The organism is Acidovorax sp. GW101-3H11, assembly GCF_001633105.1.
Classification (GTDB): domain Bacteria; phylum Pseudomonadota; class Gammaproteobacteria; order Burkholderiales; family Burkholderiaceae_C; genus Acidovorax.
Genome location: NZ_LUKZ01000009.1, coordinates 834674 through 890847, shown reverse-complemented (window position 1 = coordinate 890847; position 56174 = coordinate 834674). Strand labels below are relative to the sequence as shown.

The 56174-nt window shown below is 65.4% G+C and carries 51 protein-coding genes, 3 tRNA genes and 1 other RNA gene (2 of these 55 running past the window's edge); 31 read left to right on the top strand and 24 right to left on the bottom strand.

Annotated features, from left to right (window positions below; all coding sequences use genetic code 11):
- The 4 genes from gltX to A1D30_RS10050 all read left to right on the top strand — a co-directional run.
- On the top strand, positions 1–183 hold the 3' portion of the coding sequence (gene gltX, locus A1D30_RS10065) for a glutamate--tRNA ligase (protein ID WP_063460586.1). Its footprint begins 1239 nt before the window's first position; only the last 183 of its 1422 coding nucleotides appear in the window; its start codon lies off the left edge, out of view; its stop codon occupies positions 181–183.
- 65 nt (positions 184–248) lie between these two features.
- A tRNA-Ala gene (locus A1D30_RS10060) sits at positions 249–324 on the top strand.
- Positions 325–354: 30 nt separating this feature from the next.
- Positions 355–430: transfer RNA gene (locus A1D30_RS10055), tRNA-Glu, on the top strand.
- A 53-nt stretch (positions 431–483) separates the two neighbouring features.
- A tRNA-Asp gene (locus A1D30_RS10050) sits at positions 484–560 on the top strand.
- A 319-nt stretch (positions 561–879) separates the two neighbouring features.
- Here the strand turns inward: A1D30_RS10050 and A1D30_RS10045 are convergent.
- The 3 genes from A1D30_RS10045 to A1D30_RS10035 form a co-directional block, all read right to left on the bottom strand.
- A complete protein-coding gene (locus tag A1D30_RS10045; protein ID WP_063460585.1) occupies positions 880–1638 on the bottom strand; it encodes a 3-hydroxyacyl-CoA dehydrogenase in 759 nt (252 codons plus the stop codon).
- A 115-nt stretch (positions 1639–1753) separates the two neighbouring features.
- Entirely contained in the window at positions 1754–2806 is a 1053-nt protein-coding gene (locus A1D30_RS10040; RefSeq protein WP_063460584.1) for an extracellular solute-binding protein, read from the bottom strand.
- A gap of 412 nt (positions 2807–3218) precedes the next feature.
- Complete coding sequence (locus A1D30_RS10035; protein WP_063460583.1) at positions 3219–3767, bottom strand: phasin family protein; 549 nt, start codon at positions 3765–3767, stop codon at positions 3219–3221.
- A 200-nt stretch (positions 3768–3967) separates the two neighbouring features.
- Here A1D30_RS10035 and A1D30_RS10030 point away from each other — a divergent pair, with 200 nt between their 5' ends.
- The 9 genes from A1D30_RS10030 to A1D30_RS09990 all read left to right on the top strand — a co-directional run bounded on the left by A1D30_RS10030 (position 3968) and on the right by A1D30_RS09990 (position 14854).
- Positions 3968–4906, top strand: coding sequence for a histone deacetylase (locus tag A1D30_RS10030; protein WP_063460582.1), 939 nt, complete (start codon positions 3968–3970; stop codon positions 4904–4906).
- The gene (locus A1D30_RS10025; protein WP_063460581.1) at positions 4903–5403 is read left to right on the top strand and encodes a thioesterase family protein; all 501 of its coding nucleotides are present in this window, start codon (positions 4903–4905) and stop codon (positions 5401–5403) included. The genes A1D30_RS10030 and A1D30_RS10025 overlap by 4 nt, the downstream gene beginning before the upstream one ends.
- 233 nt (positions 5404–5636) lie before the next feature.
- Entirely contained in the window at positions 5637–6857 is a 1221-nt protein-coding gene (pncB, locus tag A1D30_RS10020) for a nicotinate phosphoribosyltransferase (RefSeq protein WP_063460580.1), read from the top strand.
- Positions 6858–6941: 84 nt separating this feature from the next.
- On the top strand, positions 6942–8354 hold the full coding sequence (locus tag A1D30_RS10015) for a sodium:proton antiporter (protein WP_063460579.1): 1413 nt from the start codon (positions 6942–6944) through the stop codon (positions 8352–8354).
- A gap of 4 nt (positions 8355–8358) precedes the next feature.
- Positions 8359–9348, top strand: coding sequence for a D-glycerate dehydrogenase (locus A1D30_RS10010; protein WP_063460578.1), 990 nt, complete (start codon positions 8359–8361; stop codon positions 9346–9348).
- A gap of 72 nt (positions 9349–9420) precedes the next feature.
- The gene (gene rmuC / locus A1D30_RS10005) at positions 9421–11145 is read left to right on the top strand and encodes a DNA recombination protein RmuC (RefSeq protein WP_063460577.1); all 1725 of its coding nucleotides are present in this window, start codon (positions 9421–9423) and stop codon (positions 11143–11145) included.
- Entirely contained in the window at positions 11142–12341 is a 1200-nt protein-coding gene (locus A1D30_RS10000; RefSeq protein ID WP_063460576.1) for an MFS transporter, read from the top strand. The genes rmuC and A1D30_RS10000 overlap by 4 nt, the downstream gene beginning before the upstream one ends.
- 165 nt (positions 12342–12506) lie before the next feature.
- Positions 12507–13844 (top strand): surface lipoprotein assembly modifier, encoded by a 1338-nt coding sequence (locus tag A1D30_RS09995; RefSeq protein WP_063460575.1) that lies wholly within the window; start codon positions 12507–12509, stop codon positions 13842–13844.
- 50 nt (positions 13845–13894) lie between these two features.
- Positions 13895–14854 (top strand): FecR family protein, encoded by a 960-nt coding sequence (locus A1D30_RS09990; RefSeq protein WP_063460574.1) that lies wholly within the window; start codon positions 13895–13897, stop codon positions 14852–14854.
- A 36-nt stretch (positions 14855–14890) separates the two neighbouring features.
- Here A1D30_RS09990 and A1D30_RS09985 read toward each other — a convergent pair whose 3' ends face one another.
- The 5 genes from A1D30_RS09985 to A1D30_RS09965 form a co-directional block, all read right to left on the bottom strand.
- Positions 14891–15754, bottom strand: coding sequence for a TIGR00730 family Rossman fold protein (locus tag A1D30_RS09985; protein WP_063460573.1), 864 nt, complete (start codon positions 15752–15754; stop codon positions 14891–14893).
- Positions 15755–15873: 119 nt separating this feature from the next.
- The gene (gene crcB, locus A1D30_RS09980) at positions 15874–16257 is read right to left on the bottom strand and encodes a fluoride efflux transporter CrcB (protein ID WP_063460572.1); all 384 of its coding nucleotides are present in this window, start codon (positions 16255–16257) and stop codon (positions 15874–15876) included.
- Positions 16258–16377: 120 nt separating this feature from the next.
- Positions 16378–17682: a TRAP transporter large permease subunit gene (locus A1D30_RS09975; RefSeq protein ID WP_063460571.1), complete on the bottom strand. Its 1305-nt coding sequence runs from the start codon at positions 17680–17682 to the stop codon at positions 16378–16380.
- A gap of 20 nt (positions 17683–17702) precedes the next feature.
- On the bottom strand, positions 17703–18212 hold the full coding sequence (locus A1D30_RS09970; RefSeq protein WP_063460570.1) for a TRAP transporter small permease: 510 nt from the start codon (positions 18210–18212) through the stop codon (positions 17703–17705).
- Positions 18213–18230: 18 nt separating this feature from the next.
- Complete coding sequence (locus A1D30_RS09965) at positions 18231–19214, bottom strand: TRAP transporter substrate-binding protein (RefSeq protein ID WP_063460569.1); 984 nt, start codon at positions 19212–19214, stop codon at positions 18231–18233.
- A 187-nt stretch (positions 19215–19401) separates the two neighbouring features.
- Between A1D30_RS09965 and A1D30_RS09960 the strand changes: the two genes are divergently transcribed.
- Both A1D30_RS09960 and A1D30_RS09955 read left to right on the top strand, forming a co-directional pair.
- Complete coding sequence (locus A1D30_RS09960) at positions 19402–19938, top strand: winged helix DNA-binding protein (RefSeq protein WP_063460568.1); 537 nt, start codon at positions 19402–19404, stop codon at positions 19936–19938.
- A 103-nt stretch (positions 19939–20041) separates the two neighbouring features.
- The gene (locus A1D30_RS09955; RefSeq protein ID WP_063460567.1) at positions 20042–23695 is read left to right on the top strand and encodes a hydantoinase B/oxoprolinase family protein; all 3654 of its coding nucleotides are present in this window, start codon (positions 20042–20044) and stop codon (positions 23693–23695) included.
- A gap of 51 nt (positions 23696–23746) precedes the next feature.
- Here the strand turns inward: A1D30_RS09955 and mnhG are convergent, their stop codons facing one another.
- From mnhG to gyrA, 16 genes are all read right to left on the bottom strand, one after another.
- Positions 23747–24139 carry a monovalent cation/H(+) antiporter subunit G gene (gene mnhG / locus A1D30_RS09950; RefSeq protein ID WP_063460566.1) on the bottom strand — a complete coding sequence of 131 codons (393 nt, stop codon included), beginning with the start codon at positions 24137–24139 and terminating at the stop codon, positions 23747–23749.
- A complete protein-coding gene (locus A1D30_RS09945; RefSeq protein WP_055402533.1) occupies positions 24136–24414 on the bottom strand; it encodes a K+/H+ antiporter subunit F in 279 nt (92 codons plus the stop codon). Before A1D30_RS09945 ends, mnhG begins: the two co-directional genes overlap by 4 nt.
- Positions 24411–24941, bottom strand: coding sequence for a Na+/H+ antiporter subunit E (locus A1D30_RS09940; RefSeq protein ID WP_063460565.1), 531 nt, complete (start codon positions 24939–24941; stop codon positions 24411–24413). The genes A1D30_RS09945 and A1D30_RS09940 overlap by 4 nt, the downstream gene beginning before the upstream one ends.
- Positions 24938–26665 (bottom strand): monovalent cation/H+ antiporter subunit D, encoded by a 1728-nt coding sequence (locus tag A1D30_RS09935; protein ID WP_063460564.1) that lies wholly within the window; start codon positions 26663–26665, stop codon positions 24938–24940. Before A1D30_RS09935 ends, A1D30_RS09940 begins: the two co-directional genes overlap by 4 nt.
- Positions 26662–27027 (bottom strand): Na+/H+ antiporter subunit C, encoded by a 366-nt coding sequence (locus A1D30_RS09930; RefSeq protein WP_063460563.1) that lies wholly within the window; start codon positions 27025–27027, stop codon positions 26662–26664. Before A1D30_RS09930 ends, A1D30_RS09935 begins: the two co-directional genes overlap by 4 nt.
- Positions 27018–29984 (bottom strand): monovalent cation/H+ antiporter subunit A, encoded by a 2967-nt coding sequence (locus A1D30_RS09925; protein ID WP_063460562.1) that lies wholly within the window; start codon positions 29982–29984, stop codon positions 27018–27020. The genes A1D30_RS09930 and A1D30_RS09925 overlap by 10 nt, the downstream gene beginning before the upstream one ends.
- A 386-nt stretch (positions 29985–30370) precedes the next feature.
- Positions 30371–30835 (bottom strand): helix-hairpin-helix domain-containing protein, encoded by a 465-nt coding sequence (locus A1D30_RS09920; RefSeq protein WP_063460561.1) that lies wholly within the window; start codon positions 30833–30835, stop codon positions 30371–30373.
- Between the two features lie 40 nt (positions 30836–30875).
- Positions 30876–32033: a lipopolysaccharide assembly protein LapB gene (gene lapB / locus A1D30_RS09915; protein ID WP_063460560.1), complete on the bottom strand. Its 1158-nt coding sequence runs from the start codon at positions 32031–32033 to the stop codon at positions 30876–30878.
- Positions 32023–32361, bottom strand: coding sequence for a LapA family protein (locus A1D30_RS09910; protein WP_063460559.1), 339 nt, complete (start codon positions 32359–32361; stop codon positions 32023–32025). The genes lapB and A1D30_RS09910 overlap by 11 nt, the downstream gene beginning before the upstream one ends.
- Positions 32362–32481: 120 nt before the next feature.
- Entirely contained in the window at positions 32482–32817 is a 336-nt protein-coding gene (locus tag A1D30_RS09905) for an integration host factor subunit beta (protein ID WP_063460558.1), read from the bottom strand.
- 84 nt (positions 32818–32901) lie between these two features.
- Positions 32902–34602 carry a 30S ribosomal protein S1 gene (rpsA, locus tag A1D30_RS09900; RefSeq protein WP_347336233.1) on the bottom strand — a complete coding sequence of 567 codons (1701 nt, stop codon included), beginning with the start codon at positions 34600–34602 and terminating at the stop codon, positions 32902–32904.
- A 194-nt stretch (positions 34603–34796) separates the two neighbouring features.
- Positions 34797–36827: a bifunctional 3-phosphoshikimate 1-carboxyvinyltransferase/cytidylate kinase gene (locus A1D30_RS09895; protein WP_063460556.1), complete on the bottom strand. Its 2031-nt coding sequence runs from the start codon at positions 36825–36827 to the stop codon at positions 34797–34799.
- 156 nt (positions 36828–36983) lie between these two features.
- Positions 36984–37856 (bottom strand): prephenate dehydrogenase/arogenate dehydrogenase family protein, encoded by an 873-nt coding sequence (locus tag A1D30_RS09890; RefSeq protein ID WP_063460555.1) that lies wholly within the window; start codon positions 37854–37856, stop codon positions 36984–36986.
- A 12-nt stretch (positions 37857–37868) separates the two neighbouring features.
- A complete protein-coding gene (pheA, locus tag A1D30_RS09885) occupies positions 37869–38966 on the bottom strand; it encodes a prephenate dehydratase (RefSeq protein WP_063460554.1) in 1098 nt (365 codons plus the stop codon).
- A 54-nt stretch (positions 38967–39020) separates the two neighbouring features.
- On the bottom strand, positions 39021–40130 hold the full coding sequence (gene serC, locus A1D30_RS09880) for a 3-phosphoserine/phosphohydroxythreonine transaminase (RefSeq protein ID WP_063460553.1): 1110 nt from the start codon (positions 40128–40130) through the stop codon (positions 39021–39023).
- A 116-nt stretch (positions 40131–40246) separates the two neighbouring features.
- Positions 40247–42919 carry a DNA gyrase subunit A gene (gene gyrA / locus A1D30_RS09875; protein ID WP_063460552.1) on the bottom strand — a complete coding sequence of 891 codons (2673 nt, stop codon included), beginning with the start codon at positions 42917–42919 and terminating at the stop codon, positions 40247–40249.
- 224 nt (positions 42920–43143) lie between these two features.
- Here gyrA and ompA point away from each other — a divergent pair, with 224 nt between their 5' ends.
- The 16 genes from ompA to hutU form a co-directional block, all read left to right on the top strand.
- The gene (ompA, locus tag A1D30_RS09870) at positions 43144–43788 is read left to right on the top strand and encodes an outer membrane protein OmpA (RefSeq protein ID WP_063460551.1); all 645 of its coding nucleotides are present in this window, start codon (positions 43144–43146) and stop codon (positions 43786–43788) included.
- 90 nt (positions 43789–43878) lie between these two features.
- Complete coding sequence (ubiG, locus tag A1D30_RS09865; RefSeq protein ID WP_063460550.1) at positions 43879–44589, top strand: bifunctional 2-polyprenyl-6-hydroxyphenol methylase/3-demethylubiquinol 3-O-methyltransferase UbiG; 711 nt, start codon at positions 43879–43881, stop codon at positions 44587–44589.
- Positions 44590–44598: 9 nt separating this feature from the next.
- Positions 44599–45264 (top strand): HAD-IA family hydrolase, encoded by a 666-nt coding sequence (locus tag A1D30_RS09860; RefSeq protein ID WP_063460549.1) that lies wholly within the window; start codon positions 44599–44601, stop codon positions 45262–45264.
- A 12-nt stretch (positions 45265–45276) separates the two neighbouring features.
- Positions 45277–45663: a transfer-messenger RNA gene (ssrA, locus tag A1D30_RS09855) on the top strand.
- A 158-nt stretch (positions 45664–45821) separates the two neighbouring features.
- On the top strand, positions 45822–46082 hold the full coding sequence (locus A1D30_RS09850) for a hypothetical protein (RefSeq protein WP_199865945.1): 261 nt from the start codon (positions 45822–45824) through the stop codon (positions 46080–46082).
- A gap of 120 nt (positions 46083–46202) precedes the next feature.
- On the top strand, positions 46203–46481 hold the full coding sequence (locus tag A1D30_RS09845; protein WP_242421836.1) for a hypothetical protein: 279 nt from the start codon (positions 46203–46205) through the stop codon (positions 46479–46481).
- 146 nt (positions 46482–46627) lie between these two features.
- On the top strand, positions 46628–47095 hold the full coding sequence (locus A1D30_RS09840) for a Spy/CpxP family protein refolding chaperone (protein ID WP_063460546.1): 468 nt from the start codon (positions 46628–46630) through the stop codon (positions 47093–47095).
- A 17-nt stretch (positions 47096–47112) separates the two neighbouring features.
- On the top strand, positions 47113–47448 hold the full coding sequence (locus A1D30_RS09835; RefSeq protein WP_063460545.1) for a hypothetical protein: 336 nt from the start codon (positions 47113–47115) through the stop codon (positions 47446–47448).
- 17 nt (positions 47449–47465) lie between these two features.
- Positions 47466–48152 (top strand): response regulator transcription factor, encoded by a 687-nt coding sequence (locus A1D30_RS09830; protein WP_063460544.1) that lies wholly within the window; start codon positions 47466–47468, stop codon positions 48150–48152.
- A gap of 2 nt (positions 48153–48154) precedes the next feature.
- Positions 48155–49540, top strand: coding sequence for a HAMP domain-containing sensor histidine kinase (locus tag A1D30_RS09825; protein ID WP_063460901.1), 1386 nt, complete (start codon positions 48155–48157; stop codon positions 49538–49540).
- A gap of 370 nt (positions 49541–49910) precedes the next feature.
- On the top strand, positions 49911–50876 hold the full coding sequence (locus tag A1D30_RS09820) for an ABC transporter substrate-binding protein (protein WP_082836420.1): 966 nt from the start codon (positions 49911–49913) through the stop codon (positions 50874–50876).
- A gap of 31 nt (positions 50877–50907) precedes the next feature.
- Entirely contained in the window at positions 50908–51747 is an 840-nt protein-coding gene (locus A1D30_RS09815) for an ABC transporter permease (RefSeq protein WP_063460542.1), read from the top strand.
- Positions 51744–52523 carry an ABC transporter ATP-binding protein gene (locus A1D30_RS09810; protein ID WP_063460541.1) on the top strand — a complete coding sequence of 260 codons (780 nt, stop codon included), beginning with the start codon at positions 51744–51746 and terminating at the stop codon, positions 52521–52523. Before A1D30_RS09815 ends, A1D30_RS09810 begins: the two co-directional genes overlap by 4 nt.
- Before the next feature lie 22 nt (positions 52524–52545).
- Complete coding sequence (hutC, locus tag A1D30_RS09805; protein WP_063460540.1) at positions 52546–53358, top strand: histidine utilization repressor; 813 nt, start codon at positions 52546–52548, stop codon at positions 53356–53358.
- Positions 53359–53559: 201 nt separating this feature from the next.
- The gene (gene hutH / locus A1D30_RS09800) at positions 53560–55098 is read left to right on the top strand and encodes a histidine ammonia-lyase (RefSeq protein ID WP_063460539.1); all 1539 of its coding nucleotides are present in this window, start codon (positions 53560–53562) and stop codon (positions 55096–55098) included.
- Positions 55099–55137: 39 nt separating this feature from the next.
- Positions 55138–56174: the 5' portion of a urocanate hydratase gene (gene hutU / locus A1D30_RS09795; RefSeq protein ID WP_063460538.1), read on the top strand. It continues 688 nt past the right edge of the window; the window shows 1037 of its 1725 coding nt (coding positions 1–1037); it begins with the start codon at positions 55138–55140; its stop codon lies beyond the right edge, outside the window.

Below are 56174 nucleotides of genomic sequence, written 5' to 3'. Positions count from 1 at the left end.
TGGGACAAGGCCTCTATCGGCGCCGCCTTCAAGCAGGTGCTGGTCAACCAGGGCTTGAAGATGCCTCAACTGGCCATGCCAGCCCGTGTTCTCACCGTGGGCACGGCCCACACGCCATCGGTCGATGCAGTGCTGGAATTGGTCGGACGTGAAAAAGTTGTAGCGCGTTTGCGAAACCGCTAAAAATCTGTCTATAATTCAAGGCTCAGATGATGACAACAAATACAAAGTGTTTGGAGTCATTAAGTGGGGGTATAGCTCAGCTGGGAGAGCGCTTGCATGGCATGCAAGAGGTCATCGGTTCGATCCCGTTTACCTCCACCAAAATTTGTTAATGGTTAGTTCCAAGGTTTTGACCCTATCGTCTAGAGGCCTAGGACATCACCCTTTCACGGTGAGTACCGGGGTTCGAATCCCCGTAGGGTCGCCAAGTTTGTAGCACTTGGCTTGTGTTGAAGAATGCAAGCGAAAAGCTGCCTGCCAGGAGTGGTAGTTCAGTTGGTTAGAATACCGGCCTGTCACGCCGGGGGTCGCGGGTTCGAGTCCCGTCCACTCCGCCAGTCATCAACCGCTGCAGTCGCAAGGCTGCAGCGGTTTTTTTATGTCCCACTCTTTTTGGCTCTTGCAGTCCAATGGAGCGCAAAAAGTTTTGCGTGTGTTGCGAAAAGGGCTGCCGGTCTGGCCGGATGGGGCCCCGGGAGGCAAAAAGCCCATCGCCGAAAGGGCGGTGGGCGTGATGTGCCCAGCACCTGTGCGCCGAACAACAACGCCATTCAGGTGCGGCACCCCGGGCCGTGGGGCGACGGGTGCACATTGCATGCTGCCCGCGGGACACCTGCTATCAATAGGGTCATGCAGGGTGCAACGGGGCAGGGGCTGTCAGCGTGGTGCCAAACGGATGGCGCCGTCCAGGCGAATCACTTCGCCGTTGAGCATGTCGTTCTCGAAGATGTGCTTCACCAGCTTGGCGTAGTCCTGCGGTGTGCCCAGCCGGCTGGGGAAGGGCACGCCAGCCGCCAGCGCGTCCTGCACTTCCTGGGGCATGCCAAACAGCATGGGCGTGCCGAAGATGCCGGGGGCAATCGTCATGTTGCGGATGCCGTTGCGCGCCAGGTCGCGGGCAATCGGCAGGGTCATGCCGACCACGCCGCCCTTGGAGGCGGAATAGGCGGCCTGGCCGATCTGGCCGTCATACGCGGCCACGCTGGCGGTGGAGATCAGTGCGCCGCGCTCGCCGGTGGCCTCGGGCTCGTTCTTGCTCATGGCTTCGGCGGCCAGGCGGATCATGTTGAAACTGCCGATCAGGTTGACGGTGATGGTCTTGCTGAACAGGGCCAGCGCGTGCGCGCCGTTCTTGCCCACGGTTTTTTCGGCGGGCGCGATGCCTGCGCAATTGACCAGGCCCATGAGTTTGCCCAGCGACACGGCCTTGGCCACCACAGCCTGGCCATCGGCCTCGTTGCTCACATCACATTTCACGAAGGCGCCGCCGATTTCCTTGGCCACGGCTTCGCCTTTTTCGGCCTGCATGTCGGCAATGACCACGGTGCCGCCCTGGGCGGCCAGCATGCGTGCCGTGCCTTCGCCCAGGCCCGATGCGCCGCCGGTGACGATGAATACCTTGCCCTTGATGTCCATGGGGTGTCTCCAGTAAGTGACGTTAACGTAAACGTCAATTATGGCGCATCTCCTTGCGGCGCTGAAGGCGAAAAAAAGCCCGGGCTAGCCGGGCTTGTGGGAGGGCAGTGCGGGCTTACTGGAAGCCGACGCGGTCCAGCATCTGCTGCACCGTGGTCACATTGGCGCCCACGGCGCTGATCGGGATGGTTTCGCTCTTGAAGGGCTTGCCGTCCGTCATGGCCTTGAGAGCGGGGTTGTCCAGCGCCACGCCCTTGGCGGCGGGCCACTCGTTGTTGCCGTTGGCGAAGTAGTTCTGCGCTTCAGGGCTGGCCAGGTATTCGAGGAACTTGATCGCATTGGCCTGGTTCTTGGCATGCTTGGCCACCGCACCACCCGCGATGTTCAGGTGCGTGCCCCAGGATTCCTGGTTGGGGAACACCACGCCCACCTTGTTGACCACGGCCACGTCTTCTGGCTTGGTGGAACGCATCATGCGCGCCAGGTAGTAGCTGTTGGTCACGGCAATGTCGCATTCGCCAGCGGCCACGGCCTTGATCTGGTCGGTGTCACCACCCTTGGGAGGACGGGCCAGATTGGCCACCATGCCCTTGAGCCAGGCCTCGGCCTTCTGCTCGCCCATGTGCTCCGTCACTGCGCCGAACAGGCTCAGGTTGTAGGGGTGCGAGCCCGAGCGGATGCAGAGCTTGCCCTTGTTCTTGGGGTCGCCCAGCTCTTCGTAGGTGTCCACATCGGCTTTCTGGACCTTGACCTTGTTGTAGACGACCACGCGGGCGCGGGTGGACAGACCGTACCACGCGATGCCACCGTCGGCGACGGGGTTGCTGCGCAGGTTGGCCGGAATGGCGTCGTTCAGCACCTTGGACTTGATGGGTTGGAACAGGCCATCGACTTCACCCTTGTAAAGACGCGCTGCATCCACCAGCAGGATCACGTCGGCAGGGGAGGCGGCACCCTCGGCCTTGAGGCGCGCCAGGATGCCGGCGTCGTCCGCGTCCACGCGGTTGATCTTGATGCCGGTGGCCTTGGTGAAGCCGGTGTACAGGGCTTCGTCGGTGGAGTAGTGGCGGGCCGAGTAGAGGTTTACCACCTGCTCCTGGGCATGGGCGGCGCCCGCAGCGGCGGCCAGGGCACAAACACTCAGCAAGGCTTTCACAGTCTTCGACATGGGATGCGTCTTTCGGGTTGTTACTGGCGCAATGATAAAACAAACGCGAATTATTCTTAATAAATGTCCGAAATGGGGCCCGGGATTGTGAGGGAGGGCTGATGCAGCGCAAGGCCAGATGAGCTGTGCGGCACCTGCACAGCAGTTGTGGGCTGGTGTGCCCACAGGCCCGCGCTCTCGTGCGATGTGTGCGATGGCTGGATGGCTGAAAGGGGTGGGATCGAACAGGCAAAAAAAAAGCCCGGTCGTAAAACCGGGCTTTAAAAGGATCCTTGAAACGGGGGTTTCGAGAGGATCCAAGGAGACAACTCGCGCGCTGTACACAGGGTGTGTGTCGCAGCGCTTGGGTCAATTATCAGGGTAATCCCTGAACGCGGCCTAGAGGTTGCACTCCAGACCGCAGGTGCTGGGCTTAGCGCTTGCGGGGAGCAGCGGTCTTGGCGGCGTTGGCAGCGGTGCTGGCCACGGCGTTGAAGTTGGCTTCGGCCACGTCGGACGCTTGCTTGACGGCCTTTTGCACCGATTCAAACGCGTTGTTGGCAGCAGAGACGGCGCTCTTCATCACGGCCACGGCGGTTTCGGAACCGGCGGGGGCGTTCTTGGCGGCGCTGTCCACCAGGTTGGTGAAGGCCTTTTGTGCATCGGTGGTTTGGCTTTCGAAAGCCTTGCCGAATTCGGCGCCGGTGCCCGAAGCGATGTCGTACAGGTGACGGCTGTAGGCGGCGGTCTTTTCAGCCAGGGGCTGGAACAGGCCGGCTTGCAGGGCCAGCAGTTCTTGTGCGTCCTTCACGCCCAGCACGGCTTGCGTGTGGGTGGCGGCTTCCGACAGGGCGGCGCGCGAAGCGGTCACGTTCAGTTCCACCAGCTTTTCCACGCCTTCGAAAGCCTTGGTCGTCAGACCGAACAGGGTTTCGATGTTGGCTTTGTGCGAGGCCAGGATTTGTTCAGCGGTCAGCGTCATGTCATATCTCCTAAAAATGGGACCCAGAGGGCCAGGGTGGCTTACAGACATCTGCGCTGACCGTGACCCGGTGGAGTCATGTTGCAGTGCAGCATGGGGTGAATTTTAGGGACTTGCTGCGCGTTTGCAAGGGTTTTTTGTTGCACTGCAGCAAATTAGGTACGGCGCCCCAGAAATCCATGGCTTGCCACAATCACGTCATGTTTGCCTACTACGCCGACCACTTCGTTCTGCCCCTGCCCGAGGGCCACCGTTTTCCCATGGCCAAGTACCGCATGCTGCGCGACCGGATTGCACAGCAGCTGCCCGGTGTGGCGCTGCAGGTGGCCTTGCCAGCGCCGGACGACGATCTGGCGCTGGCCCACACCCCCGAATACATCGCCGCGATTGCACACGGCACACTGCCGCCCGCCGCGCAGCGCGAGATCGGCTTTCCCTGGAGCGAGGCGATGGCCGAACGCGCGCGGCGCTCGGTGGGGGCCACGGTGGCCGCCAGCCGCCAGGCTTTGCACGATGGCGTGGCGGGCAACCTGGCGGGCGGCACGCACCATGCCTATGCAAACAAGGGCAGCGGGTTTTGCGTGTTCAACGATGTGGCGGTGGCCGCCCGGCGCATGCAGGCCGAGCATGCCGCAAGGCGGGGCGGTGGCAGCCCGCCGCTGCAGGTGGCCGTGATCGACCTGGACGTGCACCAGGGCAATGGTACGGCGCATATCTTCCAGGGCGATGACAGCGTGTTCACGCTGTCGCTGCACGGGGCGCGCAACTTTCCCTTTCGCAAGGAGGCGGGCGACCTCGACTTGGACCTGCCGGACGGCTGCGGCGATGTGGAGTATCTGCAGGTGCTGGACGAAGCCCTGGCGGTGCTGGAGCAGCGCTGCACGCCCGGCCTCGTGTTCTACCTGGCCGGGGCCGACCCTCACGAAGGCGACCGACTGGGCCGCCTGGCCGTGACCCACGATGGCCTGGAGGCGCGCGACCGGCGCGTGTTCGACTGGGCCTGGCAGCGGCGGATACCACTGGTGTTCGCGATGGCGGGGGGGTATGGCAACGACCTGGAGGACACGGTCCAGGCCCAGCTCACCACCTGGCGCGTGGCCTTGCAATACCACCAGCGCTGGCAGAATGTGCGGCCATGACCTCTGCCGCCAGCACCCCGTCCACCGCTTCTGCCACGCCCACAGCAGCTCCCGCGCCCACCCGCCCGGCCCCGCAGCCGCGCAGCGCCTACCGCGTGTTCCGCCCCATCACCACACGCTGGGCCGACAACGATGTGTATGGCCACGTGAACAACGTCGTGTACTACAGCTGGTTTGACACGGCGGTCAACGCCCACCTCATTGACCAGGGCGTGCTCGACATCCATGCGGGCGGCACCATCGGCCTGGTGATCGAAACCCAGTGCAATTACTTTGCACCGCTGGCGTTTCCGCAGACGGTGGAGGCGGGCGTCCGCGTGGCCAGGCTCGGGGGCTCCAGCGTGCGCTACGAGGTGGGGCTGTTTGCGCAGGGCGAGCCGCTCACCGCCGCTGCTGGCCATTTCATCCATGTCTACGTAGACCGTGAAACCCGCCGCCCGGTGCCCGTGCCCGAGGCGCTGCGCACCGTGCTGCAGGCGCTGGTGGTGCCCGCCTGACGGGTCGCGCTGCAGCTGTGCTGTGGTTGCAATCAATTTGATAGCAATCAACCCATGAGCAGCGCGCGCAGACGGCCTGAAAGCCTTTGATAGCGGCCGCTGCAGGCCGCAGCGCCTGAACCTTGGCTGACGCCCCGGGTCACGCCCGGCGCTGCGGGCTCCTATGGCCTACACTTTGCGGCTTCGCTGAACGGCCCCCCGCACCCTGGCTCCACCCTGCGCCTGCCCCGTCCATGATCATCACCAGCCTGCTCGACACCGACCTGTACAAGTTCACCATGATGCAGGTGGTGCTGCACCAGTTTCCGGGGGCGCAGGTCGAGTACAAGTTCAAGTGCCGCAACCCCGGCGTGCAGCTGGCGCCGTTTGCCAACGAGATCCGTGACGAGATCCGGTCGCTGTGCAGTCTGCATTTTCAGGACGCCGAACTGACCTATCTGCGCTCGCTGCGTTTCATCAAGAGCGACTTTGTGGACTTTCTCGGGCTGTTCCGGCTCAACGAGAAATACATCACCGTCACACCCCAGCACAACGGCGAGATCGACATCGCCATCCGCGGGCCCTGGCTGCACACCATCCTGTTCGAGATCCCGGTGCTGGCCATCGTCAACGAGGTCTACTTCCGCAACACGCAGAAGGTGCCCGACTTCCCCGAAGGGCGCAGGCGCCTCGACACCAAGATCGCCCAGCTGCAGGCCGACGGCCTGGCCGACCTCAAGATCGCCGACTACGGCACGCGCCGCCGCTTCTCGCGCGCCTGGCACGAAGAAGTGCTGCGTGTGCTCGTGGCCCGCCTGGGCACGGGCGACCGCCGCCCTGGCTCCCCTGCAGGGCCCGGCCAGTTTGCGGGCACGAGCAACGTGCTTTACGCCATGAAGCTCGGCGTGACGCCGCTGGGCACCATGGCGCACGAATACCTGCAGGCCTGCCAGGCCCTGGGCCCGCGCCTGCGCGACAGCCAGGTGTTCGGCTTTGAAATGTGGGCCAAGGAATACCGGGGCGACCTGGGCATTGCGCTGTCGGACGTGTACGGCATGAGCGCCTTCCTGCGCGACTTCGACCTGTACTTCTGCAAGCTGTTTGACGGCGCGCGCCACGACAGCGGCGACCCGTTTGCCTGGGGCGAGCGCCTCTTGGAGCACTACCGCAAGAACCGCGTCGATCCGCTCACCAAGACGCTGATCTTCAGCGATGCACTCACCATCCCGCGCACCATCGAGCTGTACCAGCAGTTCCGCGGGCGCTGCCAGCTGGCCTTTGGCATTGGCACCAACCTCACCAACGACCTGGGCAGCCCGCCTGCGCACGAGCCGCTGCAGGTGGTGATCAAGATGACACGCTGCAACGACCAACCCGTGGCCAAGCTGTCGGACACGCCGGGCAAGGGCATGTGTGATGACGAGAAGTACCTGGCCTACCTGCGCCAGGTGTTCGACATCCCCGTGCCTGCCTGACAGCCCGGGAACTGGCGCACAGCACGCGCTGACTAGCGCCCTGATGCGCCCCTGAATTTTTAAAACTGGATGGAGACACAACCCATGAAACTCACGCGCGGGCTGGCAGTGGCCAGTCTTCTGGCGGCACTGCCCGGCTGGGCCCTGGCCGCAGACATTGATGGCAGCACGCTGTCGGTCCTCTGGGGTGTGCCGTTTGCAGGCATCCTGCTGTCGATTGCGCTCATGCCGCTGCTGGCGCCCATCTTCTGGCACCACCATTTCGGCAAGGTCGCGGCGGCCTGGGGGCTCGCGTTTCTGGTGCCCTTTGCCATCACCTTCGGGCCGGGCATGGCGGGCGTGAGCCTGGTGCATGCGCTGCTGGCCGAATACATCCCGTTCGTGATCCTGCTGACGGCGCTGTTCACCGTGGCGGGTGGCATCTTCATCCGGGGCAACCTGCATGGCAGCCCGGGGCTCAACACCGCCATCCTGGCCATTGGTGCGGTGCTGGCCAGCTTCATGGGCACCACCGGCGCGTCCATGCTGCTGATCCGTCCGCTGATCCGCGCCAACGACAACCGCAAGCATGTGGCCCATGTGGTGGTGTTCTTCATCTTCATCGTTTCCAACGCCGGGGGCTCGCTCACGCCGCTGGGCGACCCGCCGCTGTTCCTGGGCTTCCTCAAGGGCGTGGACTTCTTCTGGACGGTGAGCCACATCTTCCAGGAAACCCTGTTCCTCGTCGGCGCGCTGCTGGTCATCTTCTTCGTGCTCGACAGCTGGTACTACCACCGCCGCGAAGAGCTGCTCAGGACCGACCCCACGCCCGACAGCCGGTCCATCGGTTTTGACGGCAAGGTCAACTTTGCGCTGCTGGGTGCGGTGGTGGCGCTGGTGTTGCTCAGCGGCTTCTGGAAGTCGTCCGTGGTGTTCAACATCGCGGGCACCGAGGTCGGCCTGCCCGGCATCGTGCGCGATGTGGGCCTCATCATCGTGACCCTGGTATCGCTGTGGCTCACGCCCAAGAAGGTGCACGAGGACAACCAGTTCGGCTGGGGCCCCATGCAGGAAGTGGCCAAGCTGTTTGCGGGCATCTTCCTCACCATCATCCCCGTCATCGCCATGCTCAAGGCCGGTGTCAACGGCCCGTTCGGTGCCATCGTGGCGGCCGTCACGCGGCCCGATGGCTCGCCCGACCCGGCGATGTACTTCTGGGCGGCGGGCGCGCTCAGCTCCTTCCTCGACAATGCGCCGACCTACCTCGTGTTCTTCAACACCGCCGGTGGCGACCCGGCCGTGCTGATGACCACCCTGGCGCCCACGCTGGCCGCCATCTCGGCGGGTGCTGTGTTCATGGGCGCCAACACCTACATCGGCAACGCACCCAACCTCATGGTCAAGGCCATTGCGGAGGATCGGGGCGTAAAGATGCCCAGCTTCTTCGGCTACATGCTGTGGTCGGGGGGCATCCTGGTGCCGCTCTTTGTTGTCATGACTTTCATCTGGTTCAGGTAACCCCATGAGCAAACCCCGCATCCTGGTCGCGCGCGCGATCTTCCCCGACATCGTGGACCGCCTGCGCGAGCATTTCGACGTGGAGGCCAACCCCGACGACGTGATCTGGACCCCGCAAGAGCTGGCCGCGCGCCTGGCCGACAAGGACGGTGTGCTGACCACCGGCAGCCAGCGCATCGATGCCGCGCTGCTGGCCGCCGCGCCACGCCTCAAGATCTGCGCCAACATGGCCGTGGGCTACAACAACTTCGACGTGGATGCCATGACCGCCGCTGGCGTGCAGGGCACCAACACGCCCGATGTGCTGACCGAGACCACGGCCGACTTTGGCTTTGCATTGCTGATGGCCACGGCCCGCCGCATGACCGAGAGCGAGCACTACCTGCGTGCTGGCCAATGGACCAAGTGGAGCTACGACATGTTCGCGGGCAGCGACATCCACGGCAGCACGCTGGGCATCATCGGCATGGGGCGCATCGGGCAGGGCATTGCCAAGCGCGGCGCGCACGGCTTTGGCATGAAGGTGATCTACCACAACCGCTCGCGCCTGTCGGCCGAGCTGGAGGCCGAATGCAAGGCCAGCTATGTGGGCAAGGACGAGCTGCTGCGCACGGCCGACCATGTGATGCTGGTCGTGCCCTACACAGCCGCGTCGCACCACACCATCGGCGCGGCCGAGCTGGCACTGATGAAGCCCACAGCCACGCTCATCAACATTGCGCGCGGCGGCATTGTGGATGACGCCGCGTTGGCGGTGGCACTGCGAGAAGGCCGCATTGCGGCGGCGGGCCTGGATGTGTTCGAGGGCGAGCCCAGTGTGCATCCCGACCTGCTCACCGTGCCCAACGTGGTGCTCACGCCGCACATCGCCAGCGCCACCGTGCCCACCCGCCGCGCCATGGCCAATCTGGCGGCTGACAACCTGATTGCCTTCCTCGGCGGGCGGGGCCCGCTCACGCCTGTGAACCAGCCTGTGGCGGGTCTGCGCGGCTAGGATTTCGAACGAAATGGGCCGCTACCGCGCGATGGATAAGCGGCAGTAGCTATCAAAATAATAGTAAATACCTTGACTACCGATACGCTTGTCTTGCTGGCCGCATGGGCCGTTGTGGTGCTGCTGGTGGCCGTGCTGCTGCTGCGCCGCCCGCGTGTGGAGCTGCCTGCCGAGTGGCTGGCGCGCCTGCAGTCGCTGGAGGCCACGGCCCAGGCCACACAGCTGGCTGTGGCCCGCAACGACGGCGCCATGGAGGCGATGGCGAAGCAGCTCTCGGGCTTTACCCAGGCCACGCAGCACCAGCTGGAGGCCCTGCGCGGCGCGGTGGACGAGCGGCTGGCCCAGGCCGTGGGCGAGTCCCGCACCGGCCGGGCCGAGCTGCTGGCCGCCTTTGGCGCGTTTGAGGCCAAGCTGGAGCAGCGCTTGGCCCAGGGCCAGGCCGAGGCGGCGCTGGCGCGCAAGGAGCTGTCCGACGCGCTGGCCGCCTTCCGCGCCGAACTCACGCAGACCGCGCAATCGCTCGCATCCGACAGCCAGCGCTCGCGCGAGGCGCTGGCCGAAAGCACGCAGCTGTTCGAGCAGCGTATCCAGGAGCGCTTCGAGGCCCTGTCGGCCGCCACGCGCGGCACGCTCGACTCGCTCAAGACCGACATCCAGACGCAGATGGGCACCGTGTCCACCGCGCTCAAGGACCAACTCGAAGCCAATGGCAACCAGATCCGCAACCAGTTCTCGGTGCTGCAGGATGCTGTCTCGCAACAGCTCACCGGCATGGTGCAGGGCAGCCAGCACAACGCCGAGCAACTGCGCAACGCGCTCAACGAACGCCTGGCCGCCATCCAGGCCGACAACGCCACCAAGCTCGAAGAAATGCGCCGCACGGTGGACGAAAAACTCCACGCCACGCTGGAGCAGCGCCTGGGCGAATCCTTCAAGCTGGTGAGCGACCGGCTCGAACAAGTGCACAAGGGCCTGGGCGAGATGCAGACCCTGGCGGGCAGCGTGGGCGACCTGAAGCGCGTGATGACCAACGTGAAGTCGCGTGGCACCTGGGGCGAAATGCAGCTGGGCGCCATCATCGACAACGTGCTCACCCCCGAGCAGTTCGCGCGCAACGTCAAGACCGTGCCAGGCAGCGATGAGTTGGTGGAATTTGCGATCCGCCTGCCGGGCAAGAACGACGAGCACCCGGTGTGGCTGCCCATCGACTCCAAGTACCCGGTGGAGCAGTACCAGCGCCTGCTGGACGCGCAGGACGCGGCCGACAAGGCGGCCATTCTGTCGGCGGGCAATGCGTTCGAGACCTCGATCAAGCTCGAAGCGAAAAAAATCTTCGCCAAATACGTCTCGCCCCCGCACACCACCGACTTTGCCGTGCTCTACCTGCCCACCGAGGGCCTGTTTGCCGAGGTGATGCGCCGCCCCGGCCTGGTCGAAGCGGTGCAGAACGAATGCCGCGTGATGATCACCGGCCCCGCCAACCTGGCGGCCATGCTCAACAGCCTGCAGATGGGCTTCAAGACGCTGGCGATCGAAAAGCGCTCGTCCGAGGTCTGGAGCCTCCTGGGCATGGTGAAGACCGAGTTCGCCAAGTTTGGCGATGTGGTCGAAGCCACCAAAAAATCCATCGACGCCGCCGCCAAGAAGTTTGACGAAGTGGGCGTGCGCACCCGTGCCATCCAGCGCAAGCTGCGCGATGTGCAGGAGCTGCCCGCACCCGATGCGGCCCGCGCGCCCTTGGCAGGCGCCCGCACGGCAGCCTTGCCCGGGCTGGACCCCGAGGACGACCTGCCGTGAACGGAACACTGGCCCGGTTGATCGCTGGCCAGATCTGCGTGCACGGCAGCATGGCCGGCATGCGCCTGGCCGCGCCGCTGCTGGCGCTGCGCGAGGGCTACAGCGCGGCGGCCGTGGGTTTGCTGGTGGCGCTGTTTGCGCTCACGCAGGTGTTTCTGGCCCTGCCTGCGGGCCGCTATGCCGACCGCCACGGGCTCAAGCGCCCGGTGGGCTATTCGGTGGCCGTGGCCTGTGTGGGCGCGGGGCTGGCCGTGGTATTCCCCACTTTTCCGGTGCTGTGCGTGGCAGCGCTGATGACCGGCGCCGCCGCCGGGGCCGCCACGATTGCCGTGCAGCGCCATGCGGGCCGCGCCGTGCACGATGCGACCGAACTCAAGCAGGTGTTCAGCTGGCTGTCCATCGGCCCGGCGGTGTCCAACTTCATCGGCCCGTTTGCGGCCGGGCTGGCGATTGACCTGGCAGGCAGCACGCCCGGCAGCCTGGAGGGCTACCGCGCAGCGTTTGCACTGCTGGCGCTGCTGCCCCTGCTCAGCTGGTTTTGTGTGCGGGGCGTGCCAGACCTGCCCGCTGCCAGCGCAGCGGCGGGCAGCACCCCGGGCGGGCCGCCCCAGCGGGCCTGGGACCTGCTGGGCGATGCGCCGTTTCGCCGCTTGCTCATCGTCAATTGGCTGATCTCCTCTTGCTGGGACGTGCACGCCTTTGCCGTTCCGCTGCTGGGGCACGAGCGCGGGCTGTCGGCCGCCGTCATCGGCACTATTTTTGGCGCGTTTGCGATTGCCGCCACCGTGATCCGTGTGCTGATGCCCTTTTTTGCCAAGCGCCTGCGCGAGCAGGCCGTGATGGCGGTGGCCATGCTGGTCACGGCTGTGCTGTTTGCGGTCTACCCGCTGTTGCACAGTGCCTGGGCCATGGGCCTGTGCTCGGTGCTGCTGGGCCTGGCGCTGGGCACGGGTCAGCCCATGGTGATGAGCCTGCTGCACCAGATCACGCCCTCGCACCGCCAGGGCGAGGCGCTGGGCCTGCGGCTGATGGCGATCAATGCGTCCAGCGTGCTGATGCCGCTGATGTTTGGCTCGGCCGGGGCTGTGATTGGCGTGAGCGGCCTGTTCTGGGCCGTGGGCGCGGCGGGCCTGGGGGGCTCGCGGCTGGCGTGGCGCATTGTTAACAGGGTTCCCAAGGAGGCCCAAAAAGCGTAAACAGGTGTAAATTGCCTGAAAGCGGTTAACAAAACACCCCTGGCGTTGTTGTCCCGTCTTGTCGTACGGGTTGTACTGCCTGCGACGGAACGCCTAGCCAGGGCCGCTTCGCTGAGTTTTGTTAGCCGCTCTTGGTCCGGTTGCGGGTTTCGAGAGGGGGCTGTCATGTACTTTCGATTCTGGTCACGGCGCGTGTTGCCATGGTGCCTGGCCTCGGCATTGGGCGCGGGCCTGCCGTCTGTGGCACTGGCCGACGAGGTGGTCCAGCAGGCCACCGCCCTGGTGCGCCAGGGGCAGGCCGTGCAGGCCTTTCAATTGCTGGATGCCCACGAGGCCCGGCGCGCGGGCGACCCGGTGTTTGACGCCGCCATGGGCGAGGCCGCCCATGCGGCAGGCCAGTACACCCGGGCCATCATGGCGCGCGAACGCGTGCTGGCGGCCGACCCCGGCAACCAGGCCGCCCAGGTGGCGCTGGGGCAGTCGCTGCAGGCCGTGGGCGACCGGCGCGGGGTGCTGGCGCTGCCGCCCCAGGTGCAGGCCTTGTTGATCCCCGTGGACGCGGGGCACACCCTGGACCAGTTCCTGTATTCGTACGACCGCCCCGAGTACGGCGGCCACTCGTCGCTGAAGGGCTACGTGGAGCTGGGCGTGGGCCATGACTCCAACGCCAACGCCGCGCCCGTGGTGGGCGAGCTGCAGTCCCCCGTGCCGGGCACGCCGCCCTGGGCCCTGCTGCCCGAGGCGCAGGCCACCTCGGGCAACTATGTGGTGGCGCAGGCCGGGCTGCGGGGCCGGGCGGTGATCAATTCGCGCTGGTCGGTGGTGGGCACGGCGCTCGCGGCCACGCGCCACTATGGGGGCCAGGCCGACCGGTTTGACCACACGGCCCTGGATGGCGCCTTGGGCATGGCCTGGCGGGCCGAGCGGCACGAGGTGATTGTCTCGGGGCAGGGCTCGTACTACGCACTCGACGGCTCGCGCCTGCGCACCATGGGCGGTGTGCTGGGCGAGTGGATCTACCGCATCGACGGCTTCCGGCAATGGGGCAGCTTCTTGCAGGTGCTGGAGGTGCGCTACCCCACGCAGGAGCTGCGCAATGTGCGGCGCAGCGTGCTGGGCACCTCGTATTCGCACCTGTTCCGCAATGGCACATCGGCCTACGCGGGCGTGTATGGTGGGCGCGAGCAGCCCAAGGCAGACGGCGCCGATCCGCTGGGCCACCGCCTGTGGGGCGTGCGCCTGGGCGGGCAGTGGCCGCTGGCACCGCAGTGGACGGTGTTTGCCAGCGCCGACTGGGAGCACCGGCGCTATGGCGGCCCAGACCCGTTTTTTGCCGTGACCCGCACTGACCGCCAGGCCCAATTGGCGCTGGGCCTGAACTGGACCCCCGCGCCCGGCTGGCGCGTGACGCCGCAGTGGCAGTTCACGCGCAACGCTTCCACGCTGCCCATCACCGACTATGAGCGGCGGGTGTTCTCCATCCTGCTGCGCCGGGAGTTCTGAATGCGGCCGCTGACCTGGGGTTTTGCTGCAAACCCGCCCTGGAGGTGCTTATGACATCCGACCAAAAACGCGCCCGGCTGGCGCTGCTGATGGGCATGGTGGCGGCCTGGCCACTCACCGGGCTGGCGGCTGCCGGGCTGGTGCAGTTCACGGCGGGCGATGTGCAGCTGCGCCGGGGCGACAACCTCTCGCGCCTGGCCAAGGGGGCCGAGCTGGACGGCGGCGATGTGGTGCTGACCGGCACCGAGGGGCGCGCGCAGATCCGCTTTACCGATGGTGGCCTGGTGGCCCTGTACCCCGACTCACAGTTCACCGTGACCCGCTATGCCGACGGTGCGGGCACGGGCGAGGACCATTTTGTGGTCAACCTGCTGCGCGGTGGCATGCGCGCGCTCACCGGGCTCATCGGCAAGCGCAATCCCGCCAGCTACAAGGTCATCACGCCCACGGCCGTGGTGGGCATCCGGGGCTCGGCCTTCATGCTGGCCATCGATGTCAATGGCAAGGTGCTGGTGTCGGGCGAGCAGGACGAGATTGAGGTGTGCACCAAGGCTGGTTGTGTGGGCGTGACGGCCGGTGAGGCGGTGCTGGTGCTGTCTGACCAGGAGCTGCCGGTGTACACCCACACCCGCGCCTTGCTGCCGGTGCCCGAGCTGCCCACCCCCATGCTGATCGGCGAGCAGCTGGATGTGCAGGGGCGTCGTGCGTTTGTGTACATCGTCCCGGCGCCAGCACCGGTACCCATTCCGCCGCCACCCACCGGCAACTTGCCACCGCCACCGCCCGTGCCCGTGGCACCACCGCCGCCACCGACAGACGACTACCAGCCACCGGCGCCGAACGCTCCCACGCCGCCCACAAGGCCTACACCACCGCCCCCGGCGACCACGGCACCACCACCTGCTACCACGGCACCACCACCGCCCACGGTGCGGCCGCCGTTTGTGTTCATCCCGGTGTTGCCGATTTTTATACTGCCTCCGCCCCCACCGCCGCCAGTGATCCGCTAGGGTTCCGCGCTGCCCTGGGGGGTGGTGCCCTGGGGGTCAGAGCTTGTAGAACGCCCGGATCAGATCCCAGGCTTCCTGCGGGTCGTCGGTGTAGTGGAAGAGCTTCAGGTCCTGCGCCGAGATCGTGCCTTCTTCCACCAGCACGTCGAAGTTGATCAGGCGCTTCCAGTAGTCCGTGCCACACAGCACGATGGGCACGGGCTTGGCCTTGCCGGTCTGCACCAGGGTCAGCACCTCGAACAGCTCATCGAGCGTGCCAAAACCGCCGGGGAAGGCCACCAGCGCCTTGGCGCGCATCATGAAGTGCATCTTGCGCAGCGCAAAGTAGTGGAACTTGAAGCTCAGCGACGGCGTGATGTAGCGGTTGCCGCTTTGTTCGTGCGGCAGGGCAATGTTCAGGCCCACATTCAGCGCACCTTCGTCGTGCGCGCCCCGGTTGGCGGCTTCCATGATGCCGGGGCCGCCGCCGGTGCAGATGTACAGGCGCTCGGACTCGGGCTTGCCATTGCTGTACTGCGCGACCAGGCGCGAGAACTCGCGGGCCAGGTCATAGTGGCGTGCATTGCGCACGGCGAGCCTGGCGCGTGCAATCTGCGTGGCGTCCCCCGTGGCTTCGGCGGCCGTCAGGGCCTGGGCGGCGTCTTCGGGGGCCATGAAGCGGGCGCTGCCAAACACGACGATGGTGTTCTCGATGCCTTGTTCGGTCTGCCCCAGGTCGGGCTTGAGCATCTCCAGCTGAAAGCGGATGCCCCGCGTTTCGCGGCGGAACAGGAACTCGGGGTCGGCAAAGGCCATGCGGTAAGCGTCGGCCTGCAGCGGGTTGCCGTTGGTGGCGTGGTTGTGCAGCTCGGCCCAGGCATCGGCCAGGCGGCGTTCATTGAGTTGGGTGTTGGCTTCCATGGCAGGACTCTTGGTTGGGTCTGTGAATTGGGGGGAGGGCCCGTGGGGGCCGACCGGTGACAGGATGGAGCAGCAGTGTGGCGGAAATTTATGAAAAAAAGCCTGCTTGCGCGCGACCATCAAGCGCGTGATGCTATGAAATATGAAGCAGTTTGTATGCCAAGCACCGTCAGGCCCAGCGAACCCAGCAGGTGCAGTGCGGTGGTGCCCAGCGCCATGGCATAGCGCTGCGCCATCAGCATCTCGACCACCTCGGCCGAAAAGCTGGAAAACGTGGTCAGGGCACCGAGGAACCCCGTGACCAGCGCCAGCCGCCACACCGGGTCCAGCTGGGGCAGGGCGTGGAACACGGCCACACACACGCCAATCAGGTAGCCGCCCACGAGGTTGGCGGTGAGGGTGCCCCAGGGAATCAGCCCGCCGGGGCTGAGCCACAGGCCCAGGCGCCAGCGTGCCAGTGCGCCCACACAGGCGCCGATGCAGATGGCAAGAACGTTCAACATCGGGCCATTGTCGCTGGATTTGAGGGCCCCACCATCGCTTCGCGCTGCCCCTAAAGCACAAAGCGGGGCGGCCTTGGTGGGGCCGTCCCGCTTTGTGGTGTCTGCTGGCTGCAGGTGGGTTCAGCGCGCTGCCATCTGCTGCGGCAGCCAGGTCACGATGCCGGGGAAGATGTAGATCAGTGCCACGGCGCCGCACATGAGCAGGAACATGGGCACGGTCACCTTGGCAATCCAGGGCAGCTGGCGCCCCGTCATGCCTTGCAGCACAAACAGGTTGAAGCCCACGGGCGGTGTGATCTGTGCCATCTCGACCACCAGCACGATGAAGATGCCAAACCAGATCGGGTCGATGCCGGCCGCCTGCACGGTGGGCATGAGCACGCCCATGGTCAGCACCACCATCGAGATGCCATCGAGGAAGCAACCGAGGATGATGAAGAACACAGCCAGAGCTGCAATCAGCTGTGCCTTGTTGAGCCCGAGCGACGCAATCCATTCAGCCAGGTGGCGTGGCAGGCCGATGTAGCCCATCGACAGCGTGAGGAACGCAGCGCCCGCCAGAATCAGCGCGATCATGCAGTACAGCCGCGTGGCGCCCATGAGCGAGGCCTTGAAGGTGCCCCAGTTCATCGAGCCCTGCACGGCCGAGAGGATGAGCGAGCCCACCACGCCCACGGCCGCCGCCTCGGTGGCGGTGGCAAAGCCGGTGTAGATGCTGCCCAGCACGGCCGCAATCAGCAGCACCACGGGGATCAGGCTGCGCGATTCGGCCAGCTTCTGCATGAAGGTCATGCGCACGTCGGCGGCGGGCACCTGGTCGGGGTGGCGCAGCGCCCACAGCATGATGTAGCCCGAGAACAAGGCCGCCAGCAGAATGCCCGGCAGCACGCCCGCAATGAACAGCTGCGAGATGGACACTTCGGCCGAAACGCCGTAGACGATCATGATGATCGACGGCGGGATCAAGAGGCCCAGCGTGCTGGCCCCGGCGAGGGTGCCCACCACCATGTGCTCGGGGTAGCCCCGGCGCGTCAGCTCGGGCAGCGTCATCTTGCCGATGGTGGCGCAGGTGGCGGCGCTCGACCCCGACACGGCGGCAAAGATGGTGCAGCCCACCACGTTGGTGTGCAGCAGGCGGCCCGGCAGCGCCTGCACCCATGGGGCCAGGCCCTTGAACATGTCTTGCGACAGCCGGGTGCGGAACAGGATTTCACCCATCCAGATGAACAGCGGCAGCGCCGTGAGCGTCCAGCTGGAGGCGCTGCCCCAGATGGTCACGGCCATGGCATCGCCTGCGGGGCGTGCCGAAAACAATTGCATGCCGATCCAGGCAACGCCCGAGAGCGTGAGCCCGATCCACACACCGCTGCCCAGGATCAGGAACAGCGACAGGACCAGCAGGCCGGTTATGGCGAGATCACTCATGGTGGGTAGTGCCCGGTTTTTTATTCATTGCGCAGGGCTTCGCCAGAGGCTGTGTCAGCGCGTTTGCCCATCAGCTCCAGCACCAGCTCGTCGATGAAGGCGATGGCCAGGATCACGGTGCCCACGGCCATGGCGATCTGCGGAATCCACAGCGGCGTGGCGTCGCTGCCGGTGGAGATGTCGTGGAACTCGTGCGACTGCCAGGCCAGCTTGCAGCTGTACGCCGCAAACAGCGAGGCCAGCAGCGTGGCAATGGCCAGCGCCCAGATCTCAAACGCCTTCTTGGCCCCGCCCTTGAGAAAGTTGAGCAGCAGCGTGACGCGGATGTGCTCGCCGCGCTTCAAGGTGTGGGCCAGCGCCAGAAAACCCGCAGCGGCCATCAGGTAGCCCGCATAGGCATCGGTGCCCGGCACATGGAAGTGGAACTGCCGGCTGGCGATGGACAACAGCACCATGCCCAGCAGGCCGACCATGAAAAGCGCCGCCAGGGCGGCGGCGCTGTCGTACAGAAAGTCCAGGAGACGACGCATGTGCGTGGGTGCCCGGGCTTACTTGCGGTAGGCGTCGATCAACGCCTTGCCTTCGGGACCGGCCTTGTCCAGCCATTCCTTGAGCATGGTGTCGCCCACCTTGGCCATGTCGGCCTTGAGGGCTGCGGGCGGCGCTTCTACCGCCATGCCATTGGCCTTGAGCTTGGCGATGGTGTCGGTGTTGACCTTGGCGCTGGCAGCCCAACCGCGCGCCTCGGCGTCGGCACCGGCCTTGAGCAGGGCGTCCTGGCTGGGCTTGTCCAGCGCGTCAAACGCCTTCTTGTTCACCAGCACGGCGTTCTTGGGCAGCCAGGCCTGGGTGTCGTAGTAGAACTTGAGGTGCTCGTACAGCTTGCTGTCCACGCCGGTGGCGCCCGAGGTCATCGTCGATTCGACCACGCCCGTGGCAAGGGCTTGCGAGAACTCTGCGGCCTGCACCGTCACAGGCTGTGCGCCCACCAGCTCGGCAATGCGGGCGGTGGCGGGGCTGTAGGCGCGCCACTTGATGCCTTTGAGGTCGGCGGCCGAGGCCAGGGGCTTCTTGGTGTAGATGCCTTGTGGGGGCCAGGCCACGGCATACAGCAGCACCATGCCTTGTTCGGCCAGCTTCTTTTCCAGGAAGGGCTTTTGCGCGGCGTAGAGCTTCTTGGAGGCGTCGTAGCTGTCGGCCAGGAAGGGCAGGCCGTCCACACCAAACAGCTGCCATTCGTTCTGGAAGTTGGCCAGCAGGATTTCACCCATCTGCGCCTGACCGCCTTGCACCGCGCGCTTGATTTCGGGGGCCTTGAACAGCGCGGCGTTGGCATGCACCGTGATCTTGAGCTTGCCGCCCGTGGCCTTGTCCACATCGCTGGCCAGCTGCACCATGTTCTCGGTGTGGAAGTTGGTGGCGGGGTAGGCGGCGGCCAGGTCCCACTTGGTCTGGGCGAATGCCGAGGTGGCAGACAGGCCCGCAGCCAGGGTCAGGGCGAGTGCGGTCACGGGGAAGATTCGACGCTTCATGGATATTGCTCCGCAGGGTTGTATGTACAAGGTTGGATGTAACAAATCACTGTATCGGAAGCCGATCCGATTGCGATAGGTGTTTTGCCTAAACGCTGACAAATTGCCAACAAATTACCATCGACTTGCCTACAATGCCCCATGCATATCCCGTGCCAATGACAGAACCCGCAGGCCCGAACCCGCCATGAAATCTGACGCCAAGCCCAAGGCCAAAACCGACTCCGGCCCCATCGTGTCATCGGCGCACCTGGTGTCGGCGCAGAGCGCGGAGATGAGCGAGTTCGAGTTCGGCCTCATCGTGGCGGGCAATGCGTTCCACCGCTGGGTGGTGCACTGCATGGCGGCGGCGGGGCTCAAGGACCTGACGCCGCTCGACGTGGTGGTGCTGCACCATGTCACGCACCGCGCGCGCGACAAACGACTGGCCGACATCTGCTTCATCATGAATGTGGAAGACACGCACCTGGTGAACTACTCGCTGAAAAAGCTGCAGACCCTGGGCGTGGTCGCCTCGCAGAAAAACGGCAAGGAAGTCACCTACGCTGCCACCGACACCGGCCGCGCCTATGTGCAGCGCTACCGCGAGATCCGCGAGAGCTGCCTGATTGACGCCCTGAAAGCCGACGATGCGCTCAACCGCGACATCGGCGAGCTGGCCCGGTTGCTGCGTGTGCTCTCGGGCATGTACGACCAGGCGGCGCGCTCGGCCGCGTCTTTGTGATGTTGGCGGCCTATGTAGCCTGTATGGCTCGAAAATCTGAATAAAAATCGGCTCTTGCGCGCGACTGTAAAGCGCTGATAGCTATCAAATGAGTAGCATTGATATGTCCAACCAACCCTCTCCCATGTCCCGCTGGCAGTTCTGGATCGACCGGGGCGGCACCTTCACCGACGTGGTGGGCAAGCGCCCGGACGGCACGTTGGTCACGCACAAGCTGCTGTCCGAGAACCCCGAGCAGTACAAGGATGCGGCCGTGGCCGGCATCCGCCACCTGCTGGGCCTGCAGCCTGGCGAACCCGTGACGCCCGCGCTGGTGGAGTGCGTGAAGATGGGCACCACCGTGGCCACCAACGCGCTGCTGGAGCGCAAGGGCGAGCCCACGCTGCTGGTCACCACCAAGGGCTTCAAGGACGCGCTGCGCATCGCCTACCAGAACCGCCCGCGCCTGTTTGACCGCCACATCGTGCTGCCCGAGCTGCTGTACGAGCGCGTGATCGAGGCGCAGGAACGGGTGGGGGCGCACGGGGAGGTCATCGAGCCGTTGGACGAAGCGCATTTGAAGGAACGCCTGTGGGCCGCCTACGACGCGGGCCTGCGCAGCGCGGCCATCGTGTTCATGCATGGCTACCGCTACACCGCACACGAAGAAGCCGCTGCCCGCATTGCGCGCGAAGCGGGCTTCACGCAGGTCAGCGCATCCCACGCCACCAGCCCCATGATGAAGCTGGTGAGCCGGGGCGACACCACCGTGGTGGACGCTTACCTGTCGCCCATCCTGCGCCGCTATGTGGACCAGGTGGCGAGCGAAATGCCGGGCGTGAAGCTGTTCTTCATGCAGTCGTCGGGCGGCCTCACCGATGCGCAGGTGTTCCAGGGCAAGGACGCGATCCTGAGCGGCCCCGCAGGCGGCATTGTCGGCATGGCACGCACCGCAGGCTTGGCAGGCCACGACAAGGTCATCGGCTTCGACATGGGCGGCACCAGCACCGACGTGAGCCACTACGCGGGCGAGTTCGAGCGCGAGTTCGAGACGCAGGTGGCCGGTGTGCGCATGCGCGCGCCCATGATGAGCATCCACACCGTGGCGGCCGGTGGTGGCTCCATCCTCGGCTTTGACGGCGCACGCTTCCGCGTCGGCCCCGAAAGCGCGGGTGCCAACCCTGGCCCCGCCAGCTACCGCCGGGGCGGCCCGCTGGCCGTGACGGATGCAAACGTGATGGTGGGCAAGATCCAGCCCGCACATTTCCCCAAGGTGTTTGGCCATGCAGCCAACGAGGCGCTTGACCGCGACGTGGTGGGGCAGAAGTTTGCGCAGCTGGCGGTGCAAAGTGGCCGCTCGCAAGAAGATGTGGCCCACGGTTTTATCCAGATCGCCGTGCAGCAGATGGCCAATGCCATCAAGAAGATCAGCGTGGCGCGCGGCTATGACGTGACGCGCTACACGCTGCAGTGCTTTGGCGGTGCGGGTGGTCAACACGCCTGTCTGGTCGCAGATGCGCTGGGCATGACGCGTGTGTTTGTGCACCCGCTGGCGGGCGTGCTCAGTGCTTACGGCATGGGCCTGGCGGACCAAAACGTGATCCGCGAACAGGCCGTAGAAACGAAGCTGGTGCCCCATGCACTCGCAAGCATCGAAGCCACGCTGGACCAACTGGCCAACACCGCACGCACCGAGCTGGAGCGCCAGCAGGTGGGCGCAGGCACAGCCGTGGTGCACCGCCGCGTGCATGTGCGCTATGAGGGCAGTGATTCGGCGCTGATCGTGCCGTTTGGCTCGCTGGCCGAGATCACCGCTGCGTTCGAGAACGCCTACCGCCAGCGCTTCGCCTTTCTGATGCAAGGGAAGGGTCTGGTGGTGGAGGCGGTTTCTGTCGAGGCTGTTATGCCCGGTGATGCCCCCGTGGAGCCGCGCCATGCCCTGCAGCCCGCACGCGAGGTGCCGCGCCGCAGCACGGTGCGCATGTACACCGGCGGCGTGGATGGCGTTGCGGCATGGCACGACGCCGCCCTGGTGGTGCGCGAGGACCTGCGCCCCGGCGACGTGGTCCCCGGCCCGGCCATCATTGCCGAGAAGAACGCCACCACCATCGTCGAGCCCGGCTGGGAGGCCGCGCTGACCGACCTGGACCATCTGCTGCTCAACCGCCGCGTGGCGCGCGCCGTGCAGCACGCCGTGGGCACCACGGTGGACCCGGTGCTGCTGGAGGTGTTCAACAACCTGTTCATGAACATCGCCGAGCAGATGGGCTTGCAGCTGCAGAACACAGCCTACTCGGTGAACATCAAGGAGCGGCTGGACTTCAGCTGCGCGCTGTTCGACACCGCAGGCAACCTGATTGCCAACGCACCCCACATGCCCGTGCACCTGGGCAGCATGGGCGAGAGCATCAAGACGGTGATCCGTGAGAACGCGGGCAAGATGCAGCCCGGCGACGTGTTCGTGCTCAACGACCCGTACCACGGCGGCACGCACCTGCCGGACATCACCGTGATCACGCCGGTCTACCTTGCCGATGACGAGTCCACGCCCACGTTCTATGTGGGCAGCCGGGGCCACCACGCCGATGTGGGCGGCACCACGCCGGGCTCCATGCCACCGTTCTCCACGCGCATCGAAGAAGAGGGCGTGCAGATCAACAACGTGAAGCTGGTGGAACGCGGCGTGCTGCGCGAGGCGGAGATGATTGCGTTGCTGGAAAGCGGCGAGTACCCCAGCCGCAACCCGCAGCAGAACATGGCGGACCTGCGTGCGCAGATTGCCGCCAACGAAAAGGGCCAGCAGGAGCTGCGTCGCATGGTGGGCGAGTTTGGCCTCGACGTCGTTGAGGCCTACATGCGCCATGTGCAGGACAACGCCGAAGAGTCCGTGCGCCGCGTGATCACACGTCTGAAGGATGGGCAGTTCACGCTGCCGCTGGACAACGGCGCGCAGATCAGCGTGGCCGTGAAGGTGGATGCGCAAAACCGCAGTGCCACCATCGACTTCACCGGCACCAGCCCGCAGCAGACCCACAACTTCAACGCGCCCACGGCGGTGTGCATGGCGGCGGTGCTGTATGTGTTCCGCACGCTGGTGGATGACGACATTCCGCTGAACGCAGGGTGCCTCAAGCCGCTGAACGTCATCATCCCGCCCGGCAGCATGCTCAACCCGAATCCGCCAGCGTCGGTGGTGGCGGGCAATGTGGAGACCTCCACCTGCATCACCAATGCGCTGTATGGCGCGCTGGGCCTGATGGCGGCGGGGCAGTGCACCATGAACAACTTCACTTTTGGCAGCACGCGCTACCAGTATTACGAGACCATCTCGGGCGGCAGCGGTGCGGGTGGGGTGTGGGATGCCAAGGGGCAACTGGTGGGCGGGTTTGACGGCACCAGCGTCGTGCAGTGCCACATGACCAATTCGCGCCTGACGGACCCCGAGGTGCTGGAGTTCCGATTCCCCGTGCGGCTGGACGGCTACGAGATCCGCAAGGGCTCGGGCGGCGCAGGGCAGTACAAGGGCGGCGACGGCGGCATCCGCCGTGTGCGTTTTTTGGAGCCGATGACGGCCAGCATTTTGTCCAACGGCCGCCACCATGGCGCGTTTGGCATGGCGGGCGGCCAGCCGGGGGCGGTGGGCATTAACAAGGTGGTGCGCAGCGATGGGCGGGTGGAGCTGCTGGACCACATTGGCCAGGCTGAGATGCAACCGGGGGATGTGTTTGAAATCCACACGCCGGGCGGTGGCGGTTTTGGATCTTCAGGCCAAAAATAGTGGTCAAAATGGCTGCTTGCGCGCGTCCATCAAACGCAAGCAGCTATCAAATCAGGAGTCTTTGGCTGCTTCAGACGCCTTGGGCTGGCTGAGGCTGGGCGGCACGTTCAGCCCCATCTGCCGCGCACGGAACAGCGCCGCGCGCATCAAGAAGATCGACATGATGGGCACGGTGATGGCCACGAACACGGCGATCAGCAGCGCATGCAGCGCCAGGCTGCGGTCGGCCACCGAGAAGTACAGCACCGTGCCATGCATGATCAGCCAGCAGCCCAGCGTGGCGATGATGGCGGGCGCGTGCACCCGTTCAAAAAACGTGGGCAAGCGCAGCAGGCCGGTGGAGCCCAGCAGGGCCAGCCCGGCGCCCGCCAGCACCAGCAGGGCCACGATGATTTCCAGCCAGAGCGGCAGCACGGCGGTAACGGTGGTGGCGGCTTCGGTCATTCGATCACCTCGCCGCGCAGCAGAAACTTGGCCATGGCCATGCTGCCCACAAAGCTGAACAGCGCCAGCAGCAGCGCGGCCTCGAAGTAGTTCTTGCTGCCATACAGCAGGCCCAGCACCAGCATCACCAGCATGCCGCTCAGGTACATGCAGTCGAGCGCCAGCACGCGGTCTTGTGCGGAGGGGCCCTTGAGCAGGCGGATCAACGCGCAGCCCATGGCCAGGGCCAGCATGAACAGGGCGATGGGTAGGGCCCAATCCAGTATCGGGGTCATTCAAAAATCTCCATCAAGGGGGCCTCGTAGCGCCGCTTCACGTCGGCGATCACGGTGGCCGAGTCGTCCAGTTCCAGCACATGCAGCAGCAGCACGCTGCGGTCCAGCGACAGCTCGGCCCAGGCCGTGCCAGGGGTGATGCAGACGATCATCGCCAGCACGGCCAGTGCGTTGGGGTCGCGCACATCCAGCGGGATGTGCACAAATCCGGCAGGGTGGCGCCTGCGGCCGGGCGCCAGCAGCAGGCGGGCCACGGCCAGGTTAGAGCGGGTGGTGTCAGCCACCACCGTGAAGGCCAGGCGCAGCACAGCGCCCGGTTTGCGCACGCGCACCGGCAGCGGGCGCAGCCCGGCCGTGAGCAGCGGAATCGCCAGCGCCAGCACGGTACCCAGCACAAAATGCCCAGCACTCAGGCTGCGGTTGAGCAGCAGCCACAGGCCCAGCAGCGCCAGCGACAGCAGGGGTGCGGGCACCAGCCGCTTGAAGGGCCGAGTCGATGCGGCGGTGGTTTGGGACTCTGGCTTCATGGCAGGTTGCCCCCCGGTGCAGCGGCGGGCTTGGGCGGGTTGGGCACGGGCTCGGCCGTCATCACCGCACGCACATAGCCTGCGGGTGCATGCAGCGCGTCGGCCGTGGCCTGGGTGTAGCGCATCACGGCACCGGCCTGCCAGGCCAGCGCAGCGCAGGCGCCCAGCAGCAGGGCAATGGGCAGGCCCTCCAGCACCAGCAGCTTGGGGGCCGAGCGGTCGTGTGCGGCCCAGAAGTGGCGGATGCCTGCGCGGGTCAGGGCCACCAGTGCCAGCAGGCCCGAAAGCACTAGCAGGGCCACCAGCGTCCAGCCCGCAGCGCCCAGCTGGAACCCGCTGGATGCGCCCAGCCCCAGCGGGTTGAGCAATGCATGCACCATGGCGAACTTGCCCACAAACCCCGGCAGCGGCGGCAGGCCCGCAATGACCAGTGTGCAGGCGATAAAGGCCAGGCCCAGGAAGGCGGCGGCAGCCGGGATCACCTCGCCGATCAACGCCTGCTCCTTGTCGTCGAGGTTCATGCCCTCGGTGGGCATCAGATCGGCCGAGAGAAAGGGCGCGTCGTCGGTTTGCTCGTAGGGGGCGAGGTTGGAGCCGTCGTTGCGCCAGCGGTCGATCAGGTCGGTGAGCAGGAAGAGGGCGCTCACCGCCAGCGTGGAGCTGAGCAGGTAGTACAGCAAGCCGCCGGTGAGCAGGGTCTGCCCAAAGCCCACGGCCGCCAGCAGCGTGCCCGACGACAGGACGGCGCTGAAGCCCGCCAAGTGCCCCAAGCGCTGCGAGCCCAGCATGCCGATGGCGCCAAAGGCCATGGTGAGCAGGCCGCCGCCAATCAGCCACTGGCTGCCAAACTGGGCCGAGTCTCCGGCCTCGGCACCGAACAGCAGCGTCCACAGCCGCAGCACGCTGTACACGCCCACCTTGGTCATCAGCGCAAACAGCGCGCCCACGGGCGCCGTGGCCGCGCTGTAGGCCGGCACCAGCCAGAAGTTGAGCGGCCACACGGCGGCCTTGATGAGAAAAGCCACCGCCAGGATGGCTGCGGCTGCATGCAGCAGGCCTCGGTCGGCGGGCGCAATGCCTGCAATGCTCTGCGCCAGGTCGGCCATGTTGAGTGTGCCGGTGATGCCGTAGAGCATGGACACACCAATCAGGAACAGCGACGAGGCCGCGAGGTTGATGGCGATGTAGTGCAACCCCGCCGACACGCGCGGGCGGCCCGAGCCGTGCAGCAGCAGGCCGTACGAGGCCGCCAGCATGATCTCGAAGAACACGAACAGGTTGAACAGGTCGGCCGTGAGGAAGGCCCCCGCGAGCCCCATGAGCTGGAACTGGAACAGCGGGTGAAAGTGCACCCCCGCCCGGTGCCAGCGCGCCGCCGAGAACAGCACCGTGGCCAGCGCCACGGTGCTGCACAGCACCAGCATCATGGCCGAGAGCCGGTCGATGGTCAGCACGATGCCAAACGGCGCGGGCCAGTTGCCCGGCAGGTACACGCCCAGGCCGCCGGGCAGGTGGGGGTCCTTGGCCTGCACCAGCAGCAGCACGGCCACCACCAGGCCCAGCAAGGTCGAGGTGATGTTGAGTGTGACCTTGGTGCGCTGGCGCTCCTCGCGCAGCAGCAGCATCAGCCCGGCCGTGAGCAGGGGCAGCGCGATGGGGGCGAGGATCAGGTGTGGCATCAGCCACGCAATGACCGAGGCGGTGATGCTGGTGCCTCCCGTCATGGCATTTCCTGCACGTCTTTGCCTTTGGTTCCATCCACATGGTCGGTGCCCGCCATGCCGCGCGATGCCAGCAGCACCACCAGAAACAGCGCCGTCATGGCAAAGCCGATCACGATGGCGGTGAGCGTGAGCGCCTGGGGCATGGGGTCGGCGTAGTGGGCCAGGTCCTGTGGCAGGCCGGGCTGCAGCACGGGCTCCTTGTCAATCGCGAGGCCCAGGCGGCCCATGCTGAAGATGAAGAGGTTGACCGCGTACGACAGCAGCGACAGGCCCATGATGACCTGGAAGGTGCGGGGGCGCAGCAGCAGCCACACGCCCGAGCCGGTGAGCACGCCAATGGCCAGGGCCAGTATCAGTTCCATGCAGTTTCTCCCCGGGTGGTGGGCACCGTGGCGGCAGCGGCTTGTTCTGCCGCCTCGTCGTCCGCGCGCGCATTGTTGTAGCGGTGGCTGCGCACCGACTGGTGGGCAATGCCGGTGAGGATGAGCATGGTCGAGCCCACCACCAGGGTGAACACGCCGATGTCGAAGAACAGCGCGCTGGCCACATGGATCTCGCCCACCACCGGCAGCGCAAAGTGCGCTGTGTGGCTGGTGAGGAACGGGTAGCCCCAGGCCCAGGCGCCCAGGCCCGTGGCCAGTGCGGCCAGCAGGCCTATGCCGATCCAGCGGCGTGGATAGAGGGGCAGGTGGGCCTCGACCCAGGAGGTGCCCGAGACGATGTACTGCAGCAGCAGCGCGACCGAGAACACCAGCCCGGCCACGAAGCCGCCGCCCGGCTCGTTGTGGCCACGCATGAAGAGGTACATCGACACCAGCGTGGCAAACGGCAGCAGCAAGCGCACCAGCACGGCAGGCACCATGAGGTAGCCCACGGCGGTGTCGGCGGTCTGGCGCGGGTTGGCCAGGTCGGTGTCCACATCGGCGGGCAGGGCGCGCTGCTGGGGTGGCAGGTCCATGACCTCGCGCGCGGGGCGGAAGCGGCGCAACAGCGCATACACCGTGAGGGCCACGATGCCGAGCACCACGATTTCGCCAAAGGTGTCAAAGCCCCGGAAGTCCACCAGCATCACGTTGACCACGTTGGTGCCACCGCCTTCGGTGAGCGCACGCTCCAGGAAGAAGGTGGAGGTGCTGTCGGGGAAGGGGCGGCTCATCATCGCAAACGACAGCAGCGCCATGCCCGCGCCCGCGCTCAGCGCCAGTGCCAGGTCGCGCCAGCGGCGCAGTTGGGTGCGGCGCTCTTCGGCCAGCGTGGGCACACGCAGGCTTTCGTCGCGCCGGGGCAGCCAGCGCAGGCCCAGCAGGATGAGGATGGTGGTCACGATCTCCACCACGATCTGCGTGAGCGCGAGGTCGGGGGCCGAGAACCAGAGGAAGGTCAGGCACACGCACAAGCCCGCGCCGCCCAGCAGCGTGAGGGCGGCCAGCCGGTGGTACTTGGCCTGCCAGGCCGCTGCCACGGCGCACACGGCGCCCAGCAGCCACAGCAGTGCAAACGTGGGTGACAGCGGCAGTTGTGCCCGGTCACCAATCGGCAGGCCACGCACCCACAGGGGCAGCGTGCCCGCCACCAGGGCGGCTGTGGCCAGCCACAGCATCTGCCACTGCAGGCGGCCGGTGCCCAGCAGGCGGCGGCCGTTGCGGCCCGCCAGCGTGAGGGCCGCCAGCAGGTGCTCGAACATGCGCTGGCCGCTCAGGCGGTGCATGAGCGGGGGCGCATCCAGCGTGCCCCGCGCACGCTGGCGCCGCAGCAGCGCATACAGCGCAATGCCGCCGCCCAGCGCCACCAGGCTCATCACAAACGGGGTGTTGATGCCATGCCAGACCGCCAGGCTGTACGTAGGCAGCTCGCCGCCCACCACCGGCCGCGCGGCAGCGGCCAGGTAGGCACCCACCGACCAGGCGGGCAGCGTGCCCACCACCAGGCATGCCAGCACCAGCAGCTCCACCGGCACCCGCATCCAGTGCGGCGGCTCGTGCGGCGGGCGCGGCAGGTCGGTGGCGGGTGGGCCAAAGAACACATCCACGGTGAAGCGCAGCGAATACGCCACGCTGAACATGCCCGCCACTGTGGCGGCGACGGGCAGCAGCCATTCGAGCAGTGGCGCGGTGTTCACGTATACGGTCTCGGCAAAGAACATTTCCTTGGACAGGAAGCCGTTGAGCAGCGGCACACCCGCCATGGCCGCGCTGGCCACCATGGCCAGGGTGGCGGTGATGGGCATCATGGTGCGCAGGCCCGACAGGCGCCGTATGTCGCGCGTGCCGCTTTCATGGTCCACGATGCCTACGGCCATGAACAGCGAGGCCTTGAAGGTGGCGTGGTTCATGATGTGGAAGACCGCAGCGACGGCAGCCAGCGGGCTGTTGAGGCCCAGCAGCAGCGTGATGAGGCCCAGGTGCGAAATGGTGGAGTAGGCCAGCAGCCCCTTGAGGTCGTTCTGGAACATGGCCGCATAGCCGCCCACGAGCAGCGTGGCCAGGCCCGCACCGCCCACCAGCCAGAACCACTCTTCCGTGCCCGACAGTGCGGGCCACAGGCGGGCCATCAGGAACACACCGGCCTTCACCATGGTGGCCGAGTGCAGGTAGGCCGACACGGGCGTGGGCGCGGCCATGGCGTTGGGCAACCAGAAGTGGAACGGGAACTGCGCGCTTTTGGTGAGCGCGCCCAGCAGGATCAGCACCAGGGCCGCGAGGTACAGCGGATGGTTCTGGATGAGCTGCCCGGCCACGAGCACATGGTCCAGGTCGTAGCTGCCCACGATGTGGCCCAGCACCAGCATGCCCGCCAGCATGGCCAGGCCGCCTGTGCCTGTCACCGTGAGCGCCATGCGCGCGCCCCGCCGCGCATCCTTGCGGTGGTGCCAGTAGCCGATCAGCAAGAACGAGAACAGGCTGGTCAGCTCCCAGAAGAACGCGATCTGGACGATGTTGCCCGAGAGCACCACGCCCGCCATCGCGCCCATGAAGGCCAGAAAAAACGAGAAGAAGCGCGGCACCGGGTCGGCGGGCGACATGTAGTAACGCGCATACAGCACTACCAGGCTGCCCACGCCCAGCACCAGCATGCAGAACATCCAGGCAAAGCCATCCATGCGGATGACGAGGTTCAGGCCCAGTGCGGGGAGCCAGGCCAGTTCTTGCCGGATCACGCCCCCATCGGCAATCTCGGGGAAGTAGAGCGCCGCCTGCACCGTGCAGAACAGGGCAATGAGCCCGGCGAGCGTGGACTCGGTATTGCGGGCATTGGCAGGCAACACTGCCGCCAGCAGGCTGCCGATGAAGGGGAGGAGGATGAGGGTGATCAGGGGCATGCGCGAACGATTCTAGGGCGTGTCCCCCTTCAATTCCCCCACGCGCTGGCGGTGCAATGCGGATGGATGCGCGAAGGGGGGCGCGGCCAATAGCCAGGCTATTGGCAAGCCGCCCGACAAAGCAGACGCCGCATTGCGCAGCCAGCCCGAAGGGAAAGCCAGCCAGGCCGCACATTGCGTCGTTGCCCTTCGCTTGTGTAGCCAAGCTACACGGCGCTCAGGGCGCCTAGCACTGCACGGCCTGGATGGCTTTCGCGTGGGGGAATTGAAGGGGGACACGCCCTGGGGGCAGCCCCTAAAAACCCTGCCCAGCCCTTGGCGCCGCGCCTGTGATGGGCGCAAAAAAACAAGCCCGCTGGAGCGGGCTTGCTGCTTGCGAAGTCTGCTTAGTTTTTGCTAGCGCTGGCTGCAGGGGCCGGGGCTGCAGGTGCTGCGGCCGGGGCGACCCCGGGGGCCGCTGTGGGTGCGGCGGCGTTCTTGTCTGCGCTGCTGCGGGCCTTGTGGTCGCTGCCCTGGTGGCTTGCAGTTTTGTCTTTCTCTTTCTGCTTGCTCTTGGCTTCTGCCTTGGCGGCGGCTGCAGCGCTGTACTTCTTGCCGTTGACGGTCAGGCCCTCTTTGGAGAAGTTCACGGCGCTTTTGTTGCCCACGCCGCCCACGCGACCAATGAAGTCGGCCCAGTCCTTGAAAGGCGCGCTCTTGCGCTCTTCCAGGATGCGGCCCGACAGGCCGGGCCCGATGCCCTTGATGCCGTCGAGTTCGGCCTCGGTGGCGGTGTTCACGTCCACGGCGGCGAACGCGGCGGTGGTGGCCAGCAGCAGGGTGGCGATCAGGGTCAGCAGTGTCTTCAGCATGGTGGCGGGTGTCCTTGGCGTGGAGGGCTGGAATGGCGGGTCAGAGTTCTTCGACGCGGCGTGCGGGGTAGCTGTCCCAGGTCTGGCAGCCGGGGCATTGCCAGAAATGCTGGCGGGCCTCGAAGCCGCAGGCTGCGCAGCGGTAGCGTGTGAGGGGTTTCACGGCATGCTCCAGCGCGCGCTGGACCTGGGGGTGGAACTCCTCGTGCTCCAGCTTTTCGGTGGCCAGCCATTTGGCGGCAGCCACCAGCGAGCGCTCCTTGTCCAGGTGCTCCACATAGCGCTGCCGGGCGGAACCACTGGTGGCGGCGTCGGCGGCTTCCATGGCCACGATGCTCTCCAGCACGTCGAGCGAAGGTGCCTGTTCGTAGTGGGCCTGCAGCAGGCCATGGACCTCGGCGGTGCGCCCGCTGGCCGTGGCGGCTTCGACCATCAGCGGGGCGGCCAGCGGCAGGGCGGCGGGGTTGCGTTCGCCCAGCGTCTTGAGCGTGGCCAGCACCGCTGCCGGCTGGCCCATGAGGCGCTGCAGCCGCGCCAGCTCGATGCGCGCACGCGCCGCCTCGGGGGCGGCGGCCACGGCCTGTTCCAGCAGCGCCTGGGCGGCGGGCAGGTCGCCCTGCGCAATCAGGGCCAGTGCCTGTTCGCACAGGTAATGCGCCTGCCGGGTGCTGAAATCGCCCTGGTCGGCATCGTGCATCTTGCGGGCGATGGTGGCGGCGTGCGGCCAGTCGCGCGAGCGTTCGTAGATGGCCAGCAGGGCCAGGCGGGCCTGGGCCTCGAAGGGCGTGCCTTCCAGGCGGTGCAGGGCGTCTTCCGCGCGGTCAAGCAGACCCGCCTTTAGGAAGTCGAGCGCCAGCGCGTGCTGGGCGCGCTCGCGGTCGGTGCGGGAGAGGTCGCCGCGCGAGAGCAGGTGCTCGTGCACACGCACGGCGCGGTCGTATTCGCCCCGGCGGCGGAACAGGTTGCCCAGCGCAAAGTGCAGCTCGGAGGTGTCGGGGTCGTTCTGCACGGCCTCGATGAAGGCGTCGATGGCCTGGTCCTGCTGCTCGTTGAGCAGGAAGTTCAGGCCCTTGAAGTAGGCCTTGGGCGCCCGCCGGTTTTCGGCGCGCAGCTGGCGCAGGTCAAAACGCGACGCCAGCCAGCCCAGCACAAAGGCCACGGGCAGGCCCAGCAGAATCCAGCTCAGGTCAAATTCCATGGATCGAAGGCAGGTCGGGAGGTGGCGGGGGCGCGGCAGGCGCGCTGTTGCTGGCGGTTGCCGCTGTGGGCACCTGGGTTGGCGCGGCGACAGCGGCGGCAGCCTGGGCGCGGCGGGCGGCTGTGCGGTGGCGCCACCAGCGGGGCACCATGCCCAGCACACCCACGGCGAGCCCGGCCGAGAAGGCCGTCAGCACCACCAGCACCAGCGGCGCGCGCCACTGGGTGCCAAAGAAGAAATGCACGGTCGCGTCCTGCTGGTTGTTCAGCGCGAAGGCGAAGAGCGTAAAAAAAATGGCTGCCTTGAGCAGCCACAGGAGGTATTTCATCGGTCTCCCCAGTGGTGGGGCGATTCTAAGAGCTTGGGTGCAGAGTCTGCCGCAAGTCGGTAGAGCACCAGTATCAATAAAAATGGCCGCTTGGGCGCGACCATCATGTTTTTTTAGCTATCAATTTTGATCTGGCAAACCCGGCGTGGCCTGGGTCTTTTCTTCCATCTCGGCGGTGCGCTTGTCCACGGCTTCGCGCAGGGCCTTGCCGGGCTTGAAGTGGGGCACGCGCTTTTCAGGAATGGCCACGGCTTCGCCGCTGCGCGGGTTGCGGCCCATGCGGGGCGGGCGGTGGTTGACCGAGAAACTGCCAAAACCCCGGATCTCGATGCGGTGCCCACGCACCAGGGCATCGCCCACGGCGTCCAGAATGGTCTTGACGGCGTATTCGGCATCGCGGTGGGTGAGCTGGCCGAAGCGGGCGGCCAGTTCTTCAACGAGGTCTGAGCGGGTCATGGAGTCTTGGGACATAGGCTTCTCAAAGAAGAGCGGGCGCACGAGGCGCCCGCCGTCTGACCTTTCAAGGGGTCAGCGCTTTACTTACTTTTCCGAGTTGTCCAGCTTGGCGCGCAGCAGGGCGCCCAGGCTGGTCGTGCCGGCGCTTTCGCGGGCCGACTGTTGCGACAGCGAAGACATGGCTTCTTGCTGGTCGGCCATGTCCTTGGCCTTGATCGACAGCTGGATGTTGCGGGTCTTGCGATCCACATTGACCACCACAGCAGTGACTTCGTCGCCTTCCTTCAGCACGTTGCGGGCATCTTCCACGCGGTCGCGGGAGATTTCCGAAGCGCGCAGGTAGCCCACGATGTCTTCGCCGAGGTCGATTTCAGCGCCACGGGCGTCCACGGTCTTGACCTTGCCGGTCACCGTCTGGCCCTTGTCGTTCACGGTCACGAAGGTCGTGAATGGGTCGCCGTCGAGCTGCTTGATGCCCAGCGAGATGCGTTCGCGGTCCACGTCCACGGCCAGCACGATGGCTTCCACTTCCTGGCCCTTCTTGTAGTTGCGAACAGCGGCTTCGCCAGCTTCGTTCCAAGACAGGTCGGACAGGTGCACCAGGCCGTCGATGCCGGCAGCCAGGCCCACGAACACGCCGAAGTCGGTGATCGACTTGATAGGACCCTTCACGCGGTCGCCGCGCTTCGTGTCCTGTGCGAATTCTTGCCATGGGTTGGCCTTGCACTGCTTCATGCCCAGGCTGATGCGGCGCTTGTCTTCGTCGATTTCCAGAACCATGACTTCGACTTCGTCGCCCAGCGAAACCAGCTTGGCGGGAGCGATGTTCTTGTTGGTCCAGTCCATTTCGGAAACGTGCACCAGGCCTTCGATGCCGGGTTCGAGTTCGACGAACGCGCCGTAGTCGGCAATGTTCGTGATCTTGCCGAACAGGCGGGTCGATTGTGGGTAGCGGCGGTTCACGCCCATCCATGGGTCGTCGCCCATTTGCTTCAGACCCAGCGAGACACGGTTCTTTTCGGTGTCGAACTTCAGGATCTTGGCCGTGATTTCCTGGCCAGCGGTCACCACTTCGGAAGGGTGACGCACACGGCGCCATGCCATGTCGGTGATGTGCAGCAGGCCGTCGATGCCGCCCAGGTCCACGAACGCACCGTATTCGGTGATGTTCTTGACCACGCCTTGAACGATGGAGCCTTCCTTCAGGGTTTCCATCAGCTTGGCGCGCTCTTCGCCCATGGAGGCTTCCACCACAGCGCGGCGGCTCAGCACCACGTTGTTGCGCTTGCGGTCCAGCTTGATGACCTTGAATTCCATGGTCTTGTTTTCGTACGGCGTCAGATCCTTGATCGGACGGGTATCGATCAGCGAACCGGGCAGGAATGCGCGGATGCCGTTGACCAGGACAGTCAGGCCGCCCTTGACCTTGCCGGAGGTGGTGCCGGTGACGAATTCGCCGGATTCCAGGGCCTTTTCCAGGCTCATCCACGAAGCCAGACGCTTGGCGGTGTCGCGCGACAGGATGGTGTCGCCGTAGCCGTTTTCGATGGAGCCAATGGCCACCGACACGAAGTCACCCACTTGGACTTCGACTTCGCCCTTGTCGTTCTTGAACTCTTCCAGCGGCACGTAGGCTTCGGACTTGAGGCCAGCGTTCACGACCACGAAGTTGTGCTCAACGCGCACGACTTCAGCGGTGATGACTTCGCCTGGGCGCATTTCCGTGCGCTGCAGAGATTCTTCAAAAAGGGCGGCAAAAGATTCGGACATGTGTTTCCTTGCCACAAACAGGATTCCAGTAGCACCATTGCTACTGTTTTTATAGCTGCTTGCGGTGGTTTTTTGCGGTAGAACCGCGGGTTAGGTTATCGATCCACACAACCTGTGCGCTGGCGCGCGAGAGGGGTTGCGTGGGCCTGTTGCAGGGCCTTTCAGCCTTGCTTGCGGAGCCCCGTTTTTGACGGAAGGCCCCACACGTTTCAACCTTGCGCAGACCCTGCGAAAGGTTGGCGCTCCTGCCACCAGGCCAGCACCTGCTCGACGGCTTCATCAATCGTCAAGGTGGAGTTGTCCAGGACCAGAGCGTCCTGCGCGGGCTTCAAGGGAGCAACGCTGCGGGAACTGTCCCGTGCGTCACGCGCCTCCAAATCCGCGCGAAGGTCTTCGATACTAGCCGAAAAACCCTTTGAAATCAACTGCTTATAGCGGCGCTCCGCGCGGCAGGCGGCGCTGGCCGTCAAATAGACCTTGAGCGGGGCCTCTGGGAAGATCACGGTGCCCATGTCGCGGCCATCGGCCACCAGGCCCGGCAGGCGCTGGAAGCTGTGCTGCAGGTCTACCAGTGCCGTGCGCACGGCGGGCAGGGCCGAAACGCGGGATGCGTTCATGCCGGCTTCTTCGGTGCGGATGGCGTCGGTCACGTCGTCGCTGCCCAGCCACACCTTGCCGCCCTCAAACCGCACCGGGAGGGTCTGCGCCATGGTGGCAATGCGCGCTTCATGGTCGGCGTCGATGGCGAGACCTGCACGCAGCGCGGCCAGGGCGGTGATGCGGTACATCGCCCCCGAGTCGAGAAAGCGGTAGCCCAGCCGCTGCGCCACCGCAGCCGCCACCGTGCCCTTGCCTGAGGCCGTGGGGCCGTCGATGCAGATCACCGGGATGTGGGCGGTCTCGACCTGGGCGACCGAGAACAGTGCCTCGAAATAGTCCGGGAAGGTCTTGGCCACGCATTTGGGGTCTTCGATGCGCACCGGCAAGCGCGCCGGGTTGAAGGCGGCCAGCGAGAAGCACATGGCCACGCGGTGGTCGTCGTAGGTGTGGATGCTGGCAGCTTTCCAGTCCGCCGCCTGCGTCGGAGGCGTCACGCGGATGTAGTCCGCACCTTCCTCCACCGTGGCGCCGAGCTTGCGCAGCTCGGTGGCCATGGCGGCGATGCGGTCGGTTTCCTTCACGCGCCAGCTGGCAATGTTGGTCAGCGTGGTGGTGCCTTCGGCATACAACGCCATCACGGCCAGTGTCATGGCTGCGTCGGGGATGTGGTTGCAGTCCAGCTCAATGGCCTTCAGGGGCCAGGCGCCGCGTTCGATCTGCAGCCAGTTGGGGCCGCCCGTGACCACGGCGCCCATGGCGCGTGCGGCCTCGACAAAACGGATGTCGCCCTGGATCGAATCCAGCCCCACGCCCTGAATCTTGATGCTTTTTTGGGCTTCACCGCCCGTTGCTATTGCCCCAAGCGCTATGAAATAGCTAGCAGATGAGGCGTCGGCCTCCACATGGATGCTGCCGGGCGACTGGTAGCGGCTGCCCGCAGGGATGGTGAAACGCTGCCAGTTCTGGTGCCCGACCACGATGCCAAAACGCGCCAGCAGCTGGAGCGTGATGGCGATGTAGGGCTTGGAGATCAGCTCGCCGACCACCTCGATCACGATGGCCTGTGTGCCCGCCGCCAGTGGCAGCGCCATGAGCAGCGCGGTGAGGAACTGGCTCGATACATCGCCGCGTACCCGGATGGGCTCTGCCAGCGCCAGCGAAGGCACGCCCTGGCCGTGGGCGATCTTGAGCGGCGGGTAGCCCTCGTTGCCCAGGTAGTCGATCTGGCAACCCAGCTGGCGCAGCGCATCGATGAGGTCGCCAATGGGGCGCTCGTGCATGCGTGGCACGCCCGACAGCTCGAACTCGCCGCCCAGCAGCGCCAGCGCCGCCGTGAGCGGACGCATGGCGGTACCGGCATTGCCCAGGAACAGCTTGGCGGGAGACTGGGGCAGGCGGCCCCCCAGGCCGGTGATGCGCACCGTGCTGCCCGCTTCATCCACCGTGCACCCGATTTGGCGCAGGGCATCCAGCATCACACGCGTGTCATCGGACGCCAGCAGGTCGTGCACGGTGGTGGTGCCATTGCTCAGCGCGGCCAGCAGCAGCACGCGGTTGGAGATGCTCTTGGAGCCCGGCAGGTGGACTTCACCCGCAGCGGCTTGCAAAGGAGGCAGATCGAGGAATACGGTGCTGTACATCGTTGTGTTGTGTCCAATTGCGGCTCAAAGAGCGTTCGTGCGGCCAGCAGCCTGCACAACTGGCGCGCCCCAACACCAGCGCACCCGTGGAGCTGGCTTCGCCAGGCCACCGGGTGCGTCCCCCTTGGGGGAAGGCGCCGAAGGCGACTCAGGGGGTTACTTGCGTTTTGCGCCCATGCGCCAGTGCGCGCGGGTTTCGCTGGCCAGGGTCAGCATGTCTTCCAGTGCCTGGGCGTTGCCCTTTTCCATGGCCTGCTCGATGTTGTGCAGGGCCTGCTGGAACAGCTTGGACTGGGCCAGGAGTTCTTCGCGGTTCGCCAGCATGATGTCGCGCCACACCTTGGGGTCGCTGGCCGCGATGCGGGTGAAATCCCGAAACCCGGGGCCTGCGAGGGACAGGAAATCATCGCCGTGCGCTTGCCCGGTGATGCTGTTCATCATCGCAAAAGCCAGCACATGGGGCAGGTGGCTGACAGCGGCAAAGGCCGCGTCGTGCGACTCGGGCGACATGCTGGTCACGCGGCAGCCCAGGGCGTTCCAGATCTTTTCTGCGTTCTGCAGATGGACCGTGAGAGTGCGCTCGGTGGGCGTCAGGATGACCTGGCGCCCGCTGTAGAGATCCGCCTCGGCATGCTCCACGCCCGACACTTCGCGCCCGGTGATGGGGTGTGCAGGCACAAACGAGCCGACCTGGTCGCGCAAAGAGCGCTGTGCGGCATGCACCACGTCGGCCTTGGTCGAGCCTACGTCCATGATGAGCATCTGGGGCGTGACGAGGTGCTTGATGGCTTTCAAGGTGGCTTCGGTGGCGGCCACGGGCACGGCCACCAGCACGATGTCGGCGCCGGCCACGGCGAGCAGGGCCGAAGGCGCCTCGACATCGATCACGCCCAGCTGGCGCGCGCGGTCGGTGGTCGAGGGCGACTTGCTGTAGCCCACCACCCGCTTGACCAGGCCCGCCTTTTTCATCGCCAGGGCAAACGAGCCGCCCATGAGCCCGCAGCCAATCAATCCCAATTGTTCAAACATTGCGGCGGCTCCTCAGGACGACACGGGGTATGTGCCCAGGACCTTGTAGAACGCGCACAGGCTGCGCAGTTCTTCCAGCGCGCGCGCCACATGGGGCTGCGCGGGGTGGCCGTCGAGGTCGATGTAGAAGTAATACTCCCACTGGCCGGTTCGTGCGGGGCGGGATTCGAAACGCGTCATGGACACGCCATGCGTCTTGAGCGGCACCAGCAGGTCATGCACCGCGCCGGGCTGGTTGGGCACTGAGACCACGAGGCTGGTGCAGTCCTTGCCTGAAGGCGGAGGCGTCTGCAGCGTGTGCGGCAGGCAGATGATGGCAAAACGCGTGCGGTTGTAGGCGTCGTCCTGGATCGCGTGCGAGACGATGTGCAGGCCGAACTGGGTGGCTGCGCGCTCGCTCGACAGGGCCGCCCAGGCGGGGTTGGTGGTGGCCAGGCGCGCGCCCTCGGCATTGCTCGACACCGGGCGGCGTTCGGCGTGTGGCAGGTGCTTGGACAACCAGGCCTGGCATTGGGCCAGCGCCTGCGGGTGGGCCAGCACGGCCTCGATGCCGTCGAGCGAATTGGTGGTGCGCAGCAGGTTGTGGCGCACCAGCAGGCTCACTTCGCCCACCACATGCGTGGGGGTGTGCAGGAACAGGTCCAGCGAGCGCGTGACCACGCCTTCGGTGGAGTTCTCGACGCCCACCACACCGTACTGGGCGCTGCCTGCGGCCGTGGCGTGGAACACCTCGTCGAAATTGGCGCAGTACATCAGGTCGGCTGCGCCGCCGAAGAATTCGATGGCCGCCTGTTCGCAGAACGTGCCTTCGGGGCCCAGCACGGCCACGCGCTGGGGCGATTCGAGCGCCAGGCAGGCGGACATGATCTCGCGCCAGATGGCCGCCACATGCGGGCCCTTGAGCGGGCCGGGGTTGGCGTGGGTGATCTTGTCGATGACCTGGGCCACGCGGTCGGGGCGGAAGAAAGGCGTGCCTTCACGCTTCTTGACTTCACCCACCTGTTCGGCCACCAGCGCGCGCTGGTTCAGCAGCGTGAGCAGTTGCTGGTCGATGGAGTCGATCTGCACGCGCAGACTGGCGAGATCGGGTGAGGCTTGCGGAGTGTTCATGGGTGGGGTCTGGGTGCGCGGGCGCGTGAACGAACGGGGAAGGCCGGTGTGCGTTCAGGCGTGCTTTTGCTCAAATTCTCGCATGTAGTCCACCAGCGCCTGTACGCCCTCGATCGGCATGGCGTTGTAGACACTGGCGCGCATACCCCCCACGGACTTGTGGCCCTTGAGTTGCAGCAGACCACGTTCCTTGGCTCCGGCCAGGAACGCGTCGTTGCGGCTTTCGTCGCGCAGGAAGAACGGAATGTTCATGCGCGAGCGGCAGTTGGCTGCCACCTTGTTCACATACAGCTGCGAGCTGTCGATGGCGTTGTAGAGCAGGGCGGCCTTGGCGATGTTGCGCTGCTCCATCGCGGCCACGCCGGTCAGGCCGCCTTCGGTCTGGCGCTTGAGCCACTGGAAGGTGAGGCCCGCGATATAGACGCCCCAGGTGGGGGGCGTGTTGTACATGGACTGGTTGTCGGCCACGGTTTTGTAGTCGAAGGCGCTGGGGCAGGCGGGCAGGGCATGGCCCAGCAGGTCTTCGCGCACCACCACCAGGGTGAGGCCGGCGGGGCCCAGGTTCTTTTGCGCGCCGCCAAAGGCCAGACCCACGCGGCTCCAGTCCACAGGGCGCGACGCCACATGGGACGAAAAATCAATGACCAGCGGTGCATCGCTGCCCAGCGCCTTCAGGTCGGGCAGCTGGTGGAATTCGATGCCGTTGATGGTTTCGTTGCTGCAGATGTGCAGGTAGCTCGCGCCCCGGCTCACGGTCCACGAGGCGGGGTCGGGCAGGGTGGTGAAGCCGGTGTCTTCGGCCGACGCCACGATGTTCACCTCGGAGGCGTACTTGCGCGCTTCCTTCTGCGACTTCTGGCTCCAGCTGCCTGTGACCACAAAGTCCACCGCACCAGCCCGCGAGAGGTTCAGCGGCACGATGGCGTTTTCGGCCAGGCCACCGCCTTGCATGAACAGGATCTTGTAGTTGGTGGGCACGGCCAGCAGTTCGCGCAGGTCGGCTTCGGCCTGCTCGTAGATGGACAGGAACTCCTTGCCCCGGTGGCTCATTTCCATCACGCCCATGCCGCTGCCGTGCCAGTCGAGCATTTCGGCGGCGGCTTGCTCCAGCACTTCGGCGGGGATGGCGGCCGGGCCGGCCGAGAAGTTGTAGGGGCGGGTCATGGTTTAACAGTCAAAAATGCTGCTTGCGCCTGCTGAATAAGCGCTGGCAGCTACACTTTTAATAGCATTTGGGTGCCGCGTCTGGCGCGGCACCCGGCGAAGGCGAAACGAGCAGGTCAGGCGTCGGAGCTGGGGGCTGCGCCGGAGTCTGCAGAGCCACCACCGTCCACATTGCCGTCACCATCGGTGTCGGCATCGGCCACATTGGCATCGTTTTCCACGATGCGTTGCAGGCCGCTGAGCTTGGAGCCTTCGTCCAGCGCGATCAGCGTGACGCCCTGCGTGGCACGGCCCAGCTCGCGGATTTCGCTCACGCGAGTACGGACCAGCACGCCCTTGTCGGTGATCAGCATGATTTCGTCGTCGGCATGCACCAGCGTGGCGGCCACGACCTTGCCGTTGCGCTCGCTCTGCTGGATGGCGATCATGCCCTTGGTGCCCCGGCCGTGGCGGGTGTATTCGACGATGCTGGTGCGTTTGCCGTAGCCGTTTTCGGTGGCGGTGAGCACGCTTTGGGTTTCGTCTTCGGCCACCAGCATGGCGATCACGCTCTGGCCGTCTTCCAGCATCATGCCGCGCACACCGCGCGCCTGGCGGCCCAGGGGGCGCACGTCGTTTTCGTCAAAGCGCACCGCCTTGCCGCCGTCGCTGAACAGCATCACATCGTGTTTGCCATCGGTCAGGGCCGCGCCAATCAGGTAGTCGCCATCGTCGAGGTTGACGGCAATGATGCCGCCCTTGCGCGGGTTGCTGAATTCATCCAGCGCGGTCTTCTTGACGGTGCCCATGCTGGTCGCCATGAACACAAAACGGTCGGCCGGGAAGGTGCGCATGTCGCCCGTGAGTGGCAGCACCACGTTGATTTTCTCGCCGTCTTGCAGCGGGAACATGTTCACGATGGGGCGACCGCGCGAGCCGCGCGAGCCTGCGGGCACTTCCCAGACCTTGAGCCAGTACAGGCGGCCCCGGTTGGAGAAGCACAGGATGTAGTCGTGCGTGTTGGCGATGAAGAGCTGGTCGATCCAGTCGTCTTCCTTGGTCGCCGTGGCCTGCTTGCCACGCCCGCCGCGTTTTTGCGCGCGGTACTCTGACAGGGGCTGGCTCTTGATGTAGCCAGTGTGCGAGAGCGTCACCACCATGTCGGTGGGGGTGATCAGGTCTTCGGTGGAGAGGTCCTGTGCGCTGTACTCCACCACGCTGCGGCGTGCGCCCAGCTTGTGCTGGCCGAACTCGGCCTTGATGGAGGTGAGTTCTTCGCCAATGATGGTCGAGACGCGCTCGGGCTTGGCCAGGATGTCCAGCAGGTCTTCAATGACCGCCATGACTTCCTTGTACTCGGCCACGATCTTGTCCTGCTCCAGGCCCGTGAGGCGCTGCAGGCGCATCTGCAGGATTTCCTGGGCCTGCGTTTCCGACAGGCGGTACAGGCCGTCCTGGCCCATGCCGAACTCGACTTCCAGGCCTTCAGGGCGGTAGTCGTCCGCGTTGATCACGCCGCCATCGGCGCGGGTGCGGGTCAGCATCTCACGCACCAGCTTGCTGTCCCATGAGCGGGCCATCAGCTCGGACTTGGCCACGGGCGGCGTGGGGGCGTTGCGGATGATGGCGATGAAATCGTCGATGTTGGCCAGGGCCACGGCCAGGCCTTCCAGCACATGGCCGCGATCGCGCGCCTTGCGCAGCTCGAACACCGTGCGGCGCGTCACTACTTCGCGGCGGTGCTGCAGGAAGACGACGATCAGGTCCTTGAGGTTGCAGAGGCGCGGCTGGCCATCGACCAGCGCCACCATGTTCATGCCAAAGGTGTCCTGCAGCTGCGTCTGCTTGTACAGGTTGTTCAGCACCACCTCGGGCACTTCGCCGCGCTTGAGTTCGATCACCAGGCGCATGCCGGATTTGTCCGACTCGTCCTGGATGTGGCTGATGCCTTCGATCTTCTTCTCGTGCACCAGCTCGGCCATGCGCTCCTGCAGAGTCTTCTTGTTGACCTGGTAGGGCAGCTCGTCCACGATGATCGCCTGGCGCTGGCCTCGGTCGATGTCCTCGAAGTGGCAGCGCGCGCGCATGATCACGCGGCCACGGCCCGTGCGGTAGCCGTCCTTCACGCCGTTGATGCCGTAGATGATGCCGGCGGTGGGGAAGTCGGGTGCCGGGATGATCTCCATCAGCTCGTCGATGGTGGTCTCGGGGTTGCGCAGCATGTGCAGGCAGGCATCCACCACTTCATTGAGGTTGTGCGGCGGGATATTGGTGGCCATGCCCACCGCAATACCTGCCGAGCCATTGACCAGCAGATTGGGCAACTTGCTGGGCAATACCAGCGGCTCCTTTTCGCTGCCGTCGTAGTTGGGGCCGAAATCGACGGTTTCCTTGTCGATGTCGCCCAGCATTTCGTGCGCGATTTTGGCCAGGCGGATTTCGGTATACCGCATGGCGGCGGCGTTGTCGCCGTCCACCGATCCGAAATTGCCCTGGCCGTCCACCAGCATGTGGCGCAGCGAGAAATCCTGGGCCATCCGCACGATGGTGTCATACACCGCCGAATCACCGTGCGGGTGGTATTTACCGATCACGTCACCCACGATACGGGCCGATTTTTTATAAGGCCGGTTCCAGTCGTTGTTGAGTTCGTGCATGGCAAACAACACGCGCCGGTGCACAGGCTTCAAGCCATCGCGCGCGTCGGGCAGTGCCCGGCCGACGATCACGCTCATCGCGTAATCGAGATAACTGCGCCGCATTTCCTCTTCGAGGCTGATCGGCAGGGTTTCTTTGGCAAACTGGGTCATTGGGGGCTGCGGTGGCGGCAAAGGAGGGTCATTTTAGGGCTAAGACCGTGTAGCGACCGCGCAACATATCGAAGCAATTCCGGTTTTGTCCTACGGACCGTGGCGCGTCACCACCGCTTTTGCCCTGTTACGTATGGCACAATCGTTTGAACGCTTTGGGTGGTGGTCATCCCTAGCGTCCTGATTCGCAGCGCGGCTGCGGCTTTTTCCCCAAGAGGAGAACCATGAAGAAACTGAACAAAGTGGCGATGTTGTTTGCCTCTGCAGCGCTCGCAACCGCCGCTGGCGCACAAACCGTTGACAACTGGCGCAATGCCAGCGGTGATCTGGTCTGGAAGAACGGCACGAACGAATACTGCTGGCGCGATGCCAACTGGACGCCTGCTACGGCTGCCGCTGGTTGCGACGGTGCTATCGCCAAGGCTGCTGCTCCTGCCGCTGCTCCTGCTCCTGCCGCCGCACCTGCACCCGCTGCCGCCGCACCTGCACCTGCACCCGCTCCTGCCGTGGCCACCAAGGTGACCTACGCCGCTGACGCATTCTTCGACTTCGACAAGTCGGTGCTGAAGCCAGAAGGCAAGGCCAAGCTGGACGACCTGGTTTCCAAGGTCAAGGGCATCAACCTGGAAGTCATCATCGCCGTGGGTCACACCGACTCCGTGGGCTCTGATGCTTACAACCAGAAGCTGTCGGTGCGTCGTTCCGAAGCCGTGAAGGCTTATTTGGTGTCCAAGGGCATCGAAAAGAACCGCGTTTACACCGAAGGCAAGGGCGAAAAGCAGCCAGTGGCTGACAACAAGACCGCCGAAGGCCGCGCCAAGAACCGCCGCGTGGAAATCGAAGTGGTCGGTACCCGCGCTTCCAAGTAATCTTCGGATTACTTCACAAAAAAGCCCCGGTAACGGGGCTTTTTTGCGTCTGGAGTCTTATGTGCATCTGGTTCGGAGACAATTGCCCGCATGAGTGACACCGTCAATGCAGATCCGGCCGAACTGGCCAAGTTTTCAGAATTGGCCCACCGCTGGTGGGATCCGGACAGTGAATTTCGTCCGCTGCACCAGATCAATCCGCTGCGGCTTGATTGGATTAACGGCTTCAGCCCATTGAATGGCAAGCGGGTGCTGGATGTTGGTTGTGGGGGCGGTATTCTGGCCGACTCCATGGCGCGCAAAGGTGCGGACGTGCTGGGTATTGATCTGGCGTCCAAGGCGCTGCGCGTGGCGCAACTGCATGCATTGGAAGCTGGCACCCCGAATATCCGCTATCAGGAGATCAGTGTCGAAGCGCTGGCCCAGGAGCAGCCAGCGGGTTTTGATGTGGTGACCTGTATGGAAATGCTGGAGCATGTCCCAGACCCCGCATCCGTGGTCCGCGCATGCTCCCAGTTGGTCAAACCCGGGGGCTGGGTGTTTTTTTCCACCATCAATCGCAACGCCAAGGCCTTTATGCTGGCCATTGTGGGGGCGGAATATGTGCTGAACATGCTGCCCCGAGGCACCCATGAATATGCCAAGATGATTCGCCCCAGCGAATTGGCCGCCAGTTGCCGCAGTGCGCAACTGGATGTTCTGCATACCAAAGGGCTGGAGTACAACCCGCTGACAAAGCGCTACTGGCTGAGTGAAGATACCAGCGTGAATTACCTGTTTGCCACCCGGCGTGCGGGCTGAGGTGCACCCATGTTCCACGACATCCGTGCCGTTCTGTTTGACCTGGACGGAACGCTGATCGACAGTGCGCCCGACCTGGGCGCTGCTGCCGACAAAATGCGTACCGATCGCGGCCTGCCCTCCTTGCCCCTGGAGCGTTATCGGCCCATGGCAGGGGCTGGCGCGCGCGGCATGCTGGGCGAGGCCTTTGGCATGACCCCGGACCATCCTGATTTTGCTGCCTGGCGTGAAGAGTTCTTTGTGAACTATGAATCGCGCATGACCGAGCGCACCACCATATTCGAGGGTGTGCCCGAACTGGTCCGTCAACTCTTGCAGCGCAACCTGCTGTGGGGGGTGGTGACCAACAAGGCGGCACGGTTTACAGAACCGCTGACCCGGGCGATTCCGCTGTTCGAGACCGCTGGAGCGGTGGTCAGTGGCGACACGACCCCCCACGCAAAGCCGCACCCCGCACCCTTGCTGGAGGCAGCGTCCCGCCTGAAGCTCTCGCCCGCGCAGTGCATCTATGTAGGCGACGATGAGCGCGACATCCTTGCTGGCTTGGCAGCAGGCATGGGCACGGTGGCCGCCACCTATGGGTACCTGGGCGCTAAGGCCGATCCCGGTGAGTGGGGAGCCCATGCTGCAATTAAATCTCCCGCCGAGCTATTGCAATTGCTTGTGCACGCCTAAAATAGAGGGCTTGGGGCTGTCCTGGTTTCGACGTGGGTTCGGAATCGGTGTGGTGCATGTCGAGCTTGAGTCACGCTCGTAAATCTCGATTTAACAAACTAACTGCAAACGACGAACGTTTCGCACTCGCTGCTTAATTGCCAGTGAGCCTTGCAACAGTTGGCCGATGGGCTGGGCAAGGGGGTTCTGAGCAATCAGTGCCTCCCGGCTGCAAGGATAATTACATGGGCTGGCTCCGATCCGGGTACCTTGGGTTGGGGTAAGAAAATAGGGTGCTGGCGGCTTGTGTAGCGTGCGACTGCGCGACACAGGTGGCGAGATTCAAAACAGACCGCTAAACATGTAGATCTGCCCGGTGAAGGCTTACGGACGCGGGTTCAATTCCCGCCAGCTCCACCACATCCAAGAGCGTTCGCTGACCTTCAGCGAACGCTCTTTTTCATTTGTGGGGCGGTTTTCTGCGGCAATCACCCCTGCATCTGTAGGCGTGTGTATCAACCCTTGATAAACCCAACCCAGCGCCGCACAATGCCCGCTCGTTCAAGCCGGAGGCCACTATGCCAATGGAGTATCTGCAGGGGCTGGCGCGGGATGAGTTGCCTCTGATCGAATCGGACGTCACCAACATCGACAAGCTGCGGGTGCTGCGTGCGGCGGGCATGGTCGAGGTGCAACTGCCCCCGGTGGATGCGCCGCAGCCCCGGGCGCAGGTGCTGTACATCACTGGGCTTGGGCGGGCCACCTTGCGCGCTGGTGGCTGGCCTTCTTCGGTGCCGCGCCTTCGACCGCTGTGTGATCTGGAACCCTCGTTTGATTGAGGGTTGTGCCGGTGCTTCTGGCCTGAAGCCACAAGCGTTGCCTGCCATGCGCAGCTGTCGTGGGGCTTGTCATGGTTTCTGCCCCTTGGCGGTGAGGTTGGGCCCGTGCGGAGGACCATGATGGTGCTGACTTTGCATATTCGGCATGAAGGCTCCCACCAATACCTAGCCAGGGTGTTCGATGGCAAGGTCCAGGTCGGGGCTGCGACCCTGCATGCCCGCATTGACGAAGCCATTGCCGCCTATGGCACGCGCGGCAGCCAGTGGTTCCCCGGGGTGACGGCCTTTGCCATCTGGTATGGCGGGTGGAGCATTGGCGCCAAGCCTTTGGCGCAGATGGTGGATGAGGCGGCGTTGCTGGCCAACCGGTTGGTGGTGCTGTCGGCCGTGGTGCGCTGAGCGGGGAGGGGGCACAAATGCCTGTAACTCCCCATATGTCATGCGAAACAAAATGAAATAAACCGAAACTGCGTCGAGACGACGCAGCGCGCGCCGCGCGGCACCATCAGGGTCATGTTCAACACCGTCCTCGAAAGGACTGCATCATGAAACCCTGGATCAAGAAAACCCTGATGGGCATCTTCGGCGCTTCCATCGCGGTGGGCGGTCTGACGGCCTGCTCCAGCAACCACCACCACCGTGGCCCCATGAACGCCGAGAAGATGGCGGAAGTGCGTGGCAAGGTGGTCGAGCGCGTCAGCAGCAAGCTGGACCTGAACGACGCACAAAAAACCAAGCTCAATGTGCTGGCCGACAAGATGGAAGCGCAGCGCACGGCGTTCATCGGCAAGACGGCAGACCCGCGCGCAGAGATGCAGGCCCTTGTGGCGGGCGAAAAATTTGACCGTGCACGCGCACAGACCTTGCTGGACGAAAAAACCCGTGCGGTGCAGACCAGCAGCCCCGAGGTGATCAGCGCCATGGCCGACTTTTACGACAGCCTGAACCCCGAGCAGCAGCAGAAAGTGCGCGAGCTGATGCAGCGGCGCAAAGGCTGGATGGCGCGCGGTTGATGGCAAGGGGCTGCTCCATGTCTCCCACGCTGGAACCCATCCACCGCCTGGCGCAGGGCGTGCGCACCCATGGGCCCGCGCTGCTGGCGGGCATGCCCGACCCCCACGATGAGCTGATGTCCCTGGTCTGGGGGCCGCGCTTTGACCGTGAACATGCACTGGGCCTGGTGGCCCGGCAGCCCGAGGTTGCCGCCCACACCTTGCCTGCCTTGTTGGCCGCTGCCGATCATTTTGATGCGCTCCATGCGGGCGCCCAAGGTCGCCTGCGCCGGTTGATCGTGCGGCACCGCGCATTGCTCGGTGTGGGCGGCGAGGACGGCCCCGAGCCAACCACCGGATGGGCGAACACCTGACGGTGTGAGAATTGCGCATGCACCGCATCCTGCTCATTGACGACGACGCCCAGCTCGGGCCACCGCTGGCCACCTATTTCCAGCGGTTCGAGCTGGAGCTGGTCCACGCCCTCAAGCCCAGCGACGGGCTGGCCCTGCTGGGAGCGGGGGGCTTCGATGCCGCCATCCTGGATGTGATGCTGCCCGAGATGGATGGCTTCGAGCTGTGCCGCACCATCCGCAAGCAGGGCGACCTGCCCATCGTGATGCTCACGGCGCGCGGCGAGGTGATGGACCGCGTGGTGGGGCTGGAGCTGGGGGCCGACGATTACTTGCCCAAGCCGTTTGAGCCGCGCGAGCTGGTGGCGCGCCTGCAGACCGTGCTGCGCCGCCGACGCGGGCCGGGGCAGGGCGCTGCTGTGGGTTCGCTGGAGTTTGACGGGCTCACCATCGACGCCGCCCGCCGCAGTGTGCTGCGCCAGGGGGTGGCCGTGGAGCTGACCGGCACCGAATTCGACCTGCTGCACCTGCTGGCCCGCGAGCCCGGCAAGGTGTTCAGCCGCGACGACATCCTGAACCAGCTGCGTGGCCACGAGGCCGAGCTGTACACCCGTGCCGTGGACATTGTGGTGAGCCGCCTGCGCAAGAAGCTGGAGCCGCTCGACTGCATCAAGACGCTGCGCAATGCCGGTTATTCGCTGGCCCTGCGACGGGCCGCGCCATGATGATGAAGGTGCGCGACACACTCGCGGCCCAGGACCCCGACTGCCCTTGGCACCGCCGTGCACGGCACGCCGTGGGGCATTCGCTGCGCATTCGCCTGGTGCTGGTCTTCATGGCCCTGGCCGTGACGGTGGCCGTCACCTTCATGGGTGGGGTGCAGAAAGCAGTGGCCGTGGGCTGGAAAGAAGCGGCCCGCCCCCTGTTGATGGACTATGTGGACCGGCTGACCGCCGAGATCGGCAGTCCGCCCAGCATCGAGCGTGCGCAGGCGATTGCCGACCGCTTGCCCGTCACGCTGCGCATCGACGGGCCGCAGATCCACTGGGCTTCTCACCCCGACCAGCCACGCCCCGACTGGATGAGCGACAAGTTCCGCAAGCAGGACCACTGGGCGGGCGACGAGAATGGCCACAGCTTGCTGCAGCGCACCACGGCCGATGGCCACCACATCGAGTTTGGGCTCAATGCCCTGTCGTGGGACAAGCGCCCGCGCATCGCCTGGGGCACGCTCACCGTGCTGCTACTGCTGACGGCGCTGGCCTACGTGTATGTGCGCCACCTGCTGCGCCCGCTGGACGACATCCGCCAGGGCGCCCAGCGTTTTGGCAACGGCAACTTCGCCCAGCCCATCCCCGTGCGGCACGCGCACCGGCCCGATGAGCTGGGGCAGCTCGCCGCCACCATCAATACCATGGGCGACGACATCCATCAGATGCTCGAAGCCAAACGCGCCTTGCTGCTGGCCATGAGCCACGAGCTGCGCAGCCCGTTGACCCGTGCCCGGCTGAACACCGAGCTGCTGCCCGAGACCGCCGACATCGAGGCCCAGCGGCTGGCCCTGCTGCGCGACCTGGGTGAAATGGCGGGCCTCATCACCGACCTGCTGGAGAGCGAGCGCCTGGCCGGGCGCCACGCCGCACTGCACCGCGAGCCCACCGACCTCACGGAGCTGGCGCGCGAGGTGATCGCCGAGCTGGGCTCCCGCCACGCGGGCGCCGCCGGCATCGCGCTGCATGCGCCGCCAGACCTGCCCAGCATCCGGCTCGACCGCTCCCGCCTGCGGCTGCTGCTGCGCAACCTGCTGGACAACAGCCTGCGCCACAGCGAATCGGGTGCCTTCCCCCCCGAGCTGCACCTGCGGCTGGAGGGCGACCGGCGTGTGGTCGAGCTGGAGGTGCGCGACCACGGCCGGGGCGTGCCCCCCGAGCACCTGCCCCATCTGGCCCAGGCCTTCTACCGCCCGGACACCGCCCGCCAGCGCACCACCGGCGGCGTGGGGCTGGGCCTGTACCTGTGCCGCCTGGTGGCGCAGGCGCACGACGGCCAGCTGCACATGCGCAATGCCGAGCCGGGCCTGTCGGTCACGGTGCGCCTGCCCGTGGTGGAGTGAACCAACCCCCGCCCGGGGCCTAGGCCGGTGGCTGCGGCCGCCCGGCCCGGGCCTGCACGCGGGTGGTGCAACGGTCCTCTCGGTCCTTGTGCTCGGTTATCAAGGAAAATTTTTGGCAAAAATGGCCGTTACCGCGCTCTGGTAAAGCGCTTATTGCTATTTATTTGATAGCATTTATGTACCTGTTCGAGGATGGGGTGGGGCGGCGCTGCCTGGCCCCGTTTTTGCTCAGTACACATCACCTCGCCCGATGACCCGGTTTTTCTGGTGTTTACCCTGTATATACAGGTATGCTCCCGGTGTCATCATGGCGACCGGAACGCAGGTGCGGACCGGCTGGGGTGGTACTTTTTTCAAACAGGAGCAGATGATGACTCGATCGGTTGTGAAATGGACGTCGCTGGCAGCGGCAGCAGCATGTGTGATGGCGCTGGCCGCACCGGCCCAGGCGCAGGACACCAAGATTGTGCTGGGCATGTCCGGCTGGACGGGTTTTGCACCACTCACGCTGGCCGACAAGGCAGGCATCTTCAAGAAAAACGGCCTGGATGTGGAGATCAAGATGATTCCGCAGAAGGACCGCCACCTGGCCCTGGCCTCCAAATCCATCCAGTGCGCCGCCACCACCGTCGAGACGCATGTGGCCTGGAATGCGAACGGCGTGCCCATCGTGCAGATTTTCCAGATGGACAAGTCCTACGGCGCCGACGGCATTGCGGTGCGCGGCGACATCAAGAGTTTTGCCGACCTGAAGGGCAAAACCATCGGCGTGGATGCGCCCGGCACGGCGCCTTACTTCGGCCTGGCCTGGATGCTGAGCAAGAACGGCATGAGCCTCAAGGACGTGAAGACCACCACGCTGTCGCCCCAGGCGGCCGCGCAGGCCTTTGTGGCAGGCCAGAACGACGCCGCCATGACGTATGAGCCCTACCTCTCCACCGTGCGCGACAACCCTGCGGCCGGCAAGATTTTGGCGACCACGCTCGACTATCCCATGGTGATGGACACCGTGGGCTGCGACCCCACCTGGCTCAAGGCCAATGGCAAGGCGGCACAGGCGCTGGCCAATTCGTACTTCCAGGCACTCGACATGATCAAGGCCGACCCGGCCAAGTCCAACGAGATCATGGGCGCCGCCGTCAAGCAGACGGGCGAGCAGTTTGCCAAGTCCTCGTCCTTCCTGCGCTGGCAGGACAAGGCTGCCAACCAGAAGTTCTTCGCGGGCGAGCTGACCACGTTCATGAAGGACGCCACGGCCATCCTGCTGGAGGCCGGCATCATCCGCAAGGCGAACGAAGACCTGGCCGTCACGTTCGACGCGAGCTTCATCAAGTAAGTAAGTCAGTCACCTGGAAGTAGAACGCGCCATGTCTGCCGTGCAACCCCTGTCCGTTATTGAGCCGAAAGCCCCTGTGCGCCGCCGTCGCTCCCTGGCTCCCCTGGAGCCCGTGAGTGCCCGCGCGCGCTGGATGCTGGGGCTGGCCTTCTTCGTCGTGTTCGTGGCGGTGTGGGCGTTCTTCACGCTGGGCGGCTTCGTGTCGCCCACCTTCCTGGCCAGCCCCATCACCATGGCCAAGGAAGGCTGGCTGCTGTTCACCGAATACGGCTTTATCAAAGACATCGGCATGACCATCTGGCGTGTGGTCGGCGGCTTTGTCCTGGCCGCCGTCATCGCCGTGCCGCTGGGCATTGCGATGGGTGCGTACAAAGGCATTGAGGCGTTCTTCGAGCCCTTCATCTCGTTCTGCCGCTACCTGCCAGCCTCGGCCTTCATCCCGCTTTTGATCCTGTGGGCGGGCATTGGCGAGGCGCAGAAGATCCTCGTCATCTTCATCGGCTCGGTCTTTCAGATCACGCTGATGGTGGCCGTCACCGTGGGCGGCGCTCGGCGCGACCTGGTGGAGGCGGCGTACACGCTGGGCGCGGGCCACAAGGGCATCGTCACGCGCGTGCTCATCCCTGGCGCTGCGCCCGAGATCGCCGAGACCCTGCGCCTGGTGCTGGGCTGGGCCTGGACCTATGTGATCGTGGCAGAGCTGATCGGCTCGTCCAGCGGCATCGGCCACATGATCACCGACAGCCAGTCGCTGCTCAACACCGGCCAGATCATCTTCGGCATCATCATCATCGGCCTCATCGGGCTGGTGTCCGACTTCGCCTTCAAGGCGCTCAACCACCGTCTGTTTGCCTGGAGCTTTGTGCGATGAGCAGCGTATCCATTCAAGCCGTCTCGCGTGTTTTCGAGACCGCCAAGGGCCAGCGCACACAGGCGCTGCAGCCGGTGGACTTTGAAGTGCGTGACAACGACTTCGTCACCATCCTCGGCCCCTCGGGCTGCGGCAAGTCCACGCTGCTGCGCATCGTGGCGGGGCTGGACCACGCCACCAGTGGCCGCGTGTTGCTCGACGGCGCACCGGTCGAAGGCCCGGGCGCCGAGCGCGGCATGGTGTTCCAGAGCTACACGCTGTTCCCTTGGCTCACCATCGAGCAGAACATCCGCTTTGGCCTGCGCGAGCGGGGCATGCCCGAGGCGCAACAGAAGGAGCGCGCCGCGTACTTCATCGCCAAGGTGGGGCTGCGCGGCTTTGAGCAGCATTTCCCCAAACAACTGTCGGGCGGCATGCAGCAGCGCACCGCCATTGCGCGCGCGCTGGCCAACGACCCCAAAATTTTGCTGATGGACGAGCCCTTCGGCGCGCTCGACAACCAGACCCGCGTGCTCATGCAAGAGCTGCTGCTGGGCATCTGGGAGGCCGAGCGCAAGACGGTGCTCTTCGTGACCCACGACATCGACGAGGCCATCTTCATGGCCAACCGCGTTGCCGTGTTCAGCGCCCGGCCCGGTCGCATCAAGACCGAGCTGGCGGTGGACTTGCCCCACCCACGCCATTACACGATCAAGACCAGCCCCGAGTTCATGGACCTCAAGGCGCGCCTCACCGAAGAGATCCGCGCCGAATCCATGGCGGCGGACCTGCATTGAGCCTGACTGACTGCTTCCTACCATGAGCGCCCGTCCTTCCCGCCGCACCGCCGCCACTGCACCCCGCAGTGCCACGCCCACCAAGGCCGTGGCCGCCGTGGCAGCGCCCGCGCAGGCCATGGCGCTGTACGAGCAGGTCAAGGACCACATCTCGCGCAAGATCCAGGAAGGCATCTGGCGCGCGGGCGACCGCCTGCCGTCCGAGAACGAGCTGGTCACCCAGTTCGGCATCTCGCGCATGACGGTGAACCGCGCGCTGCGCGAGCTGGTAGAGCAGGGCCGCATCGTGCGCGTGGCGGGCGTGGGCAGCTTTGTGGCCGAAGACAAGCCGCAGTCCACGCTCCTGCAGATCGCCAACCTGGCCAGCGAAATCCGCCAGCGCGGGCACGACTACCGCTGCGACGTGCTCACGGTAGAGCGCACCTCCGCCACGCTGGAAGTGGCCGCCGCGCTGGACCTGCGCACCGGCGAGTCGGTGTTCCACTCGCTGTGCATCCACCGCGAAGACGGCCTGCCCGTGCAACTGGAAGACCGCCACGTGAACCCGCGCCAGGTGCCCCAGTTCGCCGCGCAGGACTTCACGCAGTTGCAACCCTCCGAATACCTCGTGCGCAACGTGCCCTTTGACCAGATCGAGCATGTGGTCGATGCCGTCATGCCCACCGCCGAGCAGGCCGCGCTGCTGGAGATGTCTCCGCAGGAGCCCTGCCTGCTGCTCACCCGCCGCACTTGGTCGCGCGGCGTGCCGATCACCGTGGTGCGCTGCCTGCACCCCGCCACCCGCTACCGCCTGGGCAGCCGCTTCCGCGCGGATGGCAATCCCGTCGCTGGTTGAATATGAAGCACCCCCTGAGTCGCTTCGCGCCTTCCCCCTCAAGGGGGACGACGCCCTCACTGCGGGGCGGCCCTTGCTCGGCGTCTCTCGCGGGCGCCGTGGCAGTTCCACCCGTAGCGGGATTGGCTGACAGGATTTGAAGAACAAATTAACGCTGATTATTTTTCGCTTGTACCTACTTGTATATACAGGATCAATGCCATGACACACAACGCTTCATCTCTCACCCTGCATCCCGGCCGCGTCACGCTGGCTGAGCTGCGCCGCATCCACGCGGGCCCTGTGCAACTGGTGCTCGATGCGTCGGCCCGCGCGGGTTTGCAGAAGTCCCTGGCCACGGTGCAGCGCATCGTGGATGAAGACCAGGTGGTCTATGGCATCAACACCGGCTTTGGCAAGCTGGCCAGCACCAAGATCGCGCATGAGCGTCTGGCCGAATTGCAGCGCAACCTGGTGCTGTCGCACAGCGTGGGCACGGGCGATCCGTTGCCCGACGACGTGGTGCGCCTCATCCTGGCGACCAAGGCCGTGAGCCTGGCGCGCGGCCACTCGGGCGTGCGGCCCGAGTTGGTGGACGCGCTGCTGGCGCTGGCCAACGCCAACGTGCTTCCTGTCATCCCGGCCAAAGGCTCGGTGGGTGCGTCGGGCGACCTGGCGCCGCTGGCGCACATGGCTTGTGTGCTGATCGGCGAAGGGCAGGCCAAGGTAGACGGCAAGGTGGTGCCGGGTGCCGAGGCCATGCGCTCCATCGGTTTGCAGCCCTTTGTGCTGGGCCCCAAGGAAGGGCTGGCGCTGCTCAATGGCACGCAGGTGTCCACCGCGCTCGCGCTGGCAGGTTTGTTTGGCGCCGAGAGCGTGTTCTCTGCCGCGCTGGTCGCGGGCTGCTTGTCGCTCGAAGCCATCAAGGGCTCGGTCAAGCCGTTTGACGCGCGCATCCACGAAGCGCGTGGCCAGGCCGGGCAGATCGCCGTGGCCGCTGCCGTGCGCGCGCTGCTCGATGGCAGCGCCATCGACCCCTCACACCCCCACTGCGGCCGCGTGCAAGACCCGTACTCCATCCGCTGCGTGCCCCAGGTGATGGGTGCGTGCCTGGACAACCTGCACCATGCCGCCCGTGTGCTGACCATCGAGGCCAATGCGGCGTCGGATAATCCGCTCGTTTTTGACAACGGAGATGTGATCTCCGGCGGCAACTTCCACGCCGAGCCCGTGGCCTTCGTGGCCGACATCATCGCGCTGGCCGTGGCCGAGATCGGGGCCATCTCCGAGCGGCGCCTGTCGCTGCTGCTGGACCCGGGCCTCTCGGGCCTGCCCGCGTTCCTGATCCGCGACAGCGGCGTGAACTCGGGTTTCATGATCGCGCAGGTCACGGCCGCCGCGCTGGCTGCCGAGAACCAGTGCCTGGCCAACCCCAGCAGCGTGACCAGCCTGCCCACTTCGGCCAACCAGGAGGACCACGTTTCCATGGCCACCTACGGCGCACGCCGGCTGGGCGACATGGTGCGCAATGCGGCGGTGATGGTCGGCATCGAAGCCATGGCCGCTGCGCAGGGCATGGAGTTCGACCGCTCGCTCAAGAGTTCACCCCTCATCGAAGCGCAATTCGCCGCCATCCGCGAGCGCGTGGCCTACCTGGAGCAGGACCGCTACCTCGCCCCCGACATCGAAGCCATGCGCGCCTGGGCCCAGCAGTCCACCTGGCCCGCAGCGCTCACGCAATGCCTGCCCAGCTTCGCCTGATTTTTTCCGCGCACGCCCACTGATTCACAGGAGCTCACCATGAACGCCAACGACGCCATCATCGCCGCCGCCTCCAACACCGACCCCCGCCACGACGCTAGCCGCGTGATCCGCGCCCCGCGCGGCAGCCAGCTCACGTGCAAGAGCTGGCTCACCGAAGCGGCCTATCGCATGATCCAGAACAACCTAGACGCCGAAGTGGCCGAGCGCCCGCAGGACCTGGTGGTGTACGGCGGCATCGGCCGTGCTGCGCGCAACTGGGAGTGCTACGACCAGATCCTCGCCTCGCTCAAGGACTTGAACGACGACGAGACCCTGCTCATCCAGTCCGGCAAGCCCGTGGGCGTGTTCAAGACCCATGCCAACGCGCCCCGCGTGCTGCTGGCCAACTCCAACCTGGTGCCCAAGTGGGCCAACTGGGAGCACTTCAGCGAGCTGGACCAGAAGGGTCTGTTCATGTACGGCCAGATGACCGCCGGCAGCTGGATCTACATCGGCACGCAAGGCATCGTGCAAGGCACCTACGAGACCTTTGCCGAGGCCGGCCGCAAGCACTATGGCGGCTCGCTGGAGGGCAAGTGGATCTTGACCGCAGGCCTGGGAGGCATGGGCGGCGCGCAGCCGCTGGCCGCCACGTTTGCGGGCGCCGTGTCGCTCAACATCGAATGCCAGCAAAGCAGCATCGACTTCCGCCTGCGCACGCGCTATGTGGACAAACAGGCGCGCGACATTGACCACGCGTTCGAGCTGATCCAGCAGCACACCGCCGCCAAGGAGGCCGTGTCGATTGCACTGCTGGGCAACGCCGCCGAAATCCTGCCCGAGCTGGTGCGCCGTGCCAAGGCCGGTGGCCTCAAGCCAGACCTCGTCACCGACCAGACATCGGCCCACGACCTCGTCAACGGCTACCTGCCCGCAGGCTGGACGGTGGCCCAGTGGCGTGCCGCGCAGCAGGACGTGACGCAGCACGAGGTGCTGAAAAAGGCCGCTGCCAAGTCGTGCGCCGTGCACGTGCAGGCCATGCTCGACTTCCAGCACATGGGCATTCCGGTGGTGGACTACGGCAACAACATCCG

What these genes read in the sequence shown, in the direction of transcription:
- A1D30_RS09975 (WP_063460571.1), bottom strand. Translation starts at nt 17,682, where the DNA reads ATGAGTGATCTCGCCATAACCGGCCTGCTGGTCCTGTCGCTGTTCCTG.
- A1D30_RS09940 (WP_063460565.1), bottom strand. Translation starts at nt 24,941, where the DNA reads ATGAAGCCAGAGTCCCAAACCACCGCCGCATCGACTCGGCCCTTCAAG.
- A1D30_RS09960 (WP_063460568.1), top strand. Translation starts at nt 19,402, where the DNA reads ATGAAATCTGACGCCAAGCCCAAGGCCAAAACCGACTCCGGCCCCATC.
- A1D30_RS09890 (WP_063460555.1), bottom strand. Translation starts at nt 37,856, where the DNA reads ATGTTTGAACAATTGGGATTGATTGGCTGCGGGCTCATGGGCGGCTCG.
- crcB (WP_063460572.1), bottom strand. Translation starts at nt 16,257, where the DNA reads ATGTTGAACGTTCTTGCCATCTGCATCGGCGCCTGTGTGGGCGCACTG.
- mnhG (WP_063460566.1), bottom strand. Translation starts at nt 24,139, where the DNA reads ATGACCGAAGCCGCCACCACCGTTACCGCCGTGCTGCCGCTCTGGCTG.
- A1D30_RS09945 (WP_055402533.1), bottom strand. Translation starts at nt 24,414, where the DNA reads ATGACCCCGATACTGGATTGGGCCCTACCCATCGCCCTGTTCATGCTG.
- A1D30_RS10045 (WP_063460585.1), bottom strand. Translation starts at nt 1,638, where the DNA reads ATGGACATCAAGGGCAAGGTATTCATCGTCACCGGCGGCGCATCGGGC.
- A1D30_RS10010 (WP_063460578.1), top strand. Translation starts at nt 8,359, where the DNA reads ATGAGCAAACCCCGCATCCTGGTCGCGCGCGCGATCTTCCCCGACATC.
- A1D30_RS09825 (WP_063460901.1), top strand. Translation starts at nt 48,155, where the DNA reads ATGAAGGTGCGCGACACACTCGCGGCCCAGGACCCCGACTGCCCTTGG.
- A1D30_RS09970 (WP_063460570.1), bottom strand. Translation starts at nt 18,212, where the DNA reads ATGCGTCGTCTCCTGGACTTTCTGTACGACAGCGCCGCCGCCCTGGCG.
- hutH (WP_063460539.1), top strand. Translation starts at nt 53,560, where the DNA reads ATGACACACAACGCTTCATCTCTCACCCTGCATCCCGGCCGCGTCACG.
- A1D30_RS09815 (WP_063460542.1), top strand. Translation starts at nt 50,908, where the DNA reads ATGTCTGCCGTGCAACCCCTGTCCGTTATTGAGCCGAAAGCCCCTGTG.
- pheA (WP_063460554.1), bottom strand. Translation starts at nt 38,966, where the DNA reads ATGAACACTCCGCAAGCCTCACCCGATCTCGCCAGTCTGCGCGTGCAG.
- A1D30_RS09925 (WP_063460562.1), bottom strand. Translation starts at nt 29,984, where the DNA reads ATGCCCCTGATCACCCTCATCCTCCTCCCCTTCATCGGCAGCCTGCTG.
- A1D30_RS09835 (WP_063460545.1), top strand. Translation starts at nt 47,113, where the DNA reads ATGTCTCCCACGCTGGAACCCATCCACCGCCTGGCGCAGGGCGTGCGC.
- A1D30_RS10035 (WP_063460583.1), bottom strand. Translation starts at nt 3,767, where the DNA reads ATGACGCTGACCGCTGAACAAATCCTGGCCTCGCACAAAGCCAACATC.
- A1D30_RS09845 (WP_242421836.1), top strand. Translation starts at nt 46,203, where the DNA reads ATGGTGCTGACTTTGCATATTCGGCATGAAGGCTCCCACCAATACCTA.
- gyrA (WP_063460552.1), bottom strand. Translation starts at nt 42,919, where the DNA reads ATGACCCAGTTTGCCAAAGAAACCCTGCCGATCAGCCTCGAAGAGGAA.
- ubiG (WP_063460550.1), top strand. Translation starts at nt 43,879, where the DNA reads ATGAGTGACACCGTCAATGCAGATCCGGCCGAACTGGCCAAGTTTTCA.
- A1D30_RS10025 (WP_063460581.1), top strand. Translation starts at nt 4,903, where the DNA reads ATGACCTCTGCCGCCAGCACCCCGTCCACCGCTTCTGCCACGCCCACA.
- A1D30_RS09985 (WP_063460573.1), bottom strand. Translation starts at nt 15,754, where the DNA reads ATGGAAGCCAACACCCAACTCAATGAACGCCGCCTGGCCGATGCCTGG.
- A1D30_RS09935 (WP_063460564.1), bottom strand. Translation starts at nt 26,665, where the DNA reads ATGACGGGAGGCACCAGCATCACCGCCTCGGTCATTGCGTGGCTGATG.
- pncB (WP_063460580.1), top strand. Translation starts at nt 5,637, where the DNA reads ATGATCATCACCAGCCTGCTCGACACCGACCTGTACAAGTTCACCATG.
- A1D30_RS09930 (WP_063460563.1), bottom strand. Translation starts at nt 27,027, where the DNA reads ATGGAACTGATACTGGCCCTGGCCATTGGCGTGCTCACCGGCTCGGGC.
- A1D30_RS09990 (WP_063460574.1), top strand. Translation starts at nt 13,895, where the DNA reads ATGACATCCGACCAAAAACGCGCCCGGCTGGCGCTGCTGATGGGCATG.
- A1D30_RS09905 (WP_063460558.1), bottom strand. Translation starts at nt 32,817, where the DNA reads ATGACCCGCTCAGACCTCGTTGAAGAACTGGCCGCCCGCTTCGGCCAG.
- A1D30_RS09830 (WP_063460544.1), top strand. Translation starts at nt 47,466, where the DNA reads ATGCACCGCATCCTGCTCATTGACGACGACGCCCAGCTCGGGCCACCG.
- A1D30_RS09955 (WP_063460567.1), top strand. Translation starts at nt 20,042, where the DNA reads ATGTCCAACCAACCCTCTCCCATGTCCCGCTGGCAGTTCTGGATCGAC.
- A1D30_RS09840 (WP_063460546.1), top strand. Translation starts at nt 46,628, where the DNA reads ATGAAACCCTGGATCAAGAAAACCCTGATGGGCATCTTCGGCGCTTCC.
- hutC (WP_063460540.1), top strand. Translation starts at nt 52,546, where the DNA reads ATGAGCGCCCGTCCTTCCCGCCGCACCGCCGCCACTGCACCCCGCAGT.
- A1D30_RS09860 (WP_063460549.1), top strand. Translation starts at nt 44,599, where the DNA reads ATGTTCCACGACATCCGTGCCGTTCTGTTTGACCTGGACGGAACGCTG.
- ompA (WP_063460551.1), top strand. Translation starts at nt 43,144, where the DNA reads ATGAAGAAACTGAACAAAGTGGCGATGTTGTTTGCCTCTGCAGCGCTC.
- serC (WP_063460553.1), bottom strand. Translation starts at nt 40,130, where the DNA reads ATGACCCGCCCCTACAACTTCTCGGCCGGCCCGGCCGCCATCCCCGCC.
- A1D30_RS09910 (WP_063460559.1), bottom strand. Translation starts at nt 32,361, where the DNA reads ATGAAATACCTCCTGTGGCTGCTCAAGGCAGCCATTTTTTTTACGCTC.
- lapB (WP_063460560.1), bottom strand. Translation starts at nt 32,033, where the DNA reads ATGGAATTTGACCTGAGCTGGATTCTGCTGGGCCTGCCCGTGGCCTTT.
- A1D30_RS09920 (WP_063460561.1), bottom strand. Translation starts at nt 30,835, where the DNA reads ATGCTGAAGACACTGCTGACCCTGATCGCCACCCTGCTGCTGGCCACC.
- A1D30_RS09995 (WP_063460575.1), top strand. Translation starts at nt 12,507, where the DNA reads ATGTACTTTCGATTCTGGTCACGGCGCGTGTTGCCATGGTGCCTGGCC.
- A1D30_RS09965 (WP_063460569.1), bottom strand. Translation starts at nt 19,214, where the DNA reads ATGAAGCGTCGAATCTTCCCCGTGACCGCACTCGCCCTGACCCTGGCT.
- A1D30_RS09895 (WP_063460556.1), bottom strand. Translation starts at nt 36,827, where the DNA reads ATGTACAGCACCGTATTCCTCGATCTGCCTCCTTTGCAAGCCGCTGCG.
- A1D30_RS09850 (WP_199865945.1), top strand. Translation starts at nt 45,822, where the DNA reads ATGCCAATGGAGTATCTGCAGGGGCTGGCGCGGGATGAGTTGCCTCTG.
- A1D30_RS10040 (WP_063460584.1), bottom strand. Translation starts at nt 2,806, where the DNA reads ATGTCGAAGACTGTGAAAGCCTTGCTGAGTGTTTGTGCCCTGGCCGCC.
- A1D30_RS09810 (WP_063460541.1), top strand. Translation starts at nt 51,744, where the DNA reads ATGAGCAGCGTATCCATTCAAGCCGTCTCGCGTGTTTTCGAGACCGCC.
- A1D30_RS10015 (WP_063460579.1), top strand. Translation starts at nt 6,942, where the DNA reads ATGAAACTCACGCGCGGGCTGGCAGTGGCCAGTCTTCTGGCGGCACTG.
- A1D30_RS09820 (WP_082836420.1), top strand. Translation starts at nt 49,911, where the DNA reads ATGACTCGATCGGTTGTGAAATGGACGTCGCTGGCAGCGGCAGCAGCA.
- A1D30_RS10030 (WP_063460582.1), top strand. Translation starts at nt 3,968, where the DNA reads ATGTTTGCCTACTACGCCGACCACTTCGTTCTGCCCCTGCCCGAGGGC.